Genomic DNA, 56681 nt, shown 5'->3' with positions numbered 1-56681 from the left:
CCGCGAGCGTACTCGTGTATCTCTGGGCCTGAAACAGCTGGGCGAAGATCCATGGGTAGCTATCGCTAAGCGTTATCCGGAAGGTACCAAACTGACTGGTCGCGTGACCAACCTGACCGACTACGGCTGCTTCGTTGAAATCGAAGAAGGCGTTGAAGGCCTGGTTCACGTTTCCGAAATGGATTGGACCAACAAAAACATCCACCCGTCCAAAGTTGTTAACGTTGGCGATGTAGTGGAAGTTATGGTTCTGGATATCGACGAAGAACGTCGTCGTATCTCCCTGGGTCTGAAGCAGTGCAAAAACAACCCATGGCAGCAGTTCGCGGAAACCCACAACAAGGGTGACCGTGTTGAAGGTAAAATCAAGTCTATCACTGACTTCGGTATCTTCATCGGCCTGGACGGCGGCATCGACGGCCTGGTTCACCTGTCTGACATCTCCTGGAACGTTGCAGGCGAAGAAGCAGTTCGTGAATACAAAAAAGGCGACGAAATCGCAGCAGTTGTTCTGCAGGTTGACGCAGAGCGTGAGCGTATCTCTCTGGGCGTTAAACAGCTCGCAGAAGATCCGTTCAACAACTGGGTTGCACTGAACAAGAAAGGCGCAATCGTAAACGGTAAAGTCACTGCAGTTGACGCTAAAGGCGCAACCGTAGAACTGGCTGACGGCGTTGAAGGTTACCTGCGCGCTTCTGAAGCTTCACGTGACCGCGTTGAAGATGCAACTCTGGTTCTGAGCGTAGGCGACGACGTTGAAGCTAAATTCACCGGCGTTGATCGTAAGAACCGTGCAATCAGCCTGTCTGTTCGTGCTAAAGACGAAGCTGATGAGAAAGATGCAATCGCAACTGTTAACAAACAGGAAGATGCTAACTTCTCTAACAACGCAATGGCTGAAGCTTTCAAAGCAGCTAAAGGCGAGTAATATCGAGTGCTCTAAATCCTTTGTGCTGTTAACGGCACAAAGGGTGACGAGTAGCTTGACAGATTACAGGATTCGTCCTGTAATCAATGACAAAGGGCGGCTACGGCCGCCCTTAATCAATGCAGCAGCTAATTATGCCTTTAAGGAACCGGAGGAATCATGACCAAGTCAGAATTGATTGAAAGACTTGCAACCCAGCAACCTCATATTCCCGCGAAAGCGGTTGAAGATGCAGTTAAAGAGATGCTGGAACATATGGCCTCGACTCTTGCGCAGGGCGAGCGTATTGAAATCCGCGGTTTCGGCAGCTTCTCTTTGCATTACCGCGCACCACGCACCGGACGTAATCCGAAGACCGGCGATAAAGTGGATCTGGAAGGGAAATACGTTCCGCACTTTAAACCAGGTAAAGAACTGCGCGATCGCGCCAATATTTATGGTTAAGTTTTTAGCGAGACTTAACGCCGAGAAAAGCACCCAAATGGGTGCTTTTTTCATTTCTGTCCACCTATCCTGGAATCCTCATCCCAGTTAATTTGTACGTTACAACCATCACTAAATGTCTGCGGAACTCAGGTCGTATAACGATAAATTGATGCCAGACAACCGTCGAAGAGTACTGCACACTCCCTGTAACAGGGAGGTGATTGATGAAAATAACAACGGTGAGTATCTGCGCATTACTCGGCATTCTCCCACTCATGCTATTACCTATGCTGCCAGGCATGTTGTGTATCGGCATTGTATTTTGTCTGGCATGTCTGCTCTGTTTTCTCCCCTACAAATATATGCGTTCCGCCGGACTAACCCTGCTGTTTTTTCTTTGGGGAATCCTGGCCGCGAAAGAGGCTCTGTGGGCCGGTAATACGCTGCCTGCGAAAACCCAGCAAGCCATTGTGCGGATAACCGGAACTGACAATATGACAACGCACTACGGCCAGATCACTCACCTTCAGGGGAAACGAATCTTTCCTGCGCAAGGAATCGTCTTGTACGGGCAGTATTTACCCGGTGATGTTTGTGCGGGTCAGACATGGGCGATGACGTTGAAAGTCCGCGCTGTACACGGTCAATTAAACGAAGGCGGATTTGATAGCCAGCGTTACGCATTGGCGCAGCATCAACCGCTGACGGGACGATTCTTGCAGGCTTCGGTAATCACACCAAAATGTAGTTTGCGTTCGCGGTATCTCGCCTCGCTGAAAACGGCACTCACCGACTATCCCTGGCAGCAGGTCATACTGGGTCTGGGAATGGGGGAGCGCTTGTCTGTGTCACAAGAGGTGAAAACGATTATGCGTGATACCGGCACGGCTCATTTGATGGCTATCTCCGGGCTGCATATTGCATTTGTTGCATTACTGACCGCAGGATTGATACGTGCTGGACAATTTTTTATGCCAACAAGGTGGATTTGCTGGCAGATGCCATTAGTGGGTGGGATTGTCTGTGCCACATTTTATGCCTGGCTGACGGGGCTGCAACCCCCGGCATTACGAACGGTTGTTGCGCTGCTAGTCTGGGGGGCGCTGAGACTTAGCGGCAGGCAGTGGAGTGGATGGTCGGTCTGGATCTGCTGTCTGGCAGCCATCGTGGTGGTGGATCCTGTTGCTGTTCTTTCGCAAAGCCTATGGTTGTCTGCATCCGCCGTTGCGGCACTGCTGTTCTGGTACCAATGGGTACCGCTCCCGGACTGGTCGCTGTCGCGTGCTGGACGTCAATTTCTGGCGCTGGCTCATCTGCAATTGGGTATTACGCTTCTGCTTTTTCCCGTGCAAATCGCAATGTTTCACGGTTTTAGTCTGACCTCGTTTCTGGCTAATTTGTTTGCCGTCCCTTTGGTCACGTTTGTTTCCGTACCCTTGATATTAGCAGGCATGATCATGCATTTAGCCGGGACGGTGATGGTTGAATCAAGCCTGTGGTATCTAGCGGATCGTTCTCTGGCGCTGCTATTTTGGGGGCTCAGAAGTCTGCCTCAAGGGTGGATCAATATTGATGCGCGCTGGCAATGGCTGGCATTTTTACCCGGAATGATGATTATCGCATGGCGACTAAATATCTTGCGTACGCTACCGGTGGTCTGTTTCTCTGTGCTCCTTTTGCTGAGTAGGCCGCTTTGGCGTGCACCGCGAACTGATGTGTGGCAAGTGCATATGCTGGATGTCGGGCAGGGGCTGGCGATGGTGATCGCGCGAAATGGGAAAGCGCTGCTTTACGATACCGGTCTGGCATGGCCCGAAGGCGATAGCGCACAACAGCTGATTATTCCCTGGTTGCGTTGGCATAATCTGGAGCCAGAAGGAATTATTTTAAGCCATGAGCACATGGATCACCGCGGCGGGTTGCACTCCTTACAACAAGCCTGGCCGTCGCTATGGGTAAGAAGTCCGCTGAGCTGGAAAGGTCATCTCCCGTGTTTTCGCGGAGAGCATTGGCAATGGCAAGGGTTAACCTTCAGTGCGCACTGGCCTGTGCGTGGAAATACAGACCAGGGGAATAACCACTCCTGCGTGGTTAAGGTCGATGACGGATATCAGAGTATTCTGCTGACCGGTGATATCGAATCTCCTGCTGAACAAAAAATGCTAAGTCACTATTGGCAGCACCTACAGTCGACGGTGATGCAGGTTCCACATCATGGCAGCAATACTTCATCATCACTGGCACTCATTCAGCGGGTTGACGGGCAGGTCGCACTCGCCTCTGCATCCCGTTACAACGCTTGGCGTCTGCCGTCCTGGAAAGTGAAGCAACGTTATCGGCAACAAAATTATCAATGGCTGGATACCCCCCATCAGGGACAGATTACGCTGGATTTTTATCAAAAAAACTGGCGCATACGCAGCATGCGGGATCAGATTTTACCTCGTTGGTATCATCAGTGGTTTGGCGTGTCGGAGGATAACGGGTAGAATATGCGGCTATTCTAACAAATGCTGGTTTTTTGAATGCATAACGATAAAGATCTCTCTACGTGGCAGACGTTTCGCCGACTATGGCCAACCATAGCGCCTTTTAAATCGGGTCTGATCGTGGCGGGTATAGCGTTAGTCCTTAACGCGGCCAGCGATACCTTCATGTTATCGCTCCTTAAACCATTACTGGATGATGGTTTTGGTAAAACGGATCGCTCGGTGCTGCTGTGGATGCCGCTGGTGGTCATTGGGCTGATGATAGTTCGTGGCTTAACCAGCTATGTCTCCAGCTACTGTATCTCATGGGTGTCAGGCAAAGTGGTCATGACCATGCGCCGCCGCCTGTTTGGCCATATGATGGGGATGCCCGTCTCCTTTTTTGATAAACAGTCTACAGGGACATTGTTATCGCGTATTACCTATGATTCAGAACAGGTTGCGTCATCGTCTTCCGGCGCGCTGATCACCGTGGTACGTGAAGGGGCCTCAATCATTGGCCTGTTTATCATGATGTTCTATTACAGCTGGCAGCTGTCACTGATCCTGATTGTACTGGCGCCAATTGTGTCAGTGGCAATCCGTGTGGTTTCCAAGCGCTTTCGTAGCATCAGTAAAAACATGCAAAACACCATGGGTCAGGTTACGACCAGTGCGGAGCAGATGCTGAAAGGCCACAAAGAAGTTCTGATTTTTGGTGGTCAGGAAGTCGAAACCAAGCGCTTTGATAAGGTCAGCAACAAGATGCGTTTGCAGGGTATGAAGATGGTTTCCGCTTCTTCTATCTCCGACCCTATCATCCAACTGATTGCGTCTTTGGCACTGGCCTTCGTGTTATATGCGGCTAGCTTCCCAAGCGTAATGGAAAATCTGACAGCAGGGACAATTACGGTTGTCTTCTCCTCAATGATCGCATTAATGCGTCCGTTGAAATCGCTGACCAACGTCAACGCGCAGTTCCAGCGCGGTATGGCGGCATGCCAGACCTTATTTACGATTCTGGATAGCGAACAGGAGAAAGATGAAGGTAAACGTGTGATCGAGCGTGCTACCGGCGATCTCGAGTTCCGCAACGTGACGTTCACTTATCCGGGACGTGAAGTACCGGCTCTGCGTAACATCAACCTGAATATTCCCGCGGGTAAAACTGTTGCTCTGGTCGGCCGTTCGGGCTCAGGGAAATCCACCATCGCCAGCCTGATTACGCGCTTCTACGATATTGATGAAGGGCAGATTCTGATGGACGGACACGATCTGCGCGAATATACCCTGGCATCACTGCGCGATCAGGTTGCGTTGGTTTCGCAGAATGTGCACTTGTTTAACGATACGGTTGCCAACAACATCGCCTACGCGCGTACCGATATGTACAGCCGTGAGCAGATCGAAAAAGCGGCACAGATGGCCTACGCCATGGATTTCATCAACAAGATGGATAATGGCCTGGATACGGTGATTGGTGAAAACGGCGTCCTGCTTTCCGGCGGACAACGTCAGCGTATCGCTATCGCCCGTGCCTTGTTGCGTGACAGCCCAATTCTGATCCTTGATGAAGCAACATCGGCTCTTGATACTGAATCTGAACGCGCGATTCAGTCTGCGCTGGATGAGCTACAGAAAAACCGTACTTCTCTGGTTATTGCTCACCGTCTTTCAACCATTGAACAAGCCGACGAAATCATCGTGGTGGAGGATGGTCTGATTGTCGAACGCGGAACCCATAGCGAGCTGATTGAGCAGCGCGGGGTGTATGCGCAATTACACAAAATGCAATTTGGTCAATGATCGCACGTATCTGGTCTGGTGAATCGCCGCTGTGGCGATTGTTACTTCCACTCTCCTGGCTGTATGGCCTGGTGAGTGGTGCTATCCGCTTATGCTACAAGTTGGGGCTTAAACACGCATGGCGCGCGCCAGTCCCGGTAGTGGTGGTCGGAAACCTTACCGCGGGCGGAAACGGTAAAACGCCGGTGGTGATTTGGTTGGTTGAACAACTGCGACAACGCGGGATTCGCGTGGGTGTGGTATCGCGTGGATATGGCGGGAAAGCGACTGCTTACCCGCTGTTGCTAACAGCTGATACTACTACCGCAGAAGCGGGCGATGAACCTGTGCTGATCGCCCAACGTACCGGCGTACCGGTAGCGGTATCCCCGGTAAGATCGGATGCGGTAAAAGCCATTTTGGCCCAACACGACGTGCAGATTATTTTGACGGACGATGGACTACAGCACTATCGTCTGGCGCGAGATGTTGAAATCGTAGTCATTGACGGCGAACGTCGGTTTGGCAACGGCTGGTGGCTTCCCGCTGGTCCAATGCGGGAACGCGCAGGTCGCCTTAAATCGGTGGATGCGACTATTGTTAACGGTGGCGTTGCGCAACCAGGGGAAATCCCTATGCGACTTGAACCGGGACTGGCCGTTAATTTACGTACAGGTGAACGCCGTGATGTGGCGCAATTGTCCAATATTGTCGCCATGGCGGGCATTGGTCATCCACCGCGTTTTTTTGCCACGCTGAAAGCATGTGGTGCTAGCGTGCAAAAAAGCATTGCGCTGGCAGACCATCAGTCTCTGACCTACAGTGACGTCAGTGCGTTTGTAGACGCCGGGCAAACGCTGGTCATGACGGAAAAAGATGCGGTTAAGTGCCGGGAATTTGCCGATGAAAACTGGTGGTATTTACCTGTTGATGCACATTTGTCAGGCGATCGGCCTGATGTATTGCTGAATAGCTTAATCTCGCTGACTCGCTAACTGATTCACGCTGCGGCAGCGAATCATTTATGAGGCCATAAATGTCGTTGCCGCGCCTTTCTCTGACGGATGCCCGTCATCTTCACCTTGCTGCTCAAGGTCTGCTGAAAAAAACACGCCGCCGGGCAACCCCGGCAGATATTCTCGCGACCATTTCGCGCATGTCGTTACTGCAAATCGACACCATCAATATTGTGGCGCGCAGTCCTTACCTGGTGCTGTTTAGTCGTTTAGGCGATTATTCCCCCCAATGGCTGGACGACTCGTTACAGCAGGGCGAACTGATGGAATACTGGGCGCACGAGGCCTGTTTTTTGCCGCGCAGCGATTTTATGCTGATACGTCACCGCATGCTGGCCCCGGAGAATATGGGCTGGAAATATAAAGCGGCGTGGATGAAAGAACATGCGCATGAGATTGAGCAACTGCTCCAGCACATCCAACATAACGGGCCGGTACGCTCAGCTGATTTTGAGCATCCACGCAAAGGGACCAGCGGCTGGTGGGAATGGAAACCGCAGAAGCGTCATCTTGAAGGGTTGTTCACTGCCGGGAAAGTGATGGTCGTGGAACGGCGTAATTTCCAGCGAGTGTATGATTTAACTCATCGCGTCATGCCGCACTGGGACGATGAACGCGACCTACTTTCGCAAGAAGATGCTGAAAGTGTCATGCTGGATAACAGCGCCCGCAGTCTGGGGATTTTCCGCGAACAATGGCTGGCAGACTACTACCGCCTGAAGCGCCCGGCGCTAAAAAACTGGTGCAACGAACGGGCGGAACAGCGGCAGATTATTCCTGTCGACGTTGAGGGGCTAGGAGACTTGTGGCTGCATAGCCACCTTCAGCCGCTGCTTGAACAGGCGCTGGTGGGCAAATTAACGGCGACTCACAGTGCAGTATTATCACCTTTTGATCCGGTGGTCTGGGATCGTAAACGGGCAGAGCAGCTATTCGATTTTAGCTACCGGCTGGAGTGTTATACGCCAGCACCGAAACGTCAGTATGGTTATTTTGTCTTGCCGTTGCTGCATCGTGGACAGTTGGTTGGGCGGATGGATGCCAAAATGCACCGCAAAACAGGTGTGCTGGACGTTATTTCGCTGTGGTTACAGGATGGGGTTAAGCCTGGAGTGACGTTGCAAAAAGGATTGTTTCAGGCGATTGACGATTTTGCCCGCTGGCAGCAGGCAGCACGCGTGACGCTGGGACGTTATCCTGAAGGTTTATTTGCTGATGCACGCCATGGTTGGGAAATAGACCCAGCCCTTTAAGCGATTATGTTAATATTTACGGATTCACAATCCGGTCCATCTGGAGGAACTATGGATCATCGTCTGCTTGAAATCATTGCCTGCCCGGTATGCAATGGCAAACTCTGGTTTAACCAGGAAAAACAGGAACTGATTTGTAAACTGGATAACCTTGCTTTCCCACTGCGTGATGGCATTCCCGTGTTACTGGAAACCGAAGCCCGCGTTCTGACTGCTGATGAGAGTAAATCATGAGTTTTGTGGTCATTATTCCTGCGCGTTATGCGTCCACACGTCTGCCGGGTAAGCCGTTGCTGGATATCAACGGTAAACCGATGATCGTGCATGTACTGGAGCGTGCGCGTGAATCTGGCGCTGAACGTATCATCGTTGCCACCGATCACGAGGATGTCGCTCGCGCGGTAGAAGCGGTGGGTGGTGAAGTGTGCATTACTCGCGCCGATCACCAGTCTGGTACGGAGCGCCTGGCGGAAGTCGTCGAGAAATGTGGTTTTAGCGATGATACCGTTATTGTGAACGTACAGGGTGATGAGCCGATGATTCCGGCGGTCATTATTCGCCAGGTGGCTGAGAATCTGGCGCAACGTCAGGTCGGTATGGCGACTCTTGCGGCTCCGATTCACAGTGCGGAAGAGGCATTTAATCCGAATGCGGTAAAAGTCGTGTTGGACGCTGAAGGATATGCTCTCTATTTTTCACGCGCGACCATCCCATGGGATCGCGATCGTTTCGCCAAAAGTCTGGAAACGGTGGGGGACACCTTCCTGCGCCATCTGGGCATTTACGGCTATCGCGCCGGTTTTATTCGCCGCTATGTTAACTGGCAGCCTAGCCCGCTTGAGCATATCGAAATGCTGGAGCAGCTGCGAGTGCTGTGGTACGGCGAAAAAATTCACGTTGCCGTCGCAAAAGAAGTCCCGGGTACCGGCGTAGACACTGCCGAAGATCTTGAGCGCGTTCGCGCCGAAATGCATTAGTTTTTCTCACGGCACTCCCCCCATATTGAGGCGTATTTTTGGGAGGAGTGTCGTATCGTTGCGCTTTCCCTCCACTTTTCTTTTCATCAATTGATCTCATCCGGGTGACATCTGTCTGCACGACGCTCATTATGAAAGCAGTAGCATTTATGAGGGCAATCTGAAATGGAACAGTTGCGTGCCGAACTCAGCCACCTGCTGGGCGAAAAACTCAGTCGCATAGAATGCGTGAATGAAAAAGTGGATACGGCCCTGTGGTCACTGTACGACAGCCAGGGAAATCCGATGCCGCTGATGGCGAGAAGTTTCACCACGCCAGGTATGGCGCAGCAGCTGGCATGGAAAACCTCCATGTTGGCGCGCAGTGGTACGGTGCGAATGCCCGTCATTTACGGGGTCTTAACCCACGAAGAGCATCCCGGTCCCGATGTGCTACTGCTTGAGCGTTTACGCGGTGTGCCGGTGGAAGCGCCAGCCCGAACGCCCGAACGCTGGGAACATTTAAAAGATCAGATCGTAGAAGGTCTGCTGTCATGGCATCGGCAGGATAGCCGTGGCTGCGTGGGAATGGTGGATAACACGCAAGAGAATATCTGGCCATCCTGGTATCGTCAGCGTGTTGAAGTGTTGTGGACCACGTTAAATCAGTTCAACAATACCGGGCTGACGATGCAGGATAAGCGGATCCTGTTTCGTACCCGTGAGTGTTTGCCCGCTTTATTTGAAGGATTCAATGATAACTGCGTGCTGATCCACGGTAATTTTAGTTTACGTAGCATGCTCAAAGACGCCCGTAGCGATCAGCTTCTGGCGATGGTCGGACCGGGATTGATGCTGTGGGCACCCAGAGAGTATGAATTGTTCCGTTTAATGGATAATGCGCTGGCGGAAAGTCTGCTTTGGCAATACCTGCAACGCGCGCCCGTGGCGGAGTCCTTCATCTGGCGGCGCTGGCTGTATGTGTTATGGGATGAGGTGGCGCAACTGGTCAACACCGGACGTTTTAACCGCTCCAACTTTGACCTTGCCACGAAATCACTGCTGCCGTGGCTCGCCTGATGAACATGTGAACGCCTTATCCGGCCTACAATTCTGCGCTGAACACGTAGGCCTGATAAGACGCGTTAGTGTCGCTATCAGGCAACATTCCTGTCAATGCTCCGATCCTTTTAGCCACTGCCAGATACGCCCCAACGTTTCGTAACCAACACGATCGCTATGCATCAACCAGATTGGTGAGGGGATCGCGCGCTCCCACGGATTAAGCGGTGAATCAATTGCTAACTGGTTGGCTGGCGCGGGCAACGGATGTAGTCCGGCCTGTTGGAAGAAAATCATTGCTCGTGGTAAGTGCGATGCGGAGGTCACCAGCAGGAACGGCGCGCTGCCGATGGCCTGCTTAACCGCTGCGGCTTCTTCTTCGGTGTCTTTAGGTTTATCCAGCGTGATGATATCACCGGGCGGCACACCCAGTGACTGCGCTACGCGGGCGCCCGCTTCTGCAGTACTGACGTTATTGCTCTTTGCCGCAGCACCGGTAAAGATAAGCTTCGATCCCGGGTTAGCACGCCAGAGGCGAATACCTTCATTCAGACGCGGAAGACTGTTGCTTATCAGGTTTGAACTCGGCGCCCACTGTGGATTCCAGGTATACCCACCGCCCAGCACCACAATGTATTCCACTTTTTGTGTATCCTGCCAGGTTGGATAGCTGTCCTCAATCGGTTTCAGCAGACTGTCAGCGACGGGCTGCAAGCTTAGAAGTAACAGTGCCAGCCAACTCAGGCTAATGCACACTTTCCCTGTTTTTTGAAAGCGGCTAAACCAGAGCAGCGCCAGGCCTATGCCCATGATAATGAGCATTAGCGGAAGTGGCAGCATCATACCGCCAATCACTTTCTTCAGCGTAAAAAGCATCCTTTTTGGTTCCTTTTTTAACCATACAGCAGGGGATCAGCAGGGATATTACACCAGGAAGGTTCATTCTCGGCGTGGGTGTGACAAAATAGCGGTTTTACTTAGTCACCCTAAAGCCAGCATGTGGAGAGCCCGATGCGGGATCGCAATTTTGATGACATTGCAGAGAAGTTTTCCCGTAACATTTACGGCACCACCAAAGGTCAGCTTCGTCAGACGATCCTCTGGCAGGATCTGGACAAACTTCTTGCCGACTACGCGGGCCAAACGTTGCGTGTGCTTGATGCGGGTGGCGGAGAAGGGCAGACAGCAATTCTGATGGCGCAGCGGGGCCATCACGTCACCTTGTGCGACCTTTCTGCTGAGATGGTGGCGCGAGCGCAACGGGCGGCAGAAGAGCAAGGTGTGAGCGACAACATGCATTTTATACATTGTGCCGCTCAGGACATCCCACAGCATTTGGATTCTCAGGTTGATCTGATATTGTTTCATGCTGTGCTGGAATGGGTGGCCGATCCGCAAGCCGTCTTAAAAACATTGTGGTCGATGTTACGCCCGGGCGGTGCTTTATCGCTGATGTTCTACAATGCAAACGGTCTGTTGATGCGTAATGTGTTGGTCGGTAATTTCGGCTATGTACAGCAGGGAATGTATAAAAAGAAACGGCGCACGTTGTCTCCCGATTTTCCGCGCGACCCTCAGCAGGTCTATGGCTGGCTGGAGGAGATTGGCTGGGAGATAACCGGTAAAACGGGCGTGAGGGTGTTTCATGATTATCTGCGTGATAAACAAAAACAGCATGACTGTTTTGATGCTTTAACAGAAATAGAAACACGTTATTGCCGCCAGGAACCGTATATCAGCCTTGGGCGCTATATTCATGTCACCGCGATTAAACGTCCGGCCCGAGCCGCAGATGCAAGGATAACCTATGAGTGAATTTTCCCAGACAGTCCCCGAACTGGTTGCCTGGGCCAGAAAAAATGACTTCTCCATCTCTCTGCCGGTAGACAGACTTTCGTTCCTGCTGGCTGTTGCCACACTAAACGGTGAGCGACTTGACGGTGAGATGAGTGAAGGTGAACTGGTGGATGCGTTCCGCCATGTGAGTGATGCGTTTGAGCAAACCAGCGAAACCATCGGCGTCCGCGCCAACAACGCGATCAACGATATGGTGCGTCAACGTCTGCTGAACCGCTTTACCAGCGAGCAGGCTGAAGGCAACGCCATTTACCGTTTAACGCCGCTCGGGATTGGCATCACAGATTACTATATTCGTCAGCGCGAATTCTCTACGCTGCGTCTTTCTATGCAGCTGTCAATTGTGGCAGGCGAACTGAAGCGCGCGGCGGATGCGGCAGCGGAAGGTGGTGATGAGTTCCACTGGCATCGCAACGTCTATGCGCCATTGAAATACTCGGTGGCGGAGATTTTCGACAGTATCGATCTGACCCAGCGCATCATGGATGAACAGCAGCAGCAGGTAAAAGACGACATCGCACAGTTGCTAAACAAAGACTGGCGGGCGGCGATTTCCAGCTGTGAAATGCTGCTGTCAGAAACATCTGGTACGCTGCGTGAGCTGCAAGATACGCTGGAAGCGGCAGGGGATAAGCTACAGGCTAACCTGTTACGAATCCAGGACGCCACGATGACGCATGACGATTTGCATTTTGTCGATCGGCTGGTGTTTGATTTACAAAGCAAGCTCGACCGCATTATTAGCTGGGGCCAGCAGTCCATTGACTTGTGGATTGGCTACGATCGTCACGTGCATAAATTTATCCGTACCGCGATCGATATGGATAAAAACCGCGTCTTCGCCCAGCGTCTGCGTCAGTCCGTGCAGACCTACTTTGACGACCCATGGGCGCTGACCTATGCCAACGCCGATCGTCTGCTGGATATGCGTGACGAGGAGATGGTGCTGCGTGACGAAGAGGTCACCGGTGAACTTCCGGAAGATCTGGAATATGAAGAATTTAACGAGATCCGTGAGCAGCTGGCGGCGATCATCGAAGAACAGCTGGCTATCTACAAATCCAGACAAACACCACTGGATCTCGGTTTGGTAGTGCGCGAGTATCTGGCGCAATACCCACGTGCGCGTCATTTCGACGTCGCGCGCATTGTTATCGATCAGGCGGTACGCCTTGGCGTAGCGCAAGCAGACTTCACCGGACTGCCAGCAAAATGGCAGCCGATTAATGATTACGGAGCCAAGGTACAGGCGCATGTCATTGACAAATATTGAACAAGTGATGCCGGTAAAGCTGGCGCAGGCGCTGGCGAATCCGTTATTTCCGGCGCTGGATAGCGCCTTACGTTCGGGCCGACATATCGGCCTGGATGAACTGGATAATCATGCCTTCCTGATGGATTTTCAGGAATATTTTGAAGAGTTTTATAGCCGATATAACGTGGAATTAATCCGTGCGCCGGAAGGGTTCTTCTACCTTCGCCCGCGTTCCACGACGCTCATTCCGCGTTCGGTCCTGTCTGAACTGGACATGATGGTCGGTAAAATTCTTTGCTATCTCTATCTCAGCCCGGAACGCCTGGCGAACGAAGGGATTTTTACCCAGCAAGAGCTGTACGACGAGCTGCTAACGCTGGCAGATGAAGCGAAGTTACTGAAGCTGGTGAACAACCGTTCAACCGGTTCTGACGTTGACCGCCAGAAGCTACAGGAAAAAGTGCGTTCTTCGCTCAACCGCTTGCGCCGCTTAGGCATGGTGTGGTTTCTGGGCCACGACAGCAGCAAATTCCGTATTACGGAATCTGTCTTCCGCTTTGGCGCGGATGTGCGTAGCGGTGACGATCCGCGTGAAGCACAGCGTCGCTTAATTCGTGATGGTGAAGCGATGGCGGTCGAGAACCGTCTGCAGCTCAACGATGAGCCCGAAGAGAATCAGCCGGACAGTGGAGAAGAAGAATAATGATTGAACGCGGTAAATTTCGCTCACTTACGCTGATTAACTGGAATGGTTTTTTTGCCCGTACGTTTGATCTCGATGAGCTGGTCACCACGCTGTCCGGTGGTAACGGTGCGGGTAAATCCACCACCATGGCGGCATTTGTTACGGCGCTCATTCCGGACTTAACCCTGCTGCATTTCCGCAACACCACCGAAGCCGGTGCAACCAGCGGTTCACGTGATAAAGGCCTGCACGGTAAGCTGAAAGCAGGGGTTTGTTATTCAATGCTCGACGTCCTTAATTCGCGTCATCAGCGCGTGGTCGTGGGTGTGCGTCTGCAACAGGTTGCTGGTCGCGATCGCAAAGTGGATATCAAACCGTTTGCCATTCAGGGGCTGCCGATGTCGGTACAGCCAACCCAACTGGTGACGGAAACGCTGAACGAACGCCAGGCGCGCGTACTGTCTCTACCTGAGCTGAAAGAGAAGCTTGATGAGATGGAAGGCGTGCAGTTTAAGCAGTTCAACTCAATAACCGATTATCACTCATTGATGTTCGATCTGGGCATCATTGCCCGTCGTCTGCGCTCTGCGTCCGATCGTAGTAAATTCTACCGTCTGATTGAAGCCTCGCTGTACGGCGGGATCTCCAGCGCCATTACCCGTTCACTGCGTGACTACCTGCTGCCGGAAAACAGCGGCGTACGTAAAGCGTTCCAGGATATGGAAGCCGCGCTGCGTGAAAATCGTATGACGCTGGAAGCGATTCGCGTAACCCAGTCTGACCGCGACCTGTTTAAGCATTTAATCAGTGAAGCGACCAACTATGTGGCCGCAGATTATATGCGCCACGCCAATGAACGTCGCATCCATCTGGATAAAGCACTGGAATATCGTCGTGAACTGTATACCTCGCGCAAGCAGCTGGCGGCAGAGCAGTACAAACACGTGGATATGGCGCGTGAACTGGGTGAGCACAACGGTGCGGAAGGCGATCTGGAAGCTGATTACCAGGCCGCGAGCGATCACCTGAATCTGGTGCAAACAGCGCTGCGTCAGCAGGAAAAAATTGAACGCTACGAGGCGGATCTCGAAGAATTGCAGGTCCGTCTTGAAGAACAAAACGAGGTGGTCGCGGAAGCCGTTGACCGCCAGGATGAAAACGAAGCCCGTGCAGAAGCCGCTGAGCTGGAAGTGGATGAGCTGAAAAGCCAGCTTGCTGATTACCAGCAAGCGCTGGACGTCCAGCAAACGCGAGCCATCCAGTATACCCAGGCGATCCAGGCCCTAAACCGGGCGAAAGAGCTTTGCCACTTACCGGACCTGACAGCCGACAGCGCCGCCGAATGGCTGGAGACTTTCCAGGCCAAAGAGCAGGAAGCCACTGAAAAACTGCTGACGCTTGAACAAAAAATGAGCGTGGTGCAAACCGCGCATAGCCAGTTCGAACAGGCTTATCAGCTGGTGGCGGCTATCAACGGCCCGCTGGCGCGCGGTGAAGCCTGGAGCGTGGCGCGTGAACTGCTGCGCGAAGGCGTGGAACAGCGCCACCTGGCAGAACAGGTTCAGCCGTTGCGTATGCGACTGAGCGAACTGGAGCAGCGTCTGCGCGAACAGCAGGATGCCGAGCGTCTGCTGGCCGAATTCTGCAAGCGTCAGGGTAAACAGTTCGATATCGATGAGCTGGAAGCGCTGCACCAGGAGCTGGAGGCGCGCATCGCCGCCTTGTCGGACAGCGTCTCGTCTGCCAGCGAACAGCGTATGACACTGCGTCAGGAGCAGGAACAACTACAATCCCGTATTCAGCATTTGATGAAGCGGGCACCTGTCTGGCTGGCTGCGCAAAATAGCCTGAATCAGCTTAGCGAGCAGTGTGGCGAAGAGTTTACCGCCAGCCAGGAAGTGACCGAGTATCTGCAACAATTGCTGGAGCGCGAGCGTGAGGCCATTGTTGAGCGTGATGAAGTCGGTGCACGTAAAAATGCAGTTGATGAAGAGATTGAACGTTTAAGTCAACCGGGCGGGGCGGAAGATCAGCGTCTGAACGCGCTGGCGGAACGCTTTGGCGGCGTACTGCTGTCAGAAATTTATGATGACGTTAGCCTTGAAGATGCACCGTACTTCTCTGCGCTATACGGTCCTTCGCGTCATGCCATTGTGGTACCGGATCTGTCGCTGATTACCGAACAGCTTGAAGGGCTGACGGATTGCCCGGAAGATCTCTATTTCATCGAAGGGGATCCGCAGTCGTTTGATGACAGCGTCTTCAGCGTTGATGAACTGGAAAATGCGGTGGTGGTGAAAACTGCCGAGCGTCAGTGGCGTTATTCTCGCTTCCCGACGGTGCCTATTTTTGGGCGTGCAGCACGTGAAAGCCGTATCGAAACCCTGCATGCCGAGCGTGAAGGGCTGTCTGAACGTTTCGCCACGCTCTCCTTTGACGTCCAGAAAACCCAACGTCTGCATCAGGCGTTCAGTCGCTTTATCGGCAGCCATCTGTCGGTGGCGTTTGAAGCCGATCCAGAAGCGGAAATTCGCCAACTGAATAGCCGTCGCGTTGAACTGGAACGTGCGCTGACCAATCATGAAAATGATAACCAGCAAAGCCGTATGCAGTTTGAACAGGCGAAAGAGGGCGTCTCTGCGCTGAACCGCCTGCTGCCGCGCTTGAATCTGCTGGCAGATGATACGCTAGCCGATCGCGTAGACGAAATTCGCGAGCGTCTGGATGAAGCTCAGGAAGCCGCGCGTTTTGTACAGCAACATGGCAATCAGTTGGCGAAACTGGAACCTATCGTTTCGGTTCTGCAAAATGACCCTGAGCAGTTTGAACAGCTGAAGGAAGACTATGCGTATTCCCAGCAGATGCAGCGCGATGCGCGTCAGCAGGCTTTTGCGCTGACCGAAGTCGTACAGCGTCGGGCGCACTTTAATTATTCCGACTCAGCCGAAATGCTGAGCGGCAATAGCGATCTGAACGAAAAATTGCGTGAACGCCTGGAACAGGCGGAAGCCGAACGTACCCGCGCTCGTGAAGCGCTGCGCAGCCACGCCGCACAGTTAAGCCAGTACAACCAGGTCATGGCATCGCTGAAAAGCTCTTATGACACCAAAAAAGAGCTGCTTAACGATTTACAACGTGAACTGCAGGATATCGGCGTTCGTGCGGACAGCGGTGCCGAAGAGCGCGCGCGTATCCGCCGTGACGAACTGCATGCGCAGCTCAGCAACAACCGTGCTCGCCGCAACCAACTTGAGAAAGCACTGACCTTCTGCGAAGCGGAGATGGAAAACTTGACCCGCAGACTGCGCAAGCTGGAACGTGATTATCATGAAATGCGCGAGCAGGTAGTCACCGCCAAAGCCGGCTGGTGTGCAGTCATGCGGATGGTGAAAGATAACGGTGTGGAACGTCGTCTGCACCGCCGCGAGTTGGCCTACCTTTCCGGTGACGAACTGCGTTCGATGTCGGATAAGGCGCTCGGTGCGCTACGTCTGGCGGTTGCAGATAACGAGCACCTGCGCGATGTGTTGCGTCTGTCTGAAGATCCAAAACGTCCAGAGCGCAAAATTCAGTTCTTCGTCGCGGTTTACCAGCATCTGCGTGAACGTATTCGCCAGGATATTATTCGTACCGATGATCCGGTTGAAGCCATTGAACAGATGGAGATTGAGCTGAGCCGTCTGACGGAAGAGTTAACCTCACGCGAACAGAAGCTGGCGATCAGCTCACGCAGCGTGGCGAACATTATTCGTAAGACCATTCAGCGTGAACAGAACCGTATTCGCATGCTGAACCAGGGGCTGCAAAGCGTGTCGTTTGGCCAGGTCAACAGCGTTCGCCTGAACGTCAATGTGCGTGAAACACATGCTACCTTGCTGGACGTACTTTCAGAGCAGCATGAACAGCATCAGGATCTGTTTAACAGCAATCGCCTGACCTTCTCAGAAGCGCTGGCGAAGCTGTATCAGCGTCTGAATCCGCAGATAGACATGGGGCAACGCACGCCGCAAACCATTGGTGAAGAGCTGCTGGATTATCGTAACTATCTGGAAATGGAAGTTGAGGTTAACCGTGGCTCTGACGGCTGGCTGCGTGCTGAGTCTGGTGCGTTGTCAACGGGGGAAGCGATCGGGACCGGGATGTCTATTCTGGTGATGGTGGTGCAAAGCTGGGAAGATGAAGGCCGCAGATTGCGCGGGAAAGATATCTCTCCTTGCCGCCTGCTGTTCCTTGATGAAGCTGCACGACTCGATGCGCGTTCTATTGCGACCTTGTTTGAGCTGTGTGAACGTTTGCAGATGCAGCTGATTATCGCTGCGCCGGAAAACATCAGCCCAGAGAAAGGCACCACCTACAAACTGGTGCGTAAAGTCTTCCAGAACACCGAACACGTTCACGTGGTGGGGCTGCGCGGATTTGCGCCTCAGTTACCGGAACCACTGCCGGGGACTGAAGATGCCTCCTCGCAGGCAAGCTAAGTAATAAGTAAAAAGGCGGCTACATGGCCGCCTTATTTTTTTCCGAAAAGACTTCATGCCTGGTGTAATTTCTTTAGACTTCTTTACATTAGGTTAGGCAAAAAGTTTTTGATGTTTATATACTAAAGGTGAGCCTAACGCGTCACAGGCTTGCTCGTCATACTTCAGTTTGTATTGGCGTTTTACAGGTCCGACCCTCGTCAGAATAAAGGGGAATACAGACGGCCTGGCTATTCAGAGTATGATAAAGAAAACAGGGGGCAAGGGATGTTGCTTAATAAAATGTGTGGTCGTCGGCTGTCGGCAATCAGTTTGTGCCTGGCCGTAACATTCGCTCCACTGTTCAATGCTCAGGCCGATGAGCCTGAAATGATCCCTGGCGATAGCTCTGCGACCGTCAGTGAACAGCCAACAGCGTTATCGCAGCCGCAGGTTCAATCTTCTGCGACGGCTATTATGGCGGGTATTCAACCGCTGCCAGAAGGCGTGTCTGTCGATAAAGCCCGCGCCGAAATACACTCTCAACTGCCAGCAGGTTATACGCCGGTTTACATGAGCCAGCTGGAACTGCTGTATGCCGCACGCGAAATGAAGCCGATGTGGGAAAATCGTGATGCGGTAAAGGCATTTCAGCAACAGTTAGCCGAGGTCGCAATTGCCGGCTTTCAGCCGCAGTTCACTACCTGGGTTGCACTTCTGACTGACCCGGCAGTAACCGGTCAGGCGAGAGACATCGTGCTCTCTGATGCGATGATGGGGTATCTGCACTTTATCGCTAACATCCCTGTCAAAGGTAATCGCTGGCTTTACAGCGATAAGCCCTATGCGCTAACGACGCCGCCGATTTCCGTCATCAACCAGTGGCAGGTCGCACTGGATAACGGTCAACTGACTTCATTTGTGGCCAGCCTTGCGCCTCAACATCCGCAGTATGCAGCCATGCATGAATCACTGCTCAAGCTGGTGGGCGATACACGTCCCTGGCCACAGCTCACCAGTACAGCAACGCTGCGTCCGGGGGAGTGGAGTAATGACATCCCCGCGCTACGTGAAATTTTGCGTCGAACCGGGATGCTGGAGCCTGCCGTCAGTACGTCTGGCAAAGAAGGGCGTGGCACCTACGATCGTGAATTGGTTGATGCGGTAAAGCGTTTTCAGACGTGGCAGGGACTTGGCGCAGATGGCGCGATTGGTCCAGCCACACGTGACTGGCTGAACGTGACGCCTGCTCAGCGTGCGGGCGTGCTGGCGTTAAATATTCAGCGCTTACGCCTGCTGCCGAGTGAGCTGTCTACCGGTATCATGGTGAACATTCCTGCCTATTCGCTGGTTTATTATCAGAATGGCAATCAGGTGCTGGCCTCGCGCGTTATTGTCGGGCGTCCCGATCGTAAAACGCCGATGATGAGCAGTGCGCTAAATAACGTGGTCGTTAACCCACCGTGGAACGTTCCGCCGACGCTGGCACGTAAAGATATTCTGCCTAAGTTATGGAATGATCCGGGATATCTTGAACGTCACGGCTATACCGTAATGCGCGGCTGGAACAGTAAAGAGACGATAGATCCGTGGCAGGTTGATTGGGCGACCATCACTGCGTCCAATCTGCCGTTCCGCTTTCAGCAGGCTCCGGGTGCACGTAACTCGCTCGGACGCTATAAATTCAATATGCCGAGTTCGGACGCTATTTATCTGCACGATACGCCGAACCACAATCTGTTCCAGAAAGATACGCGGGCGTTAAGCTCCGGATGCGTGCGTGTGAACAAGGCATCTGAGCTGGCGAATATGCTGCTACAGGACGCGGGTTGGAATGATTCACGCATCTCGGATGCCCTGAAGCAAGGGGATACGCGGTATGTGAATATTCGCCAGAATATTCCGGTCAACCTCTACTATCTGACCGCATTTGTCGGCCCTGATGGGCGCACGCAGTATCGTACAGATATTTACAATTACGATCTGACAGCGCGATCCAGCGCACAAATTGTGTCAAAAGCCGAGCAATTAATCAGATAAATGAAGCAGTTCGAGGAAAATGATTGTCGTAAGTTATGCTGGAAACGGGGCAAAATGGCTGTGAGCCCCGTATTTCCTGGGGTTGGGAGCCTTGACGTGGACTACTTAGCCAGATAAGGTTTCCCGCGTGCGCTAGAGCATACATACGATAACATTGACCTTGTAGACCTTAATACCATGGACAAATTTGACGCTAATCGCCGCAAACTGCTGGCGCTTGGTGGTATTGCCCTCGGCGCTGCCATCTTGCCTACGCCTGCGTTTGCAACACTCTCTACCCCACGTCCGCGTATATTGACTCTGAATAACCTGCATACCGGTGAGTCAATAAAAGCAGAGTTTTTTGATGGCAGGGGCTATATTCAGGACGAATTAGCAAAACTTAACCACTTTTTCCGTGATTTTCGGGCCAATAAAGTGAAATCCATTGACCCGGGACTGTTTGATCAACTCTTCCGTCTGCAGGGCCTGCTGGGCACGCGTAAACCCGTACAGCTGATCTCAGGCTATCGCTCTATCGATACCAATAATGAACTCCGTGCACGTAGCCGTGGTGTGGCCAAGAAAAGCTACCACACTAAAGGTCAGGCCATGGATTTCCATATTGAAGGCATTGCATTAAGTAATATTCGCAAAGCTGCGTTATCTATGCGCGCAGGTGGTGTAGGATACTACCCCAGCAGTAACTTTGTGCATATTGACACCGGCCCTGCACGGCACTGGTGATCCATAAGCTTAATGAAACAGGAGCTGTATGAACTATCGTATTATTCCGGTCACTGCCTTCGCCCAGAACTGCTCGCTAATCTGGTGTGAGCAGACTCGTCTGGCCGCGCTGGTCGATCCCGGCGGCGATGCCGAGAAAATCAAACAGGAAGTGGATGCCAGCGGTCTGACGCTAATGCAGATCCTGCTTACTCACGGTCATCTTGACCATGTTGGAGCGGCGGCTGAACTGGCACAGCATTATGGTGTACCGGTTATTGGCCCGGAAAAAGAAGATGAGTTCTGGTTACAGGGACTCCCTGCTCAGAGCCGCATGTTTGGCCTGGGAGATTGTGAGCCGCTGACGCCCGATCGCTGGTTGAATGAAGGTGACCGGATAAGCGTTGGCAACGTGACGTTACAGGTTCTGCATTGTCCGGGTCATACACCGGGACATGTGGTCTTCTTTGATGAGCAATCAAAATTACTGATTTCTGGTGACGTGATTTTCAAAGGTGGCGTAGGGCGCAGCGATTTCCCGCGCGGTGATCACAGCCAACTGATCGATTCGATTAAACGTAAACTGTTGCCGCTGGGCGATGACGTAACGTTTATTCCGGGTCACGGCCCACTTTCTACGCTGGGTAACGAACGGCTACATAACCCGTTCCTGCAAGATGAAATGCCTGTCTGGTAATATCTCAGATAAACAAAAGGCCGCTATTGCGGCCTTTTTTGTGTGCGATAGATTACAGTACTGCGACAATCGCTTCGCACAGCGGCGCCATATTATCTGGCGTCATTCCTGCCACGTTTACGCGTCCGGAAGCGACGGCATAGACGCCAAATTCTTCACGCAGACGCAGAACCTGTTCTTTGGTCAGGCCGCTGAATGAGAACATGCCGTTCTGTTTGATGATAAAGCTGAAGTCGCGGTTTGCACCTTTCTCCTGCAGCGTATTCACGAACAGTAGACGCATGCGCTGAATGCGTTGGCGCATATCAGTCAGTTCCTGTTCCCAGATAGCACGCAGCGCGTCGTTGCTCAGAATAGTGGCGACGACGGAAGCGCCGTGTGCTGGCGGGTTGGAGTAGTTAGCGCGAATGGCGGATTTCATCTGGCTAAACGCACGGTCAACGGTTTCAGCATCGGCTGCAACCAGTGTACAGGCGCCTACGCGCTCATTGTACAGACCAAAGTTCTTGGAGTAGGAGCTAGCGACGATCAGCTCTTTGTGCAGCGCTGCGAATGCGCGCAGACCTTCTGCATCTTCTTCCAGGCCACGGGCAAAGCCCTGGTATGCGAAGTCAAACAGCGGCAACCAACCTTTTTCGACAGAAAGCTGGGCCAGCGTTTGCCACTGCTCCAGAGTAGGGTCGATACCGGTTGGGTTATGGCAGCAGCCGTGAAATAACACCACGTCGCCAGCCTGCGCTTCGCTGAGGCTTGCCAGCAGCGCATCAAAGTCTAAAGAATGGTTCGCCGCATCGTAATAGTTGTATTCACGAACCTCCAGACCGGCGGAGTTAAACACGCTCTTATGGTTAGGCCAGCTTGGATTGCTCACCCATACGCGTTTAGCCGACGTGTTTTTCGCCAGGAAATCAGCTGCCACACGCAGTGCGCCAGTACCGCCAGGGGTCTGTGCTGTACGTGCGCGTTTGTCGTTGATAAGCGAACTCTCTTTACCAAACAGTAATTCCTGAGTGCAACGACCAAACTCTGGAATACCGTCAATGCCAAGGTAATTTTTGGTGGTTTCATTTTCCAGTATATATTGCTCGGCTTTTTTAACGCTGGTCAGTACCGGCGTTTTGCCTGTCTCATCTTTATATACACCGATCCCGAGGTTTATTTTTCCAGGGCGGTCATCGGTACGAAACAAATCAGCCAGACCCAAAATGGGGTCGGCAGGAGCGGCGGTAATGTTCTCAAACATGACGAGGTTCCATAGTGATTACAGAAGGGAAGTCCGCTATCAGGTTAACGGTAGATTTACAAAATGCCAACCGTTACTGACGAAAAGCTGAGGTGTTTTTTTAAGACGCAAGAATTCGCTAGCAGATATAAAAAAACAGGACCGAAGTCCTGTTTTATAGGCATTTAACAAAGAGGTCTGCTATTAGAACTGGTAAACGATACCGACTGCTACGGTGTCGTCAGAGTTCACGCCCAGTTTGTTATCAGAGTCGATCTGGTTGATCTGGTAGTCAACATAGGTGGACATGTTTTTGTTGAAGTAGTAGGTAGCGCCTACTTCAATGTAGTCAACCAGATCTTCGTTACCCACGCCTTCTACGTCTTTCGCTTTAGATTTGTTGTAGGAGAGGGATGGACGCAGACCGAAATCGAACTGGTACTGAGCGACAACAAAGAAATCTTCAGTTTTGTTGGCGAAGCCACTGTTTCCGGCACCTGAGATGCGAGTTGCGTTACGGGTTTCACCGTAGTTCGCTGCCAGGTAGATGTTGTTAGCATCGTATTTAACGCCAGTTGCCCACTGCTCAGCTTTTTTGCCGCCGTTAGCGTAGAAAGAGTTTTCCTGCGCGTTGGTACGGTCAGCTGCACCGTAAGCACCAACGATACCGAAGCCATCCATTTCGTAGCTTACAGAACCGCCAACGCCGTCACCGTTAGAACGACCGGTATTGCCATCACGCTCGTTTTTACCCAGATACTGGATACCGAAGTTCAGGCCGTCAACCAGACCGAAGAAGTTAGAGTTACGGTAGGTTGCAACACCACCCACACGGCCAACGAAGAAGTTGTCGCTGTATGCGGTATCACCACCAAATTCTGGCAGCATATCGGTGTAACCCAGTGCATCGTAAACGATACCGTAGTTACGACCGTAGTCGAAAGAGCCCAGATCGGCATATTTCAGACCAGCAAATGCCAGACGGGTTTTGTTGCCGTTCTGAGCGTCACTGCCGCCTTCAGAGTTATTACCGGCAAAGTTGTATTCCCACTGACCGTAACCGGACAGATCGGAATTAATCTGAGTTTCCCCTTTGAAACCAAGACGGGCATAAGTCTGATCGCCATCGTTGCCAGCGTTATCAGAAAAATAGTGCAGACCTACGGTTTTACCGTATACATCCAGCTTGTTGCCATCTTTGTTATAAACTTCTGCAGCGTTAGCTGCCCCGGCTACCAGCAGAGCAGGGATAACCACTGCCAGAATATTGCGCTTCATCATTATTTATTACCCTCATCGGTTTTTATATGACACCTGCCACTGCCGCCAATAAATTCCGTCAATCAAAATTTACGGAACTATTGATGAGAGTTTGGTGTCTTTATGTGTCTGACAGGCATCTTTCCATTCAAACTACCGTTTCGCTACCGTCAAAGTGCTACAAATATAAAGATTTGGTTTCAAAAAGAAAAAATATGTAACAAATTGTTATTTTTGTGCGACTTTGTGAACAGCGTCAAACTTCGGATGCCCCTGCGCTTAAAATTCTCGTTTTTATTTCTATTTATATGATTTTCTTATGTTTAATTTTGATAAGGTCATTTTTTCTCCGTTATGCCGGAAAGTTCGGATTTTACAGGTAGCGATTTTTGGACGTCTGGAGTGCCGTGCGAGAGGCTAAAAAATGTACTATTTAATCAGAAAATGCTAATCCACAATAAAATTGCTGATTATTTTTTGTGCAAATGTATTGCGATGAAATATTACGTAACAGGTGGAGGGGATTGAAAGGTTGTGTTTAACGTGAGATGGGTATCCAGATAACACGAAAAGGGTATAAAAAAGGCCAGCAATGCTGGCCTTTGAAACAATAACGCACGTTTAGAAGGTGGCGTTACGTGGAGTACGCGGGAACGGAATAACATCACGGACGTTCTGTACGCCGGTGACGTAAGCGATCAGACGCTCGAAGCCCAATCCGAAGCCGGAATGCGGAACGGTACCATAGCGACGCAGGTCGCGATACCACCAGTAATCCTCTTTGTTCAGACCCATTTCCAGCATACGGGCATCCAGCACGTCCAGGCGCTCTTCACGCTGAGAACCACCGATGATTTCACCGATTCCCGGGGCCAGTACGTCCATTGCAGCAACGGTTTTACCGTCTTCGTTAAGGCGCATATAAAACGCTTTGATATCTTTCGGGTAGTTTTTCACTACCACCGGCGCTTTAAAGTGCTCTTCAGCAAGGTAACGTTCATGCTCAGAAGACAGATCCACACCCCAGTAAACAGGGTTTTCGAACTGTTTACCGCATTTTTCCAGAATGCTTACCGCGTCGGTGTAATCCACCTGCGCGAAGTCAGCGTCAATGAAACGTTCCAGGCGTGAAATCGCGTCCTTGTCGACACGTTCAGCGAAGAATTTCATATCATCCGCACGCTCTGCCAGTACGGCTTTAAACGCGTACTTCAGCATCGCTTCAGCCAGGCCTGCAACATCATTCAGGTCAGCAAAAGCCACTTCTGGTTCCAGCATCCAGAACTCTGCCAGGTGACGACTGGTGTTAGAGTTTTCTGCACGGAATGTCGGGCCAAAAGTATAAATTTTGGACAGGGCGCAGGCGTAGGTTTCACCGTTCAGCTGACCGGAAACGGTCAGGAAGGCTTCTTTACCAAAGAAGTCTTTGTCGAAATCGACTTTGCCCTGATCGTTACGCGGCAGGTTTTCCAGATCCAGCGTAGAAACACGGAACATTTCACCGGCACCTTCCGTATCGGAAGCGGTGATCAACGGAGTCGATACCCAAAAGAAACCCTGCTCGTGGAAGAAACGATGCAGAGCTTGCGCCAGCGTATGACGTACACGCGCTACCGCACCAATCATGTTGGTACGCGGACGCATGTGCGCCACTTCACGCAGATACTCAATGCTGTGACGCTTGGCTGCCATTGGGTAAGTGTCAGGATCTTCAACCCAGCCGGTGACTTCAACCTCAGTGGCCTGAATTTCAAAGCTCTGTCCTTGTCCAGGAGATGCAACGACTTTACCCGTTACGATAACTGAACAACCCGTCGTCAGGCGCAGTACGTCCTGATTGTAATTGGGCAGAGAATTATTGATGACGGCCTGTACAGGATCAAAGCAGGAACCGTCATAAACGGCGAGGAAGGAGATGCCAGCTTTTGAATCTCGGCGGGTACGCACCCATCCGCGCACGGTGACTTCGCTGTCAACGGCTACGCGGCCCTGGAGTACGTCGGCTACAGGCACAACGCTCATAATATTCTCTCTGTTAATAGTCGGATATATAAACACATGTCCACCCGTAATGGGGGGATACCTATGTTACCTGGCATCTGCAATCAGACAAGCAGAATTCGTAGCTGGAGTGAAAGATTTCGGAAATAAGCGCGAAAAAGGGAGCCAAAATGGCTCCCTGGAAGGCTTAACTGGCTTTTTTGATATGCGGGAGATCGAAGGCTTTGCGCAGTGCACGAACAAATGCTTTATCGTGGCAGATGGTTTTACCCGGGCTGTCAGATAACTTCGCCACCGGTTTGCCGTTACATTCCACCAGCTTGATCACAATATTGAGTGGCTTAACCTGCGGAATGTCGCATGTTAGCCGTGTCCCAATACCAAAACTCAACTGTACGCGGGAAGAGAAGTGGCGGTAGAGTTCAATCGCTTTTTTCAGATCGAGATTATCTGAGAAGACCAGCGTTTTGCTCAGCGGATCAATACCCAGTTTTTCATAATGAGCGATGGCTTTTTCACCCCATTCCACCGGATCGCCTGAGTCATGGCGTAACCCTTGGTAGCGGGTAGCGAACTCAACGCCAAAGTCGCGTAAAAATGCGTCCATGGTGATGCAATCGGTCAATGCAATGCCGAGTTGATCAGGGTATTCATTTAACCAGGCTGCCAGGGCTACGCGCTGGCTGGTGGCAAGTTCTGGACTGATTTGCTGATGAGCCTGGAACCACTCATGCGCCTGCGTACCCATTGGGGTTAATGACAGGCGGCGGGCCAGATCGTAGTTACTGGTGCCGACAAACCAGGGCTCTTGCTGCAGGCGTTTAACGATAGCCTGCTGTACTTCGCGCGAAAAACGACGACGCGTACCGAAATCCATCAAATGGAAGCGGGACATATCGACATCTTTCGTTAAAGCAGAGAATTCTACTAGTTTGCTTTCCAGCTCATCGAGTGCCTGCGGGACGCCTGATTCGGGCGAACGGTAACGGTGCACCAGTTCACTGATAACCGCCAACAGCGGAACTTCCCACATGATCACTTCACGCCACGGACCGGTTAAGCGGATGTTCAGCTTACCGTTATCATTAGTGACGTGAACCTGTTCCGGGTTATAGCGGAAATCGCGTAACCAGGTGAGGTAATCAGCTTTAAAGAATGGCAGGCCGGAGAGCCACTGGTACTCATCCTCCTGCAGTCGCAGGTGCTGCATAGCATTCACCTGCTCACGAATAGAATCGGCATAAATACCGAGCAGGTCATCGCCACGGCAACGAAATTCAGCCGCTACTTGTACATCATAGTAGTGGTGAAAAACGGCTTGCTGCATATGCAACTTATAAGCGTCTGTATCCAGCAGCGAGTGCAGAACAGGAGAAGCGAATTGTGTCATAGGTGCGCAGTAGCATCCTCTCACGGGAGCGTTTAGTACAATAAACAACTAATAAAACCGCTGGAGTATACCCTGTTTAGCGATTTATTGAACCCCGATCACACCATAAGCTCTCTTTCTGGTCGAGGGCAATTCGTGCCACGTGTTATGAAAATGTAGCGTTATTGCTACTAACTACTTGTATATAAAGATTTTTACCATGCTGAAACCATGCTTTGGGGCAGTGATGGGGCAAAGTGTGAAAGCGCTTGGTTGAGCAGAGAAACCTGTTCGGCGCTCTTCTCTGACATCCACTTTCCATACACCTTGTAAACCATCTGTGCATCTGCATGTCCCATTTGAGTTGCTATAAAGTTTGGGTTCGCACCCGCTGACAATGACCAGCACGCATAGGTATGCCGTGACTGGTACGCGTTGCGGTAACGAATACCGGCGCGCTTGATTATCGGAGCCCAAATTTTATTAATCGAATTAACCGCATAGTGATATCCTCTTCGTGGCCCACGTTTTACGCATTGAGGGCTGAAAACGAAAGTGCATGGATGTATGACTGACTGGCCATATTCCCGCAATTTCACTTCAACCTCATACTGCCGGCCAAGGCGCGTAAGCTGGGCCTGATTCCTCAGGGCATCAATAGCTGGTTGAATGAGATAAATCACCCTGTCAGTGCCTGCGTCTGTTTTTGGCAGGGTGAACTCATCCGTCTGGGTAAGGTTGCGCTTCACAGTAATGGTCCCGGCATGCAGATCGATATCTTCCCAGGCCAAACCGCACAACTCCCCATGCCTCATTCCTGTATAGACTGCAAGCGACCAGAGATTTCGCATCTGCTGATGGCCGCATGCCTGGATAAACCTGATGAACTCATCTGTCGTGAGTGGATCGGGCTCACCCTTCGCTTTCTTGAGGCGGTTAATTCCGCTAAACGGGTTTTCCTTTGCATAACCGTTATCTGCTCCAAACTGGAAGATTTCGGCCATTAACATCATGTAATTGTTCACGGTGGAGGACTTCCGGCCTTTTACCTGCGTCCGGTGGTCCTTCTTCATTACGTGAAAACCTGTCAGCAACTCCTTCCTTACATACAGCAAATCCTCAGTGGTCACAGCAGAAACCAACTTGTTTTCGCCAATGCGCGGAAGCATGTTTTTTATGATGGACTCATACCGACTCATGGTGTTAGTGCTGATCTCCATTCGTTTCAGATCAGACCATTTTTCGGTAAGTTCCAGCACAGTAATTTCCTTTCTATCCTGGCCGAACCGGGCAAGGTTCGGCGAGTTTGGGAATTTTTCCGCATAGTTAAAATTCCCCATCCTTATTGCAAAACAAACCGATGAACGAAGCTCACCGGCTATCTTGCGATTTTTGGCTGTGTCAGGGACACCGAGGTTTTCCCTGACACGTTTGCCTTTGTACAGAAACCAGATGCGGAGTGAACCGCCGTGGTTTTCGACGCCTGTCGGGTATGATGCATTAGCCATTAATCCCTCCTGACGTCCAGGAGCATGGATGAGTGTACTGCTTTTCATGCTTTCTGCGCACCTGGTTGATTTTTTTTCTGTGCCTCGATCCAAATGTCGATCGCTTTCCTGTTGTACATACATTCGCTCGAAGGTTTGGGATTACCGTCTGGTGAGACGTGCAGGTATTCGCGACCCAGCATCCAGGATTCTTTTCTGGCACGGGTGATGGTCCCGGGTTTAAGTCCGGTAACTGCAATCAAAACTCTCTCGCTAACCCAGTCATTCGGCACCAGAAGAACGACATCAGCACTGGTCTGCATGGATTTTCTCCATTTTATCGTTAGCCTGGCGAACGCATCGATCAAAGGTGGAAGAGGGTACTACTGTCCTAAGCTCATTAATGAGGAAATCGTTGTGCTGCTGGTGCAGTTGCATATTGCGGTCTTTTTCAAGTTGGCGAAGAACTGCCAGTCGAGCTGTGATGATACGACGCTTACCTTTTACGATCTTTAGTGCGTATTCTGCTTTTTTACGCCAAACACTCCACTCACTGCTGCTATTTGATTTAGCCAACTGATCTTCAATGCTGAGCTGAGTTTCTTCAACGATCACAAGCTGGGATAGACAGTCGTGAATTGTGTTTAGGTTTTCAGTATTGATATGCGATTTTTCCACTGTTAACCTCCGAAATTCGTCAAAAATTTGTACTCAATCAACGCCCCGAAAATAGCGGCCACTAATAACAGGCCAAACAGCATAGACAGGAGGAAAGATTTCATCGTGTCGCCTCCCGCTGAACAGTTTTGTACGCACGCAGCATGTCGCGAGATTTACCTGATAAAGCCGTCTTCATGAAGAACATCCCAGTACGGGTTGCAATGATGTCTGGTGTGCAGATCAGCGTGGCATCGACTACCCGGTTATGTTTACGGAACTCAAACACCGTACTGGTGATAACGATGTTCGCTACGGCGCCATAGTCCTGGTATTGGATTTTCATTTTCTGTCCTTCCGTTTGCTGTATCGTTCATGGCTCATAACCTCCCAGTTATGGCCGCCGTCTCGGGACAGCAGCCGCCAGCGGCGATTAACCCGCAGGCTCAGGTTCCCGGAGCCGTGCATACGGCATGGATGAATCCGCCTGGCTCTGAACTGGCGGAGTACATGTACCGCCTGCAGGTGTACCCACTCAGGAATTCGTATCGCTGTCAGGGCCATTGTCATTGCCTCCTGCTGGTGGGGTTACCGAGTAACCGGCGCGTTCAGCCATCCACAAAAAAGTCTCCAGCGATGCTGTAACCTCGCCGTTCTGAACTGGGCGCGCGTGGATAACCTTTCCGTTCTCGATCGTCAACACGATATTTACTGGTTCGTGCGTGATAATTGGTGTCTGATCACTCATGGCTTGTCTCCGCTGTGACTGATTTTTTCTTGGCAAACTCAACCAGCTCAGAAATGAGCTCGTCGATTAATGCCTTTCCGCTTTCTGTCAGGAACTCACCGCTGCCATTCACATCTACGGCGTTGCTGTAAATTCCTCGGATGGCTTTTACACCTTCAATATTTTCGTACTCACTGAGGATCATTTTTTCGAATCGCCTCAACAGGCCGTCAATTAGTATTTCTGTTAATTCGATAGTGTTAATTCCACCCTTAGGCATATTAATGATGAGGCAGGTGCTTCCTGTTTTTCGCTGATGGCGTAATAGCGCAGATTTAAGAATTCTGTGGCGATACGTATTGATTAAATTATTCACGTCGCTTTTCCTCTGCTTCACACCAGTACAATAAATTCGCCGAAGCATTAAGAGCCATACCTAGCAAAGAATTTTTTTGATTTGTGTTTAACTCATTATTGCTTATTACTATTTCCAGAATGGTGTTGAGGTTCTCTGCCTCCAAATGAATTTCATCTATCCCAGCCGTCTTTGGGTTCCACATTTTCTATCTCCCATATGCTTTTTTTAGGTAAAGCCGCGCGATTACCTCGTAACCGCAGGACGCATAAAGGCATGCTGTTCTATATGCCGATTTATCTATAATGAAAGTCATATGAAGTGCCTCACAGCCAAAGAAGCGACAACCCTTCCGTGGATACGCATGTCTTTTTGATCACCAGCATTAAGCGTGAAAGTTTGGTAATGGAGATTGTCAGAAATAATCTTTAATGCGCCGTTCGGCAATGGCTCTATTCGCTTAATGAACAGGAAGCTACGGCCGAAAACATCGCCCGTAAAAACATATATACCGGGTGTAAGAACGCGGCCTCCACAATCAACAAAAGCCACTACCTCACAGGGTTCGATAGTCGGCTGCATTGAGTCACCTTCCATCCTGCAGCTCTTAACTCTGTTTCCAAAATCATTAATATTGTCAGAGCCAAATAACATTTGAGGCGTTTTAGTTGGCTTATTAAAAGAAAGTGAAGTTTGCATTTCATTTCCTCAAGGTGAGTTTGGTCACACCATTTAAGGTGTTTTATTAATTATTGGTGTTTATAGTTGTTTAATTTCGAAGTTATTTATTTGTTCGTTTACTTCTTCTAGTGTTTTTACAACCAAAGTAATTAACGCGTGTTCTCTTATTTCTTCCTCAGAGGTCATTCTTTCAAGAAGTAGCCATAATGAAGATGAACAACAAGTTATATCGTGAGCCCAACTCATGAGCATCGAACTTGTTTCATCTTTATTGAGAACTACAGTATCAGTCATCATTGTTTGTTCTCCGGCCAGTCATGCCCGATTTCGCGATTTATAACTGAAAGATTTTTCTTTAATTGGTTAATGCAAATTTGAATGAGGGCTGCTGGCTTATAGCCAGTATCTGGATCAGATTCGGCATATTCAAGCACGTTTACCACGCGATCAATATCCATAGCTAGCTTGTGGATGGGACCATTTTCAGACACCAATTGTTGAGTGCTCATCTTCTTGCTCCGTTTGCTTGTTGATGATTAAACAATACATAACGTATTAACTATCGTCAATACAAAACGGATTAATCTGATGTATTAATTTTTATCTCTATGTTTGTTAAGGTTTTTTTTGTTTGATTCGTGACGGAGGGAATAAAAAAGCCGCTTTCGCGGCTTGTGCACTATGGCAGGTTAGTTATTTTTGCATCGACCACGACGCCGATAATACGGCAATTACCGTTTATGGGAATGATCGGATATTGAGGGTTCAACGGCTTGAGGAATCGTTGGCCAGCATCGATAACCAGTTTTTTGAAAGTGGCTTCGTTGTCTCCATCAAGCTTTGCTACAACTAATTTCCCGTTGATAGGCTCCACTTGAGGATCGACCAGTATAACCATACCTTCCGGAATGCTTAGGCCGACTGGTGATGTCATTGAATCACCTCGCACGTCCAACCAAAATGAATCCTCTGAACATTCCACAGTTGTATCGTACCAACGGTCTATAGCCCGTTTATGATATGGCTCTACAGCTTCCATCCAATCCCCTGCACTTACCCAGCTAATTACAGGGTAGCTTCCTTTCGACTCGTTAATTCCGATGAATGTCACATTGTGATCGGCTCTGGAGTCACTGACCGTTCCATCAGCATTCACCACGAAACCTGGCATTTTAAGTATGTTAAAAATCTTTGCTATGACCTCCAGGTTGGGTTCGCGTCTACCGTTCAACCAATGACCTAGCCCACCCTGGGTTATTCCTAGAGCTTCTGCTAGTTGTTCTTGAGTCATTCCGACTTCTTTCATCCTGGATTTAGCCAGGTCCTGCCATCTCTGTTTCATGTTCATGATTATTACAATCCGTATTTTTTGAACAAGTTCCATTTTGTATTATTGTTTGAAGTGTGTATAGTACGTTATGTATTATTTAGATAGGAACTATCCGAATGAGCGGAATCAAGAGCCTAAGGCTGAAAGCAAAGGTTACGCAGGGAGAATTGGCCGCATTGATTGCCAGTTCTCAGGGGGCAGTTAGCCATTACGAAACTGGTCGTCGAATCCCTGACATTGAGGTGGGTAAACGAATCGTGAGCGCTTTTAAGCAGCTCGGATATGAAACCAGTCTGGATGAGGTTTTTTCCGATGAACATACCGGAGAGCAGCTTCGATAACTCAATACTGCCGGAAACCTACTCACAAGCGGATGCCGAGTGGATTAAGCAGCAGTTATTCAGCCTGACACCCACTGCACGACAAAAAGCGCTCCAGCGTTATGCAGCTGTGTATCAAGAGACGTTCGAGGCCGAACCCGTTTCGTACCGCAAGGAGAACCGGGCAAGGCATGAAGCAAACACAAGGCTTCGCCTGTTTGTGAGAAATCAGGGCAGAGCTTTACAGGGGTATACCGCCGAACCTCCCCTGGCTGGAACGCGACAGCGCTCCTGATTGTTTCGGGTTTAAAGGTACCCGAACAAAAGCAGGCTTAAAGGTGCCTGTTCAGGTTGGCAACCAACTGACCCAACTCCTCATACGTACTAGTGAAGTGGTACGTTTTTATGGGGAAGAGGGAAAGGGGGGTAGGGGGGGATTGGGTGCAGGGGTAGGAATAGGGTCTTTTCCAACAGGAGAGATCCATTGGTTAAGTAGATCACTGTCTTAAGGGCGCAATTTAAAAAAACGCCTGTATCAGCAAGATAGTACAAGGCGCTCAGGCGCTGAGAAACGAAAAAGGGTTCTTCCTGGAAGAGTGTTTTTCAGGGGAACTGAATCAGAAGGGAGGCTGGCAGCCTTTGGGGAGGCCACCAGCCATGTGAGGGGGAATCCATGAAAACCACATCACAAAATTATTATCTCATCAGCACGGGGGGCAGCACAATGGAGCTGACGATCACGCCGAATTTTGCACAGGAACGAGCGCTAAACATGTTGCGCCGTGACTGGAAGGAAAACGACACCTTCATGGTGTACTCACCAACTGGTAGCGGTAAAACTGGTCTTGCCGCTTTCATCGTTGCCGGGTTCGTCAGCCGTGGTATGCGCGTTCTGTTTTGTGCACCGTACACCATCCTGATTGGTCAAACGGCCAATCGCTTTGTGGAGTACGGGTTACCGGGGGATGAAATCGGTTATATCTGGGCGGATCACCCGAACTACGATCCAGCCCGTAAAATTCAGATTGCCAGCGCCGACACGCTTATTCGTCGTGTTTTTCCTGAAAATATCGATCTGCTGATTATCGACGAAGCACACCTGCGTAAAAAACGCATCCTGAAGGATATCGAACGGCTGCGCGGCAAAGGCGTAAAGGTGATTGGTCTGTCGGGTACGCCTTTTTCCCCATTCTTGGGCAAATACTATGACCGACTGATTAAGCCGACCACCATCGGCGAGTTAATCCAGCGTGGCGATCTGAGTAAATACGAATTTTACGCGCCAACAAAGCCGGATCTGAAAGGCGTAAAAACCAAGTCCTCGCTTGAGTACGGCAGCGATTACAACGAAACGCAGTTGGCTGAAATCATGTGTGGCTCTACGCTGGTGGGCGATATCGTACAGAACTGGCTGGAGAATGGGCGGGATCTGCCTACTATCGCTTTCTGCGTCAATGTAGCCCACGCCAATTTCCTGACAATCCAGTTTAACCAAGCGGATGTTAACGCTGAGGTCATGACCGCCGACACTCCAGTGGATGAGCGCCAGACCATCATTCACCGCTTTGAAACCGGCGCAACGAAAATCATCGTTAGTGTGGGCGTTCTGGTGGCCGGCTTCGATAGTGATGTTCGCTGCATCATCTACGCCAGGCCAACAAAAAGCGAAATTCGCTGGCTGCAGGCACTCGGGCGTGGCCTGCGCACCGCACCGGGTAAAGAATCTTGCCTCATCTTTGATCACAGTGGCACCGTGCACCGCCTCGGTTATCCGGATTCTATTGAATATGACGATCTCCCCGGTAAGTCTGACGGCATGGATGAAAGCGCGCGCCGTGCAGCTGAGGAACGGGCCGAAAAACTCCCCCATGAATGTTCTCAATGCCACTACATGAAACCCGCTGGTGTGTACGTATGCCCGAAATGCGGACATAAGCCGCTGGGCGGTGAGGACGTCGATACTGATACCGGCCGCAAACTCAAAAAGCTGGGTAAAGACCAGCATCTGCCCACGAAGGCAGAGAAACAGGCCTGGTGGAGTCAGATCAAATTCTATCAGCGCCAGCGAGTATCGCAGGGGAAAAAGCCCGTTAGTGATGGCTGGTGCGCAAACACTTTTCGCGATCGTTTTGACGAGTGGCCTAACGGGCTGAGCGATTTCCCGATGGAGATCACACCGACCGTTTCGAATTTCATCCGGCACAAATTGATCGCTTATGCGAAAGGTCAGGAGAAGGCCAAACGTATGCAGGCGGCATCTGGTGCACCTGCGCCATCCTCCATTCGGCAAGCACAGAAAGTGATTAGCGATATCAAACAGCAGTTAGGAAAACGAGCATGAAGACGGTAGAAGCAGCAATTGGGCATTGGCCTACCATCTTTGAGCACTTCGGCCTTCCGCCGATCACTGGTAAAAACCACTTTAAAGGCGAATGTCCGGTATGTGGAGCGCGCGGCAAGCTACGTATTGACGACCGCGACGGTCGGGGGACGTGGATTTGTACCTGCGGCAGCGGTGACGGTATGAAGCTTGTCACACTGACACAGGGGAAGCCATTTAATGAGGTTTGCAGGGAAATAGACCACCTGATCGGTAATGATTTTCAGCGTGTAAAAATCCCGGTCAGCAGCAGTGCTACCAGCCTGCGTACAAAGGTTCTGAATAAGTTCGCGAAGCTGCAGCCGTTGCGTGGCACTTCTGGTGCTGCGTATCTCAACGCGCGCGGCATTTTCAGTCTGCCGCTTGAAGCGATCCGCTTCAACGATAAGCAGCGCCATGCAGGGAGGGTGTATCAGTCGCTTTATTCCCTCGCCACCGACGATAAAGGAGAACTGTGCTATCTGCACCAGACATTACTCGATGGCGCAAAAAAGGCAGATATCGGCACCAGTGCAAAGCGACAAAAATCCCTGCAGGAAGATAACTATCTTGATCACGCCCGTTCAGTGGCGATCAGGATGTTCCCGGTGGCCAGCACACTTGGTATCGCCGAAGGCATCGAAACGGCTCTGTCTGCGCACCAGATTTATAACGTAAATACCTGGGCAACCATGACGGCCAACTTCATGAAGAAATTCCGCGTTCCGGCTGGCGTTAAGCACCTCATTATTTTTGCTGACCGTGACGAGAACAGCGCTACCGGGTTGGCTGCGGCCTATGAATGCGCTCATGCCAATCTGCTGGCAAAGAATGACCTACAGCGAGTGAGCGTGTACTGGCCCGATCACGATGATTTCAACAATATGCTCATGAACGGCGATCAGGTTCGTGAGCTGGTTTTCCACAAGAAAAAGGCGGCTGCGTAATGCGTACAGATAACAACGAACATAAAGCACTATTCACCATCCCGACGGCAGCGCACAGCTCAGCCCTGGCAAACATCAAACCTCTACCTGAGCAACGGAGAATCACCGGGCATAAACAGACTGATGCCTATCTGTGGGTACTGGAGGTTATCCGCCTGAATGAACCGGCACATCTGGACGCAGCAGAAGCCGCGCTGGAGAAAATTAAAATCTCTCCAAAAGAGGCCGAGGAACGGTATTCCCGTTATCTTCTGGCGAATGGCGGCGATCCTTTCCAGGTAGCTTTCGGTACCATCGGCATGGATAACCCGGTGCGTGCTATTCAGAATGCACGGGAAAACATCAAGAAAGCTGCTGATGTGCGCGCTACGTTCGGCAGCTATGAAGCAGCGATGGAGGACGTAGAGGCCGAGCGAGTGATCAGGTCTTCCCCAAAATTTACTGATGATTACCAGTGGGGATGGACAGTAGACGAAAAGAGAGATGGAAGCATTGACGGCAGTCGTATGAATGAAATTGATGATCAGCGTCGCGCATATGTTGATGGCTATCGTGACGTTCTGCCAGAGCCTCATACACTGTCAGATGTTGTTCGTGAGTTTGTTTACTGGGACTGGCTCTACAGCGTTCGCCACACTTCAGGTCAGGAACTCGGTTACGAATTTGGTTATTCCGAGCACCATGAATCTGTGTACGACCGTGAGCGATACCTGGAAAAATTGCTGGCGACCATCAAACCTGTGACACGCGCTGAAGCTGTCGAGGTTTGCAGCTGGTTTCTGGCAAGTGGAAAGGACGAATACATGGAAGACAACGGTGCGGCGGTTATTCTTAATCTGGTTGGGGAGTGCGAACAATGAAGTTGGAAGCATCACTCAAACATTTCAGCCCTCAGGGAATGCATATTAGCGACGACGTGAAAGGAACCTCTCCGGACCGACTTACAGGAACGGATGTAATGGCTGCTATTGGTACCACCAGCAGTCGGGCGCGATTCGGTCTGGCTGCTTTCTTCGGTAAAGCGGGGATCAGCAAGACGGATGAACAACTGGCGGCGCAGGCGCTGGCGCAGTTTGCTATCAAAAACGCCCCAAAGAATGTCCGCAAAGCCGCTGGTGATGCTCTTGGTGCATGTATGCTGACGCTGGCGCAATTTGCCTTTGCTGAGTATTCCCGTTCTGCTGCAACCAGCGTGACATGTCACTGTTGCAGCGGTAGCGGACTTATTGAGGTGAGTGAGGACGTGGTTAAATACCCAGGACTCTACAACATCGATGGTGACGAGATTGTTACGCCAAAAATAGAACGTGAACAGGTTAAGCGTCTTTGCACCGCCTGTAACGGTAAAGGTGAGCTGTTGGCCCGATGCCGTTGCGGCGGCAAAGGTGAGGTGCTCGACCGCAAAGCCACAGGCGAGCGTGGCGCGCCGGTGTTTAAAACCTGCGAGCGCTGCAGCGGAAAAGGATTTTCTGGGGTGCCGTCTACTGCAGCCTATAAAGCGATACTGAAGCGAGTCCCAGATCTGCACGTCAGAACGTGGACCCGTAACTGGAAACCGTTTCTGGAGGGGCTTGTCGACGTCTGCTACAGAGAAGAACAAAAAGCAGACTCGGCGTTTCAGGACGCAACGAGCTTTCGTGATGATGTGAACAAAATTTAGCATATTAGCCACATTAAGCTTGATTTTGTCCGAACTTGTCGTGTATGCTTCAAATCGTAGGTTATTGCGCCTGCACGAAATCAAACCCGCCTCCGAGCGGGTTTTTTTATGCCTAAATTTGGTCGCCGCGAATGAATACATTCATCATTTGTGCATCCGGCCCGTCTCTCAATAAATCAGATTGCGAACTGATCTCCGGATCGGGGCTGCCGGTTATTGCTGTTAACTCCACCTGGCGAGCCGTGCCTGATTGTGAATACATTTACGCTGGTGATCTGCGCTGGTGGGATGCAAACATCAATGTTCTGCCGTCCTCAGCCTCTCGCTGGACCTGTAATTACCGGGCTCATAAACGCTATGGGCTAAATCTGTTTGATACAGATACCCGGTTGGCCTTCAACTCCGGGCAGCGCTCGATTCTATTTGCCGCCAGCCAGGGGGCAAAAAATATCATCCTGTTAGGGTTTGACTGCTCCATTAATGGCGGTAGTCACTGGCATGGTGATCACGTCGGGCTGGATAACCCTACAGCAGAGAGTGTTACGCGTTGGCGCGGGGAGTTTGCCAGTACCGCCAGAGCGCTGGCTGGTGAGGTTAATATTATCAACAGTAGCCGCCAGACAGCGCTTAAGTGCTTTCGGCGTATCGACCTCAATGAGGCTTTACGCGGTTTGATGTGAGTTCCTCACATCGACTATTTCCTCGGAATTAAATTTCCCATTCCATCACAAACAGCGCCATCCGAACTATCGGAGGTGAGGCCTATGAAAATGCCATACAAACAAGATTTCATCGCTGCGCTACTTGCCGCCAAGGAGCAGGGTATTGGTGCAATGCTGGCTTTCATCATGGCGTACCTGCGCGGTCGCTATAACGGCGGTGCAGTAACAAAAACGCTAATTGACGCACTGATGTGCGCGATGATTGCCTGGTTCGTTCGCGACCTTCTGGACTTTATCGGGCTTAGCAGCAATCTCGCTTACATAGCCAGCGTCTTTATTGGATACATCGGCACCGATTCGATCGGCAATCTGATTAAAAAATTCGCAACCAAAAAGGTGGGGGTTAACGATGCAAACCAGTCCTGAAGGCATTGCACTGATAAAAAAATACGAAGGTTGTCGATTGACTGCCTATCCAGACCCAGGGACAGGTGGTGCGCCGTGGACGATTGGCTATGGCTGGACTCATCCGGTAGACGGCAAACCCGTAAGCCCGGGAATGACGATTGACCAGGCCACTGCTGATCGTCTGCTAAAAATAGGACTGGTGAGTTATGAAAACGACGTGCTGAAGTTAGTCAGGGTGAAACTGACGCAAGGCCAGTTTGATGCGCTGGTATCGTTCGCTTACAACGTTGGCTCGCGTGCTCTTTCAACATCCACGTTGCTGAAGAGGTTGAACGGTGGCGATATCAAAGGTGCTGCTGATGAGTTCCTGCGCTGGAACAAGGCGGGCGGGAAGGTTATGCCGGGGCTCACGAATCGCCGCAAGGCTGAGCGTGATGTGTTCCTGTCATGAGAGGCATCCTTGAAAGATACTGGAAGCTGCCGGCGCTGATGGCGATAGTTATCGTTGTCGCCGTGCTGTGTGTCCTGCTGGCAAACAGCCGCTCTTACGTCGCTACGCTGAAGAGTGATAATGACGTTCTGCGAAGTGATAACACCCTTCAGGGGACGGTTATCGCTGCACAGGCTTTCAACTTCAACCGGTTTAACCAGGTTGCCGAAAACGCCAGCCGACTAAACTCGCTGATTGATGCGAGCTCCGATAAAACCGTTATCGAGTATCGGGAGATCCTCCGCCGTGAAAAAACCTGTGATCTGCCTGTTCCTGCTGATGTCGCTGGTGGGCTGCTCAGCTACGCGAACAGTTTACGTGCCAGCGCAATGCACACCGATTCCGGGAACGCTGACGCAACCGGTGATAGCACCACTACCACCAGCGCGCTGACTTATTGCCAGGCTGTTCTCTGGATCAAGCCGCTGCTGGCCACTATAGAAAAAGCGAATAACCAGCTGGCTGGAGTTCGTGAAATTGAAAGTAGCAGAAAAGAGTCACAATTGGAGAATTTAGGCAGCTCATCGCATTGAAATTTAAAATTAGTCACCAATATAAGAAGTACCATGATAGGCATGGTTTATATGGAGATTAAACATGTTTGAGAATTACGTTTACGCTACAAAAGAAGAGCGCAACCGTGGTGAGATTGTTAAAGCAGCATTAGAAATTATCAAAGCGTCAGTATCAGCTTCTTCCAGTTACACAGGAAGGGACAAGCTTGAAAAGGACATCAAGTTTGCTGTAGCAAATATTGAGTCACTGGCAGACGCTATTGAAAATGCGATGAAAGACAAGTGAGTACAACCGCCTTCGGGCGGTTTTTTATTGCCATCATAATGGGTAGACCCATCATAATGGCGTAGAATTCATCAGAGGTAATCTGTATGGCATCGCTTAAACTATCCCTAGATGCCAATGGACAATCAAAATATTACGTCCACTGGAAGGATGATAAATCCGGTCATGGGCGCCGCCGCATCTTTAAGAATATTGATGATGCCGCACATCTTTTCTGGCAAAAACAGAATATCGAGCTGGATTGTCGAACCGCCAGCTGGACCGGAATAGACCATTCCTGGACTTTCCGAAAGTTAATTCTGTTTTATCTGGGGTATCAGGCCGGCAAGCTGGAAAAAAATATCATACGGCTGTCGTCATATACGAAATGCCGTCACGATCTTCTCGCTGTAGACGGGCCGATACTGGAAAAAAATATTCTCCATATTAGCCATCGCGATATCGTTGATTCGGTTCGCACCGGCTGCCATCGCTGGATTCGTTCGGCTTTCTTCCTGCTGGTGGAAAAGCGGCTCATCACTTTTAACCCTGTTGACCGTCCCGCGCGCCGGAAGCGTCGGCCCATCACCATACCACCATCATCATCGGTCAGGGAGTTACTGAATAACGCGCCAGTTCGTGAGCGTATCGCGTGCTGGCTCGGGATTTGTGGCCTGCGCATCGGTGAGGCTTTGGCGGTTACTTATAACGACGTGTCAGCCGACTGGATCGACATCCGGGGGCATGTTGTTGACGGCGTTATACATGAGGGGCTGAAAAGAGGAGTGGAGCGCCGGGTACGGATGCCGCGTGAGCTTTTCGCGTTGCTGGATAAAAATAAGCTTGGTTCCTCTGAGCCTCTTATCTGCAATCAGTTTACCGGCGCATGCCTCGCTACCAGCTACGGCACTCAGGGAGTTCTCGTCAGAACCCTGAACGACTATGGCATTAAGCGATTCCATCATCTTCGCCACTTTGCTGTATCTCGCCTGGCAAACAAAGGCGTCGATATTCTGAAGGTTTCCCGACTTATTGGGCATTCGAACATCAAAACCACAATGGACGTTTACGGTCACCTTTTCGGTGAAGTGGTGGAGATGGATTTGGACGACTGAGTTATCCACATAGTGGAAATATTAGGGCGATCCACTATCTCCCCATTCTGCGCGGCCTCCGGGCATCAAATCGCAGTTTTCCCGAAAAAAAGGATATGCCGCATTTTTACCCCCTCTGATATGCCGCACTTGGCACCAGAGAGGACGCGGTCTGCAAGCCAGAATTTGCCGCGTGATACGCCGCACCCGGATCGGCAAAATTGGATTTTGAACAAAAAATAATCACATTGACTTAGGCGGAAGTATGGCTCCTAAAAAAAGCTTCAGAAAAGCCTACGTCGGTATCGTTATGGACATGGCATTAGCCCGTAGCAAAATCAGCAATCGGATGGTTGCTCAGCGCTTAGGTGTGGACGAGACGACGATCCGTCGCTGGCGTAAAGAGAATATCGAGTTTGAGCGCGCTTTCACTGAGGCTCGCGAAGCTCTCAGAGAGAAAATAAACCGCGTCGCCGGTAAGAGCCTGGACGTTCGTAAACGGAAGGTTGTCACCACATCGCCGGATGGTGTGAAAACCACGATTGAAGATGTGCTGCCCACGCACAACGATATTGCTGTTTTTTCAAAAGTGCTCGGTCTTGGTACCAGCGTCTATAGCGAGGAAGAACGTCAGCGTGATGTGCTTCGCGAGGTGATGAAACACAAGGTGGCCGGGAAATACTCCGCGCTGGAGGCGGCGCAGCTACTTGAGGCTGAGGGGATTAAGGTTCCGCCTACTCTGCTTATGGAGCTGGGAGCACCGAAAATTTTCGAATCGTTCACCAATATGGACGAGGCTGCCAAAGCCGAAGCGGCGAACCTGACCCCGCAGGAAGCGGCAGATATCTACAAAAAATACATGGGCTGAAAAATGCAAAAACAGGCGTTTCGAACTAAAAAAACGCTATGCACTTTTTGACCCGTTTTATGCACGTTTTATTCATCCCGATTTGACCACTTTTCTGTTCAAAACAGAGGCTTCACGCCGTTTGCGTGATGGGTGCTGTTGCGCCAGTGCGGGTAACGACCATTATGTTAAATCGGGGCGTTTTTGAGGAATTTTTCTGTGCCGATCCCGTTCCCCTTTGACTTCCGCAAACCGGACTATACCGCCGTGTTTGAGTGGAGAATGGAGAGGCTGGAGCGGATCAGGAAAGCGCCTGAAATGCTTCCGGCACTCCGTGAGTTTTACCGCACTAACCCGGCCCAGTTCATCATCGACTGGGGCATGACGACAGACCCGCGTAACCTCGATTATGGCCTGCCTGCGACTATCCCGTTTTTGCTGTTCCCCCGCCAGGAGGAATGGATTAACTGGATCATGGACAGGCGCGCCAGTCTTGAGCATGGACTGACAGAAAAAAGCCGCGAAATGGGGCTGAGCTGGACCTCTATCGGTCTGGCCTGTTCGCTTTGCCTGTTCAACAAAGAAATGGTGATCGGGTTCGGTTCCCGTAAAGAGGAATATGTCGACAGTACCGGCGACCCGAAAGCACTGTTCTGGAAAGCGCGTAAGTTTGTCGAGCTGCTGCCGGTAGAGTTTCGCGGTTCATGGAGTGACAAAAAACATGCGCCTTACATGCGCGTGGAGTTCCCGGAAACGGGCGCGGTCATTAAGGGAGAGGCTGGCGATAACATTGGCCGTGGTGACCGTACCACGCTTTATTTCGTGGATGAATCGGCATTCCTTAAACGGCCATTACTCATCGACGCTGCGCTCTCTCAGACAACCCGCTGCCGTATAGACCTCTCATCCGTCAACGGCATGAATAACCCTTTTGCCCGTAAGCGCCACAGCGGAAATATCCCGGTGTTTACGTTCCACTGGCGCAGCGACCCGCGCAAGGATGATGAGTGGTACCGCAACGAATGTCTGAAAATTGATGATCCAATTATCGTTGCTCAGGAACTGGACCTGAACTACAGCGCATCCACGGAGGGGATTCTCATTCCTTCTGAATGGGTGCAGGCTGCCGTCGACGCGCATATCAAACTGGGTATTCAGCCCAGCGGCCAGCGCCTCGGCGCAATGGATATCGCAGACGAAGGGAAAGACAAAAACGGCTTTTCCTGCCGCTATGGCTTTCTTCTGCAGAACGTTCACGAATGGTCTGGCATCGGAAGCGACATCTACGCCTCTGTCGTTAAATCGTTTGGGTATTGTGACGATTACGGCCTGGATGAGTTCCGTTTCGATGAGGACGGTCTGGGCGCCGGTGCGCGTGGAGATGCTCGCGTGATAAACGAGCTCAGGCAGGCTGAAGGCCGGGGAACAATCACAGCTACGCCATTCCGTGGTAGCGGTAGCGTATTCGATCCTGAAGATGAAGCCGTTCCAGGCGATAACGGTAAAGCGGCACGCCTGAATAAAGACTTCTTCGCGAACGCGAAAGCACAGAGCTGGTGGCATCTTCGCAAGCTGTTTCGTAACACCTTCCGTGCGCTGAACGGGATGGAATACAACCCCGACGAAATCATTTCGATAAGCAGCGAGATAGAAAATATTGACCGCCTGCTGATGGAGCTTTCACAGCCTACGTGGTCGAAAAACGCCGTGGGTAAAATCCTCGTGGATAAACAGCCGGAAGGTACAAAATCTCCGAACCTCGCCGACGCCGTGATGATTAACTACGCGCCGATGGATTCCTCTCTTGATAATTGGGCCAAACTGGCCGGAGCGTGACATGTCCCGTAAGAAACGCCAGAACGGCGCACAAAAGCCCGTTGCGACAGCTGACGGGTACAACAATTTCACGGCCAAACTTGGTAGCGACACCAGAAACATACAGACGGGCGGAATGTACATGCCCGGGTACATCAGCCGTAACAGGGTGATGCTGGAGTTTGCGTATCGTTCATCGTTCCTCGTGGGGGCCGGTGTGGATGCTATGGCCGATGATATGACCCGCAAGGGCATTAACATCAGCTCAAAGCTGAAACCCGGCCAAAAGGGCAAACTCGAAACCTTCTGGGATGAGCTCGCTATATGGGATGGGCTTAACGATAACCTCAAATGGTCACGATTGTACGGTGGCGCGGTGCTGGTGGTTCTGCTTGAAGGGCAGGATATGTCCTCCCCGCTAAAACTGGATCGTATCAAAGAGGGGCAGTTTAAGGGCGTGATGAGCCTTGACCGCTGGATGGTTAACCCGAGTTATTACGATCTCGTTACCGATTACGGTCCCGATTTTGGGAAACCGAAATATTACAAGGTAATCACGAACCAGCAGGGGATTCCCCCCTGGAAGATCCACCATAGCCGCGTTATCCGCATGGAGGGCGATACGCTACCTTTCCAGCAGGCCCAGACGGAAAACGGCTGGGGGATGTCTGTTGTGGAGCGTATTTTCGAGCGTATCGAGGCGTTCGACACTGCGACGGTTGGCACCACACAGTTGATCCACAAAGCGCATCTGCGGACATACAGCATTGCTGAACTTCGAAAAATACTTGCTGCAGGCGGCGACCTCGAAAAAGCGCTGATGAAGCACATGGACATGATCCGACAGTTTCAGACCATCGAAGGTATGACCATCATGGACGCTGCGGACAAGTTCGAAACGCACAGCTACACGTTTGCGGGTATCGCTGATGTCCTTCTGCGCTTTGCTGAGCAGGTTTCCGGCGCGACGGGAATTCCTCTCGTTCGTCTGTTCGGGCAGTCACCTGCAGGTTTCAACACTGGCGACGGCGATCTGGAAAACTACTACAGCAGGGCGCAGCTGATTGCCCGTACAGAGATTGGACGAGCTACCGGCGCGCTGACGCAGGCCAGAGCCCTTTCGGTTGGATCAGAGGGCTACTGGTGGCGTATCGAGGGGGCAGGAACGCGCGATTCTCACCGCAAGATGAAAGATAAATTTGTGCGCTGGGATAACCCGCCGACGCTGGACGGTATGACCGGACACGCCGGATGTTTGCCGAACTGCAAATGCTGGCCTGAAGTACAGATTCCTGCACCGAGAAAATGAAAAATACGGCTTTGAGCATTCATTTCATGCGAACTGCAATACCCGCGAAATGTTATGAAAATGTTGTATTCGAAAAGACCGATTTTCAGCCCAGTTAATCGCTACTTTTACGGCTTTAAGGGGACATTTTAATCGAGTCCATTTTCGTCGGTGCGGGTAAGAACTCTTATGTTAAATAGCCCGTTATTTTGAACATTTTTCCCATCTCACAAGGTCGCCACTGAGCGGCCTTTTTGTTGCCCGTAATCGAGCAGGTAACCCATGAAATATTTCTTCACTACACGCCTGGGCGAAACGCGTTATCTGCAGGCGGATGGCTCACTGCTGTGTAAAGACGTACCGATCGCACGTACAGGAACGCAGGTCTACTTACCCGAAGAAATCGACCTCGAGCCTGACGCCAGCGGCACAGTGACGGTCTGGCGAACGGAAGATGAAGTGTTTTCCCCGGAAACGATGGCGAGCTTTGAGGGCGTGGCCGTCACGCTGGGGCATCCAGAGGATAGTCTGGGCAACATCGTATTCGTTAACCCATCTAACTTTGCTGAGCTGGCGCACGGACATATTCAGAACGTCCGACGCGGCACCGGCGATAAATCGGATCTGCTCATTGCTGACGTGCTGATTAAACGGCAGGAAGCAATCGACGCGGTGAATTCTGGCCTGACCGATGTCAGTTGCGGCTATGACGCGCAGTACAAGCAACTGGCACCCGGCAAGGGCAAGCAATACCAAATCACAGGTAACCACCTCGCTGTCGGCATTGACCGGGGGCGTGCTGGTGGCCGCTGTGCAATCGGGGATTCCATCCCATCAACAACAAAGGAGAAGCCTGTAATGTCATGGCTTAAAAAACTGGCTCAGGCCATTAAGACGAAAGATGAGGATGCACTGGCAAAACTCATCGATGAAGCGCCGGATATGCCGTCTGATGGCATGGCTTCAATCCCCGGTGTAACTATCAACATGAATGCTCCAGCGCAGTCTACCGCGCTCCCTGAGGCGAATCGCTCCACTACGGACGAAGGCGATCCGAATAAAGAGAAAACTGGTGATGAAGAAATTCCTGACTGGGCGAAAGCGTTGCTGGTTCGTCTGGAAAAGCTGGAGGGTAAAACCACCGATGGCGATCCGGACCTGGGCAACATGACCACCGACGAAGACGAAGAAGAAAACCGCAAAGTGACGGGTGATGCAGCCTTTAAGCGCAACCTGATCGCCGATGCGGAAATTATCTGTCCTGGCTTCCAGCCTGCCAGCGATAAGAGCCTTAAACGTCAGGTGCTGAATCACGCAATGCGCACCGGCGACAGCCTGAAATCGTTCGGCGTGGATGATTTCTACAAAGCGCCAAAGGCCACGGTCGACGCGGTGTTTACTGCCGCTGTGGCGCTGCATAAGGCGAAAAATCAGCTGACCCCGCTGAACAACATTACCCGCACCACGGACAGCGGAATCAGCACTAAGCACCTTTCCCCGGCAGAACTGAACAAGGTCAACGCCGAATTCTGGGCAAAAAACAAATAAGGTAAATCATCATGGCAGGTACTGCATATTTAACGCGCATGCCCCTGGGCATTGCCGGGGGCGTTACCCGTCCTCGTGATCTCACCATCGAGCCGGTTAGCCTGGATCACACGAAGCAGTTCGCGTCCTACGGGCTGGTTGGTAAATACGTGAACGATAAATTCGTTCCGCTGGAATCTGGCGACACCATCAGCAAAGTGAAAGGGATTCTGGTTCGACCGTTCCCGATTACCTCTGCTCTGGACCTTGCTTACATCGGTGTGACGGCTAATCAGGTTGGTGACAACCTGAAACGTGGTTACATCTGCGTAACTGCTACCGCAGGCAACGCGGCGACCGCGAAAAAAGGCGATCCGGTTTACGTTCGCGTGGCTGGTGGCACCACTCAAAGCCCGGTTGGATCCTTTGTGCTGTCTCCGGACTCTACCGCATCAAATACACCTCAGCTGCCAAATGCAGAGGTCATGGGGCCGGGTGAAGCCGACGGCCGTATTGAAATCGCTTATAACATCTGAGGGAATAATTAATGTTTACAATTGACAGAGCGACCATCGACTCCACCGGCGCGTTTCTCGTCGGCGAACTGGAGCGCATGGATCAGACGCTGAACATGCCGCTGACCTCCGTTAAGTGGTCCCGCGACATGCCACTGCGTAGCGATATTTCTATCGCTGATGAAGTGTCATCTTTCACGAACACCGATTTCGTCGGCGTTGGTGGTCCTAACCCTAACGGTAAAAACTGGATTGGTAAGAAATCCACCGCCGTTCCTGGTATTGAACTCGATATTCAGCCGACCCGTAACAACCTTACCCCTTGGGGACAGGAAATCGGATGGACGGTGCTGGAGCTGGCCTCCGCGCAAAAACTGGGCCGTCCTGTTGATGTCCAGAAATACGAAGGCATGAAGCTGAAGTGGGCAATGGATACCGACGAACAGGTTTACATCGGTGATACCGAACTGGGCGTTCGTGGCCTGCTGAACCTGCCGGATGTTACCCCGGTTGCTGCAGCTGCAGCGTGGACCGCCACCACCGATCCTGATGTCATTGTTCAGGATATCAACCTTGTGCTGTCTGATGGCTGGGTTCGTTCTGGTTATGCGGTCTGCCCGGCGAAAATCGGTCTGGCGCCGGAGTTGTTCGGCTTGCTGGCGAGCAAAAAGGTTTCCTCTGCGGGGAATATCTCTGTACTGGAATACGTGAAGATTAACACCATCGCGTTCCAGGAAAATGGGACACCACTGGAAATCGTCTCCATGAAGTGGGCCTCCAAGCGTGGCGCTGGTGGCGCGCATCGTATCGTTGCTTACACCCAGGACGAAAAATACGTTCGCTTCCCGATGGTTCCTCTGCTGAACACTCCGCTGGAGTATCGCGGCCTGCAGCAGTTGACTACTTACTACGGCAAGCTGGGCCAAGTGGAAACCCCGTATTCCAATACGATCTCTTACCTGGACGTTCCGGCGTCTTAACCTGAAACAGGCGGGGAAACCCGCCTTTTTTGTGGAGCATAAACATGAAATACGTTGTTTCCGGTGGTGCTACTCTCAGCTTTGCTGACGGTTCTAAATTCGAGTTGTCTCAGGGCATCCACGACAGTTCATCTTTCCCGAAAGAAGTCAAAGACCACTGGGCCTTTAAAGCCTATGCGCGCCCGATTGATGAGTCCGACCTGGCGAACGAGCAGAGCACTGAAGACCTGACCGCGAGCCTTGTTCTCCTGGCAGAAGAAAATAACACCCTAAAAGCGCAACTGGCGGCGCATGAAAAGACCATCACCGATCAGGGTAATGAAATTACGGATCTGAAAGCGCAACTGGCGGCCGCTCAGGCGGCATCTGCCGGTAATGCTGATGCCACGGACAAAGCCGATACCACCGGTGGGGACGCGAAAAATGCCAAAAAACAGCAGGCTTCCAACTAACGAGCAGTTCCGCACCGACTTTCCCGAGTTCGCCGATACCACCCGCTACCCTGACCCCTCAGTGAATTTCTATCTGGGGCAGGCTGATTCACTCCTGAATCAGGACGTACAGGGCGATCAGTTCGTCTACTTGGCCGAACTATTCACCGCTCACTATACGGAGCTGCGCGGCCGTACGCTGGCCGCCGCTGCCGCAGGTGGAGTGAACAGCAACGGCGCGGCAGGTGTCGTTTCCTCTAAATCAGTAGATAAGGTTTCAGTGAGCTATGACGTGTCCGGGGTAATCAATCCGGATGCCGGTTTCTGGAATAGCACCGCCTACGGGCGCGAGTTCTACTGGTGGTGGTCTGCGTTCGGCGCTGGTGGCAGGCAACTGCTATGAAAAGCGGGTTAACGGTTCGCGCTGATAACGCCCTGGCTGTTCTGGAATCCCTCCGGCAGCTATCCGGAATGGATGTGCTGGTGGGAATACCTGAGGACAAGGCAGGGCGTGAAGATGGCTCCCCGATTAATAACGCGGAACTGGGCTACCTCCACTCGACGGGCGCAACGGTGGAAATCGACGGTACGACAGTCACGCTTCCCCCGCGTCCTTTTCTGGAAATGGGGATCGAGGACTCAAAATCCCGAACAACTGCGCACCTCAAAGCAGCGGCAACCGCCGCGATGGAGGGACAGACTGAAGCCGCAATGCGTGAGCTGGAGAGCGCCGGGCAGATTGCCCGTGATGCTGCAAAAGCTGTTATCGGTGCTGGCGACCGACTGCACCCTCTTTCTGAGAAAACCCTCGAACGCAGACGTGCTGAGGGCATTCCCGGCGACAAGCCGCTGTATGCCCACGGTTACCTGCTGCGCTCAATTAACTACGTCGTGAGGAAAAAATAATGCCTCTTCTCGATGTGAGCGATGTTCTTCTCGATCCCGACTTCATGGACACCAGTCTGGTGTGTCATCGGCAGGTTCAGACGGTGGATGAGGACAATTTCGCGAAAAACACAGTTCAGGATATCCCATTCTCTGGCGTGGTGACGGTTGACCGTTCTCTGGAAGCCAGGCGAATGGAGGCAGGCCAGAACATCAGCGGTGCGATCCTCATCGTGACGCAGTTCAGATTAACTCAGGGCCAGACCGGTACATACAGCACCCCGCGACTTGATGCCGATATCGTGACCTATAACGGGCGCGACTATCGCGTGACGTTCGTCGACCCGTACACCAGTTACGGCGCCGGATTCGTCCAGGCACATTGTGAGCTGGTGGATTTTAACGGAGGGACGCCAGTTGAGTAACGACAGTACCGTGCGCGGGTATCTGACGCCTGTCGGGGATGGTCCCCAGTATGACGAGGCGTTGGAGCGTGAAATTAGCAGGTGGATTCGTGGTGTTTCTGGCCTGCCGGCCTCTCTGGTTTTCCCCCGATGGACAGACCCGCAGCCGCAGATCCCCAACAACGGGGTGACGTGGTGTGGTTTCGGTATCACTACCGTTCCGCAGCCGTTAAGCCAGTCCGATGTTCAGGTATTCCTCTCGTCACGGGCGCTGACCTGCTGGCGCAGTACGGCTATATGGGCCTCGGCTTTAAGCTGGTGGTGGTCTGTGACGACAGCACACAGGATTATCCTACGAAAACCGACCTGGGCGGCCGCAGTCATTTACTGGTATCAACGGAGTAAACATGTCACAGAACTGGATGAGACATTTCGAGCTGCAGCTCGTGGACGAGAACGGGCAGGGTATTGAGCTCAGCGATTTTAAAGTGACCTTTACGATCGACTGGTTCAACATCAGCAGCGCGTCGCGGGTGGGTACGTTCAAAATCTACAACCTGTCAGCTGATACGGTGAACCGCATCACCGGGCAGGAGTTTTCGAAAGTGCGGCTGATTGCCGGTTACGACGGTATCGCGTCGGAGGTGTCGGCAAGCGATGTCGGGACCGTGCGGGAAGTCGACGCGGCGGATGTGGGCCAGAGTGATGGCCGCAACTACGGGCTGATTTTCAGCGGCGAAATTCGCTACTCGGTCACAGGAAAAGACAGCCCCATCGATTCCTACGTCCTGATTCAGGCAGCCGATACGGATCTGGCTTTTGCCACCAGCATAACCTCACAGACGCTGGCAGCCGGTTACACGGTCGCAGACGTGAACCGCGCGCTGATGAAAGACTTCGAGGCCAAAGGCGCGACCGAAGGCCTGACGCCTGAAATGCCTGCTACCGTTTTCCCCCGGGGCCGGGTGCTGTTCGGCATGACACGGCATCTTATGGATAACGTGGCCGGACAATGTGGCGCAACATGGCAGTTCGTGGACGGTCAGCGTCAGATGGTGGCGAATAACGAGTATGTTCACGACGCGATAGTGCTCAACAGCGCCACCGGGCTTATCGGTATGCCACAGCAGACTATCGGCAACGGCGTAAACGTCCGCGCGCTGATTAACCCGAACATCCGGGTTAACGGGCTAATTCAGTTGGATCAGGCTTCCGTGTATCGCACTGCGCTGTCGAACAACGATATCGCTATGGCTGGTGGGCAGATCACCGACCAGAACACAGACGGCAATATCACGCTCAGCGGCACTACGGCGCAGCCTGCCAGCATCGCAACGGATGGCGTTTATATTGTGCGCGGGATTATGTACACTGGCGATACAAGGGGCCAGGCATGGTACATGGATATGATGTGCGAAGCGCGTGGCGCGGCGGATCTTGTTTCCTCATCAGCGAGGGAAAGAGGGCTTTAATGAAACGGTTCTGTTTGGCGTTAGCAATGATGGTTACTGCTCCGGCGATGGCTGCAATTCAGTGCGGCAATTACACAATGACCGGTGACGGAATGACTGTTATTAACGGTGAAACTGTCACATCTCAGAAAATCAAATTTCTGGGAAAAGATGGTGACTACTCAAACATGAAAATGGACATGGGCCTGATGCCTTCTCGCGATGGCAACAATTACGGCTTTGAGTTTGTGAAGCGTAACGGAAAAGCTTTTCTGAACGTCCAGCTTTTGCAGAACAGCATGGACGCGCCGAAAATCATCGGCTCTTTCCCGTGTAAGAAAGTGTCAGGGTAAATACTAAAACTGTGCCAGGTACAAGCTAATCGCATAGCAGTTCGTTGCTATGATAATGGGTGATCTCGATCTTCCGATGTTTCTTTTAAGGTTGACGAGATATCGTACAAAGCTCACAATCACAACCCCATCAGCAAGAGAAAGAACACATGGCGGCAGGAATACCATTAGAAAAAGCGCAAGAGTATTTAGAGCAATTCAATGCGCTTCTATTGGAACAGGAAGTTTTGGATCCTTTCACTGAAAAGAGGGTTCGTGAGGAACTTTCGGCTTCACCAACGCCAGCTACTAACATCGCGCTGTCATATCTGGATGCCATAACTGGCAAGGTTGAAAGTGCGTTACGCTATCTCAGAGTTAGCCTTGAAGTAAATGATGTTAATCTGGCGATGCACTATCATCACATTCTTCTGAATACATTTAGCTATAATGAACTCAGAGAAGCGTGCATTCCACTGGCGAAAAAGTACCCCACAAAAATTTTTAGCCATAATGCATATAGCTGGGCGTATCGTTACGGTGAGCGAGAGCAATTAGAATTTTATATGAAAGAGCACATAAAGCTTCTTTCTGAATCTGAAGGCAGGAGTAATGCTATGAAGCACAAAGAAGAACTCCTTGCAGAAATGGACAATTTCTATAGCACTACACAGTGCTCAAAGGAACAATTCCAGACTTTGGCCTCAATAATCTGGGCATTGTTGAGTGAGTATAAAGCCGCTACCGGTTTTATTCAGCTTAGTGGTAGCGGATGTTACATCGTTGATGTTAAGAATCTTGAGCCTAAAGCTATTGCAAAAATGAACTTTGAACTTGCAGATAGAGTATGTGCTGAATCGAAGCTGGATGACTGCTCATTGTTAGCTAGATTTTCGTCTCCGCGTCTGTTACATACGGGGGTAAGCTACCATGCCGGTAACTAGCAACCAGATTCTTGATACGGCTCGGTTATGTCTGTCTGAAAATATTGAAAGTGGATTTCGAAGCGCTATTTCAAGGGCATATTACAGCATGCTCCATGAGTCTATAGGCTCACTTACTGCTTTACCGCATTTTACTCACGATCATCACAAAAACACTGTGGGTTATATGTGCGCGCCATCTGAGTGCAAAGCAGAGCCATATTCTCCCCAAACGTTAAAATCTTTAGGTTTTGTACTTCGTCAATGGCGAGATGCCAGGAATGAAGCTGATTATGACCTCACCAACGTAACCGTTTCTAAAGAAATGGGGCAGGATGCGGTCGAGGCTGCTGAAATCTACTTTGAAAGATGGGAGAAGCTTAAATCAGCGAAAGCCTCGTAGCCTTTACGCCCATATACATCAAAACCCGCCTCTCGGCGGGTTTTTTGCTTTCTGGAGCCTACGAAATGGCAGTATCTGAACAGACCCGCAGCGGCGACCTTGCCGAAACATTCAAATCCGAGCGGGAAACAACAAAGAACCAGATCCGTGTCGCCTTGCCTGGCATTATTCAGTCGTTCGACCCTGACGCGGTTACGGCGATTGTGCAGCCTGCTATCCGCTACGTTGAAATCGATAACGACGGGAACAGAGTTACCAGGCCTTATCCGCTGCTGGTGGATGTTCCTGTGGTATTCCCTACCGCCGGGGGCGTTACTTTAACGTTGCCGGTGAATCCTGGCGATGAGTGCGAACTTAAGTTTCAGGACCGCTGTATTGATTTCTTCTGGCAAAACGGCGGAGTACAGGAGCCTGTCGACGACCGCATACATGACCTGTCCGATGCTACTTGCTCAGTGGGCCAAATATCTCAGCCCAACAAAATTAAAAATGTCAGCACCACGTCGGCTCAGCTTCGAAGTGTTGATGGTAGTACGTACATCGACCTTAATCCGGATACGCAGAAAATTAAAATTGTGGCACCGGGGGGCGTGGAGGTGGTTACCCCGCTGGCTGACTTCTCGGAGAAAGTCACTATTCACGGGCTCTTATCTTGGCTGGGCGGCATGGTGGGTTCTGTTGTCTCAGGCGTTGCATCCAAAATCACCGGCGCAGTTGAGTTTATCGGTACCGTGAAAGCGAACGGTAAATCCATCGACAATACGCACACTCACGGAGGGGTACAGAGTGGCGGAAGCAATACTGATGAGGTGAATTAATGCGATACCGACGTGAAGATGCTGATGGTGATTACACCTTTGGCAGTGGCGATGATACCTGGTTGATTAACTCTCAGGAGGCCGTGGCGCAGGCCGTGAAAACGCGATTCGAATTATGGTACGGACAATGGTTCCTCGACACCACAGAGGGGACACCGTGGATTCAGTCCGTACTCGGTAAGCAAAAACCGGAAACCTACAACCTGGCGATCCGTAAGCGCATCCTCGAAACACGGGGCGTTAAATCTATTCTCTCTTTCAATACGACAGTGAACACGACGACGCGCCGCGTCCAGTTCTTCGCTGAAATCGACACTCTCTACGGAACAACGACAGTAACCAGCGAGGCATAAATGGCCCTCAATTTGGACACACTCGGCTTATCGGCAACGGTAACCGCTGAGGGGATCAGTGCGCCTGATTACCAGACGATACTCGATACCCTGACGAGCTATTTCCAGCAGATTTATGGCAGTGACGCTTACCTGGAGCCAGACAGCAAAGACGGCCAGATGGTGGCGCTGGTGGCGCTGGCTATTCACGATGCCAATAACACGGCCATTTCCGTCTATAACTGCTTCTCACCTGCTACGGGTTACGGCGCAGCGCTGACCAGTAACGTGAAAATTAACGGTATCGCTCGCAAAGGGGCGACAAACTCTACCGTGGACCTTGTGCTGACCGGTACCGCAGGGACAACCATCACTAACGGTACCGTAAAAGACACTAATAACGTGATCTGGCGTCTTCCTGTCTCGGTGACGATCGGTGTTGGTGGCACTGTGACGGTAACTGCAACCTGTTCAAACAGTGGAGCGGTAGCCGCGCTGACCGGGACCATCACCACCATCAATTCGCCGACTCGCGGCTGGACATCGGTGACAAACCCAGCAGCGGCCATTGTAGGCGCACCGGCAGAAACCGACGCAGAGCTGCGCATCAGGCAGGGGCAGAGCGTCGCGCTACCCTCTATCACGCCGTTTGAGGGCGTTGACGGTGCGATTGCTAACGTTGCTGGCGTGACACGTCACAAGCTCTACGAGAATGATACTGGCGCTACCGATAGTAACGGGCTGCCACCACACTCTATCTCGGCCATCGTGGACGGCGGGGACGTGACCGACATTGCCCAGACTATCCGGGGTAATAAAGGGCAGGGAACTGCGACCTACGGGACTACTTCTGTCACGGTACCAGACACCTACGGCAATCCGCACGTGATCAGTTTTTCGCGCTCGACTGATGTCCCGATTTTCGGGCATATCACTCTGAAAGCCTTTACGGGCTACACGTCGCAAATTGGCGTACAGATTCAGCAGGCCGTCGCGGATTACATCAACGGGCTGACGATCGGTGATTCAGTTCTGCTGAGTCGCATTTACTCCCCGGCAAATCTGGGCGTGGTCAGTGGCGGCAGTGCTCGTTATTACGACATTCAGGAACTGCTAATTGGCAAATCAGCCGGAACTGTAGCGGCGGCAAATATCAACATTGCATACAACGAGTCAGCATCCTGTAAGCCTGAAAATATTGTTCTAACGGTGACGTCATGAGCAAGTACACGGACTTAATCACCAACTATCACGCCACTAAGCCCAAATTCTTTGATCACGTTGATCTGAGTACACGGCCACTGATTGATATCACTGCGGCCACCAGGGGACTGGTGAGCGCTTTTGATATCGATACGGCCGTCGGTATACAGCTCGATATCCTCGGTCTGTGGATCGGTCGTAGTCGTATAGTCAGCCAGCCAATTAGCGGCGTTTATTTCAGTTGGGACACTGACGGGCTTGGATATGACCAGGGCATTTGGCAAGGGCCATATGATCCTGATTCTGGCTATACAACGCTGAGTGATGAGACATACCGCATAATTCTGAAAGCGAAGATCGCTATCAACAACTGGGATGGCCGCAATGATTCACTGCCTCCCATCCTTGACGCTGCTACCGCAGGCTCTGGCCTGAAGATGCAGATCGTTGACAACCAGGACATGACGATATCAGTCTGGGTATTCCCCGAGACTGATATTTCTGATGTGTCACTCGAACTGATAGCCGCTATCAAACAGGGCTATTTCACCGTTAAAGCTGCTGGCGTATGGGCCGGTGATGTTGAAACGCCTTCGGTAGAAGCACCATCCGAGGGCTCTAAATTCTTTGGGTTTGATATGGATAACGAATACATCGGTGGGTTCGATGTTGGAGCATGGGGGACAATACTCTAATGGCAATAAATAACTTTAAACCTTTCGCGACAGCAGCAAATGCTAACGTGATGGCTCAAGCTGACTGGGAAGCACTTCCGGCCCTACTCTCTGGTTTTATGGCCGGCAAGGCATCCAGTGCGCAGGTAAACAAAGCCATTCGACAGGCCAGCTTTATAGCGGCAGCTCTGGCACAGTACACCGCCAACAAAAGCGGGCAGGATGTGCTCGATAATGGTGATCTGAACGGGTTTATTACCAAAATGTCCGCCGCGTTCGGTAAGGATTTCCAGGCGCTTGACGCCACGTTGACGGCATTGGCTGGGCTCGCAACCGGTGCAAATAAACTCCCGTATTTCACGGGAACTGATACAGCATCGCAGACTGATTTGACTTCTGTCGGCCGGGATATTATCGGGAAAAGCACTATTGCTGACATTCTCACATACCTTCA

At 51.4% G+C, this 56681-nt stretch carries 62 protein-coding genes and 3 pseudogenes (1 of these 65 running past the window's edge); 49 read left to right on the top strand and 16 right to left on the bottom strand.

Annotation, left to right across the window (positions count from 1 at the left end; all coding sequences use genetic code 11):
• The 9 genes from rpsA to OGY33_RS10800 all read left to right on the top strand — a co-directional run.
• On the top strand, positions 1–928 hold the 3' portion of the coding sequence (rpsA, locus tag OGY33_RS10840) for a 30S ribosomal protein S1 (protein ID WP_003035776.1). It extends 746 nt beyond the left edge of the window; 928 of the gene's 1674 nt are visible here — the last part of the coding sequence; the start codon falls outside the window, past its left edge; it ends in the stop codon at positions 926–928.
• 159 nt (positions 929–1087) lie between these two features.
• Positions 1088–1372: an integration host factor subunit beta gene (gene ihfB, locus OGY33_RS10835; protein WP_003035780.1), complete on the top strand. Its 285-nt coding sequence runs from the start codon at positions 1088–1090 to the stop codon at positions 1370–1372.
• Positions 1373–1578: 206 nt separating this feature from the next.
• Positions 1579–3843, top strand: coding sequence for a ComEC family protein (locus tag OGY33_RS10830; RefSeq protein WP_191238689.1), 2265 nt, complete (start codon positions 1579–1581; stop codon positions 3841–3843).
• A 36-nt stretch (positions 3844–3879) separates the two neighbouring features.
• Positions 3880–5628 (top strand): lipid A ABC transporter ATP-binding protein/permease MsbA, encoded by a 1749-nt coding sequence (msbA, locus tag OGY33_RS10825; RefSeq protein ID WP_048214571.1) that lies wholly within the window; start codon positions 3880–3882, stop codon positions 5626–5628.
• Positions 5625–6602: a tetraacyldisaccharide 4'-kinase gene (gene lpxK, locus OGY33_RS10820; protein WP_048214570.1), complete on the top strand. Its 978-nt coding sequence runs from the start codon at positions 5625–5627 to the stop codon at positions 6600–6602. The genes msbA and lpxK overlap by 4 nt, the downstream gene beginning before the upstream one ends.
• Positions 6603–6643: 41 nt before the next feature.
• Positions 6644–7876, top strand: coding sequence for a winged helix-turn-helix domain-containing protein (locus OGY33_RS10815; protein WP_149607848.1), 1233 nt, complete (start codon positions 6644–6646; stop codon positions 7874–7876).
• 51 nt (positions 7877–7927) lie between these two features.
• On the top strand, positions 7928–8110 hold the full coding sequence (gene ycaR / locus OGY33_RS10810; RefSeq protein WP_003035793.1) for a protein YcaR: 183 nt from the start codon (positions 7928–7930) through the stop codon (positions 8108–8110).
• Positions 8107–8853, top strand: a complete 747-nt coding sequence (gene kdsB / locus OGY33_RS10805) for a 3-deoxy-manno-octulosonate cytidylyltransferase (RefSeq protein WP_149607847.1) — start codon at positions 8107–8109, stop codon at positions 8851–8853. The genes ycaR and kdsB overlap by 4 nt, the downstream gene beginning before the upstream one ends.
• A 165-nt stretch (positions 8854–9018) precedes the next feature.
• Positions 9019–9912 (top strand): YcbJ family phosphotransferase, encoded by an 894-nt coding sequence (locus OGY33_RS10800; RefSeq protein ID WP_003831934.1) that lies wholly within the window; start codon positions 9019–9021, stop codon positions 9910–9912.
• A gap of 93 nt (positions 9913–10005) precedes the next feature.
• Here OGY33_RS10800 and elyC read toward each other — a convergent pair whose 3' ends face one another.
• Entirely contained in the window at positions 10006–10770 is a 765-nt protein-coding gene (elyC, locus tag OGY33_RS10795) for an envelope biogenesis factor ElyC (protein ID WP_149607846.1), read from the bottom strand.
• A 135-nt stretch (positions 10771–10905) separates the two neighbouring features.
• Between elyC and cmoM the strand changes: the two genes are divergently transcribed.
• From cmoM to OGY33_RS10760, 7 genes are all read left to right on the top strand, one after another.
• Positions 10906–11709 carry a tRNA uridine 5-oxyacetic acid(34) methyltransferase CmoM gene (gene cmoM / locus OGY33_RS10790; protein ID WP_003035803.1) on the top strand — a complete coding sequence of 268 codons (804 nt, stop codon included), beginning with the start codon at positions 10906–10908 and terminating at the stop codon, positions 11707–11709.
• On the top strand, positions 11702–13024 hold the full coding sequence (mukF, locus tag OGY33_RS10785) for a chromosome partition protein MukF (RefSeq protein WP_003831939.1): 1323 nt from the start codon (positions 11702–11704) through the stop codon (positions 13022–13024). Before cmoM ends, mukF begins: the two co-directional genes overlap by 8 nt.
• Positions 13005–13709 (top strand): chromosome partition protein MukE, encoded by a 705-nt coding sequence (gene mukE, locus OGY33_RS10780; RefSeq protein ID WP_003035809.1) that lies wholly within the window; start codon positions 13005–13007, stop codon positions 13707–13709. The genes mukF and mukE overlap by 20 nt, the downstream gene beginning before the upstream one ends.
• Complete coding sequence (gene mukB / locus OGY33_RS10775) at positions 13709–18169, top strand: chromosome partition protein MukB (RefSeq protein WP_191238688.1); 4461 nt, start codon at positions 13709–13711, stop codon at positions 18167–18169. Before mukE ends, mukB begins: the two co-directional genes overlap by 1 nt.
• Before the next feature lie 267 nt (positions 18170–18436).
• A complete protein-coding gene (gene ldtD, locus OGY33_RS10770; RefSeq protein WP_191238687.1) occupies positions 18437–20188 on the top strand; it encodes a L,D-transpeptidase in 1752 nt (583 codons plus the stop codon).
• Between the two features lie 177 nt (positions 20189–20365).
• A complete protein-coding gene (gene mepK, locus OGY33_RS10765) occupies positions 20366–20914 on the top strand; it encodes a peptidoglycan L,D-endopeptidase MepK (protein WP_003831948.1) in 549 nt (182 codons plus the stop codon).
• Between the two features lie 28 nt (positions 20915–20942).
• Positions 20943–21590 (top strand): MBL fold metallo-hydrolase, encoded by a 648-nt coding sequence (locus tag OGY33_RS10760; RefSeq protein WP_003831949.1) that lies wholly within the window; start codon positions 20943–20945, stop codon positions 21588–21590.
• Between the two features lie 52 nt (positions 21591–21642).
• On the opposite strand, the gene aspC is transcribed toward OGY33_RS10760, so the two are convergent.
• From aspC to OGY33_RS10685, 15 genes are all read right to left on the bottom strand, one after another.
• Complete coding sequence (gene aspC / locus OGY33_RS10755) at positions 21643–22833, bottom strand: aspartate transaminase (RefSeq protein WP_048225872.1); 1191 nt, start codon at positions 22831–22833, stop codon at positions 21643–21645.
• Positions 22834–23016: 183 nt separating this feature from the next.
• The gene (gene ompF, locus OGY33_RS10750) at positions 23017–24093 is read right to left on the bottom strand and encodes a porin OmpF (RefSeq protein WP_048235705.1); all 1077 of its coding nucleotides are present in this window, start codon (positions 24091–24093) and stop codon (positions 23017–23019) included.
• 600 nt (positions 24094–24693) lie between these two features.
• On the bottom strand, positions 24694–26094 hold the full coding sequence (gene asnS / locus OGY33_RS10745) for an asparagine--tRNA ligase (RefSeq protein ID WP_020996514.1): 1401 nt from the start codon (positions 26092–26094) through the stop codon (positions 24694–24696).
• A gap of 166 nt (positions 26095–26260) precedes the next feature.
• Positions 26261–27463 carry a nicotinate phosphoribosyltransferase gene (gene pncB, locus OGY33_RS10740; RefSeq protein WP_020996513.1) on the bottom strand — a complete coding sequence of 401 codons (1203 nt, stop codon included), beginning with the start codon at positions 27461–27463 and terminating at the stop codon, positions 26261–26263.
• A 194-nt stretch (positions 27464–27657) separates the two neighbouring features.
• Positions 27658–28950 (bottom strand): tyrosine-type recombinase/integrase, encoded by a 1293-nt coding sequence (locus OGY33_RS10735; protein ID WP_191238686.1) that lies wholly within the window; start codon positions 28948–28950, stop codon positions 27658–27660.
• A 44-nt stretch (positions 28951–28994) separates the two neighbouring features.
• Entirely contained in the window at positions 28995–29252 is a 258-nt protein-coding gene (locus tag OGY33_RS10730) for an excisionase family protein (RefSeq protein WP_048214560.1), read from the bottom strand.
• A complete protein-coding gene (locus OGY33_RS10725; RefSeq protein ID WP_048214559.1) occupies positions 29236–29607 on the bottom strand; it encodes a hypothetical protein in 372 nt (123 codons plus the stop codon). The genes OGY33_RS10730 and OGY33_RS10725 overlap by 17 nt, the downstream gene beginning before the upstream one ends.
• Positions 29608–29707: 100 nt before the next feature.
• Positions 29708–29932: a hypothetical protein gene (locus OGY33_RS10720; RefSeq protein ID WP_048214558.1), complete on the bottom strand. Its 225-nt coding sequence runs from the start codon at positions 29930–29932 to the stop codon at positions 29708–29710.
• Positions 29929–30150: a ParE family toxin-like protein gene (locus OGY33_RS10715; RefSeq protein WP_075551207.1), complete on the bottom strand. Its 222-nt coding sequence runs from the start codon at positions 30148–30150 to the stop codon at positions 29929–29931. Before OGY33_RS10715 ends, OGY33_RS10720 begins: the two co-directional genes overlap by 4 nt.
• A complete protein-coding gene (locus tag OGY33_RS10710) occupies positions 30122–30334 on the bottom strand; it encodes a hypothetical protein (protein WP_048214557.1) in 213 nt (70 codons plus the stop codon). The genes OGY33_RS10715 and OGY33_RS10710 overlap by 29 nt, the downstream gene beginning before the upstream one ends.
• Entirely contained in the window at positions 30327–30689 is a 363-nt protein-coding gene (locus OGY33_RS10705) for a hypothetical protein (protein WP_191238685.1), read from the bottom strand. Before OGY33_RS10705 ends, OGY33_RS10710 begins: the two co-directional genes overlap by 8 nt.
• A 291-nt stretch (positions 30690–30980) precedes the next feature.
• On the bottom strand, positions 30981–31367 hold the full coding sequence (locus OGY33_RS10700; protein ID WP_191238684.1) for a S24 family peptidase: 387 nt from the start codon (positions 31365–31367) through the stop codon (positions 30981–30983).
• Between the two features lie 60 nt (positions 31368–31427).
• Entirely contained in the window at positions 31428–31646 is a 219-nt protein-coding gene (locus OGY33_RS10695; RefSeq protein WP_048214553.1) for a hypothetical protein, read from the bottom strand.
• Positions 31643–31858: a hypothetical protein gene (locus OGY33_RS10690; RefSeq protein WP_047343663.1), complete on the bottom strand. Its 216-nt coding sequence runs from the start codon at positions 31856–31858 to the stop codon at positions 31643–31645. The genes OGY33_RS10695 and OGY33_RS10690 overlap by 4 nt, the downstream gene beginning before the upstream one ends.
• Before the next feature lie 170 nt (positions 31859–32028).
• Positions 32029–32697 carry a LexA family protein gene (locus OGY33_RS10685; protein WP_048214552.1) on the bottom strand — a complete coding sequence of 223 codons (669 nt, stop codon included), beginning with the start codon at positions 32695–32697 and terminating at the stop codon, positions 32029–32031.
• A gap of 98 nt (positions 32698–32795) precedes the next feature.
• Here OGY33_RS10685 and OGY33_RS10680 point away from each other — a divergent pair, with 98 nt between their 5' ends.
• The 33 genes and pseudogenes from OGY33_RS10680 to OGY33_RS10520 form a co-directional block, all read left to right on the top strand.
• Positions 32796–33020: a helix-turn-helix transcriptional regulator gene (locus OGY33_RS10680; RefSeq protein ID WP_032625779.1), complete on the top strand. Its 225-nt coding sequence runs from the start codon at positions 32796–32798 to the stop codon at positions 33018–33020.
• Positions 32992–33294 (top strand): hypothetical protein, encoded by a 303-nt coding sequence (locus tag OGY33_RS10675; protein WP_048214551.1) that lies wholly within the window; start codon positions 32992–32994, stop codon positions 33292–33294. Before OGY33_RS10680 ends, OGY33_RS10675 begins: the two co-directional genes overlap by 29 nt.
• Before the next feature lie 429 nt (positions 33295–33723).
• Complete coding sequence (locus OGY33_RS10670; RefSeq protein WP_048214550.1) at positions 33724–35340, top strand: DEAD/DEAH box helicase; 1617 nt, start codon at positions 33724–33726, stop codon at positions 35338–35340.
• On the top strand, positions 35337–36305 hold the full coding sequence (locus tag OGY33_RS10665) for a toprim domain-containing protein (protein ID WP_191238683.1): 969 nt from the start codon (positions 35337–35339) through the stop codon (positions 36303–36305). The genes OGY33_RS10670 and OGY33_RS10665 overlap by 4 nt, the downstream gene beginning before the upstream one ends.
• Positions 36305–37165, top strand: coding sequence for a hypothetical protein (locus tag OGY33_RS10660; protein ID WP_048214548.1), 861 nt, complete (start codon positions 36305–36307; stop codon positions 37163–37165). Before OGY33_RS10665 ends, OGY33_RS10660 begins: the two co-directional genes overlap by 1 nt.
• Complete coding sequence (locus OGY33_RS10655; RefSeq protein WP_191238682.1) at positions 37162–37965, top strand: antitermination protein; 804 nt, start codon at positions 37162–37164, stop codon at positions 37963–37965. Before OGY33_RS10660 ends, OGY33_RS10655 begins: the two co-directional genes overlap by 4 nt.
• A 131-nt stretch (positions 37966–38096) precedes the next feature.
• Entirely contained in the window at positions 38097–38645 is a 549-nt protein-coding gene (locus tag OGY33_RS10650) for a motility associated factor glycosyltransferase family protein (protein ID WP_191238681.1), read from the top strand.
• An 84-nt stretch (positions 38646–38729) separates the two neighbouring features.
• Positions 38730–39053, top strand: coding sequence for a phage holin, lambda family (locus OGY33_RS10645; RefSeq protein ID WP_191238680.1), 324 nt, complete (start codon positions 38730–38732; stop codon positions 39051–39053).
• Entirely contained in the window at positions 39037–39486 is a 450-nt protein-coding gene (locus OGY33_RS10640; RefSeq protein WP_191238679.1) for a lysozyme, read from the top strand. Before OGY33_RS10645 ends, OGY33_RS10640 begins: the two co-directional genes overlap by 17 nt.
• A complete protein-coding gene (locus OGY33_RS10635) occupies positions 39483–40058 on the top strand; it encodes a hypothetical protein (protein ID WP_191238678.1) in 576 nt (191 codons plus the stop codon). The genes OGY33_RS10640 and OGY33_RS10635 overlap by 4 nt, the downstream gene beginning before the upstream one ends.
• A gap of 64 nt (positions 40059–40122) precedes the next feature.
• The gene (locus tag OGY33_RS10630; RefSeq protein ID WP_191238677.1) at positions 40123–40326 is read left to right on the top strand and encodes a hypothetical protein; all 204 of its coding nucleotides are present in this window, start codon (positions 40123–40125) and stop codon (positions 40324–40326) included.
• Positions 40327–40412: 86 nt separating this feature from the next.
• Positions 40413–41420, top strand: coding sequence for a tyrosine-type recombinase/integrase (locus OGY33_RS10625; RefSeq protein ID WP_191238676.1), 1008 nt, complete (start codon positions 40413–40415; stop codon positions 41418–41420).
• A 244-nt stretch (positions 41421–41664) separates the two neighbouring features.
• Positions 41665–42267, top strand: a complete 603-nt coding sequence (locus OGY33_RS10620) for a hypothetical protein (protein ID WP_048214539.1) — start codon at positions 41665–41667, stop codon at positions 42265–42267.
• A gap of 198 nt (positions 42268–42465) precedes the next feature.
• Entirely contained in the window at positions 42466–44082 is a 1617-nt protein-coding gene (locus tag OGY33_RS10615) for a TerL protein (protein WP_191238675.1), read from the top strand.
• Between the two features lies 1 nt (position 44083).
• On the top strand, positions 44084–45370 hold the full coding sequence (locus tag OGY33_RS10610) for an anti-CBASS protein Acb1 family protein (protein ID WP_286571596.1): 1287 nt from the start codon (positions 44084–44086) through the stop codon (positions 45368–45370).
• Between the two features lie 261 nt (positions 45371–45631).
• Positions 45632–46897 (top strand): DUF2213 domain-containing protein, encoded by a 1266-nt coding sequence (locus OGY33_RS10605; RefSeq protein ID WP_048214535.1) that lies wholly within the window; start codon positions 45632–45634, stop codon positions 46895–46897.
• An 11-nt stretch (positions 46898–46908) separates the two neighbouring features.
• Positions 46909–47412 carry a structural cement protein Gp24 gene (locus tag OGY33_RS10600; RefSeq protein ID WP_016247460.1) on the top strand — a complete coding sequence of 168 codons (504 nt, stop codon included), beginning with the start codon at positions 46909–46911 and terminating at the stop codon, positions 47410–47412.
• A gap of 11 nt (positions 47413–47423) precedes the next feature.
• Positions 47424–48371: a DUF2184 domain-containing protein gene (locus OGY33_RS10595; RefSeq protein ID WP_191238674.1), complete on the top strand. Its 948-nt coding sequence runs from the start codon at positions 47424–47426 to the stop codon at positions 48369–48371.
• Positions 48372–48415: 44 nt separating this feature from the next.
• Positions 48416–48823 carry an STY1053 family phage-associated protein gene (locus tag OGY33_RS10590; protein ID WP_044702727.1) on the top strand — a complete coding sequence of 136 codons (408 nt, stop codon included), beginning with the start codon at positions 48416–48418 and terminating at the stop codon, positions 48821–48823.
• Positions 48795–49205: a DUF4054 domain-containing protein gene (locus OGY33_RS10585; protein WP_044702729.1), complete on the top strand. Its 411-nt coding sequence runs from the start codon at positions 48795–48797 to the stop codon at positions 49203–49205. The genes OGY33_RS10590 and OGY33_RS10585 overlap by 29 nt, the downstream gene beginning before the upstream one ends.
• Complete coding sequence (locus tag OGY33_RS10580) at positions 49202–49708, top strand: hypothetical protein (RefSeq protein WP_191238673.1); 507 nt, start codon at positions 49202–49204, stop codon at positions 49706–49708. The genes OGY33_RS10585 and OGY33_RS10580 overlap by 4 nt, the downstream gene beginning before the upstream one ends.
• Positions 49708–50112, top strand: coding sequence for a head-tail adaptor (locus OGY33_RS10575; RefSeq protein ID WP_191238672.1), 405 nt, complete (start codon positions 49708–49710; stop codon positions 50110–50112). The genes OGY33_RS10580 and OGY33_RS10575 overlap by 1 nt, the downstream gene beginning before the upstream one ends.
• Positions 50105–50341 (top strand): annotated as a pseudogene (locus OGY33_RS10570) (phage neck terminator protein); the annotation flags it as partial. The gene OGY33_RS10575 and the pseudogene OGY33_RS10570, both read left to right, overlap by 8 nt.
• A pseudogene (locus tag OGY33_RS10565) lies at positions 50338–50496 on the top strand (phage baseplate plug family protein); the annotation flags it as partial. The pseudogenes OGY33_RS10570 and OGY33_RS10565, both read left to right, overlap by 4 nt.
• A gap of 2 nt (positions 50497–50498) precedes the next feature.
• Positions 50499–51563, top strand: a complete 1065-nt coding sequence (locus tag OGY33_RS10560) for a hypothetical protein (RefSeq protein ID WP_191238668.1) — start codon at positions 50499–50501, stop codon at positions 51561–51563.
• Complete coding sequence (locus OGY33_RS10555; RefSeq protein ID WP_191238667.1) at positions 51563–51895, top strand: STY1065/STY2022 family phage-derived protein; 333 nt, start codon at positions 51563–51565, stop codon at positions 51893–51895. The genes OGY33_RS10560 and OGY33_RS10555 overlap by 1 nt, the downstream gene beginning before the upstream one ends.
• A gap of 149 nt (positions 51896–52044) precedes the next feature.
• Complete coding sequence (locus OGY33_RS10550; protein WP_044702741.1) at positions 52045–52818, top strand: hypothetical protein; 774 nt, start codon at positions 52045–52047, stop codon at positions 52816–52818.
• Positions 52805–53200: a hypothetical protein gene (locus OGY33_RS10545; protein ID WP_191238666.1), complete on the top strand. Its 396-nt coding sequence runs from the start codon at positions 52805–52807 to the stop codon at positions 53198–53200. The genes OGY33_RS10550 and OGY33_RS10545 overlap by 14 nt, the downstream gene beginning before the upstream one ends.
• 65 nt (positions 53201–53265) lie before the next feature.
• Positions 53266–54018 (top strand): Gp138 family membrane-puncturing spike protein, encoded by a 753-nt coding sequence (locus OGY33_RS10540; protein ID WP_191238665.1) that lies wholly within the window; start codon positions 53266–53268, stop codon positions 54016–54018.
• A complete protein-coding gene (locus OGY33_RS10535; protein WP_191238664.1) occupies positions 54018–54371 on the top strand; it encodes a contractile injection system sheath initiator in 354 nt (117 codons plus the stop codon). Before OGY33_RS10540 ends, OGY33_RS10535 begins: the two co-directional genes overlap by 1 nt.
• Entirely contained in the window at positions 54372–55571 is a 1200-nt protein-coding gene (locus OGY33_RS10530) for a baseplate J/gp47 family protein (protein ID WP_191238663.1), read from the top strand.
• Positions 55568–56248: a baseplate wedge 1 family protein gene (locus tag OGY33_RS10525; protein WP_191238662.1), complete on the top strand. Its 681-nt coding sequence runs from the start codon at positions 55568–55570 to the stop codon at positions 56246–56248. The genes OGY33_RS10530 and OGY33_RS10525 overlap by 4 nt, the downstream gene beginning before the upstream one ends.
• A pseudogene (locus OGY33_RS10520) lies at positions 56248–56681 on the top strand (gp53-like domain-containing protein); the annotation flags it as partial. The gene OGY33_RS10525 and the pseudogene OGY33_RS10520, both read left to right, overlap by 1 nt.

Source organism: Citrobacter sp. Cpo032 (genome assembly GCF_030332975.1).
Taxonomy (GTDB): domain Bacteria; phylum Pseudomonadota; class Gammaproteobacteria; order Enterobacterales; family Enterobacteriaceae; genus Citrobacter; species Citrobacter portucalensis.
The sequence above is the reverse complement of the archived record's forward strand: the minus strand, read 5'-3'. Positions and strand labels throughout refer to the sequence as shown.

Bases quoted from the DNA above. Each gene is read 5' to 3' on its own strand.
- OGY33_RS10695 (WP_048214553.1), bottom strand. From the start codon at position 31,646: ATGATGACTGATACTGTAGTTCTCAATAAAGATGAAACAAGTTCGATG.
- OGY33_RS10830 (WP_191238689.1), top strand. From the start codon at position 1,579: ATGAAAATAACAACGGTGAGTATCTGCGCATTACTCGGCATTCTCCCA.
- OGY33_RS10760 (WP_003831949.1), top strand. From the start codon at position 20,943: ATGAACTATCGTATTATTCCGGTCACTGCCTTCGCCCAGAACTGCTCG.
- OGY33_RS10720 (WP_048214558.1), bottom strand. From the start codon at position 29,932: ATGAAAATCCAATACCAGGACTATGGCGCCGTAGCGAACATCGTTATC.
- OGY33_RS10635 (WP_191238678.1), top strand. From the start codon at position 39,483: ATGAGAGGCATCCTTGAAAGATACTGGAAGCTGCCGGCGCTGATGGCG.
- OGY33_RS10630 (WP_191238677.1), top strand. From the start codon at position 40,123: ATGTTTGAGAATTACGTTTACGCTACAAAAGAAGAGCGCAACCGTGGT.
- OGY33_RS10815 (WP_149607848.1), top strand. From the start codon at position 6,644: ATGTCGTTGCCGCGCCTTTCTCTGACGGATGCCCGTCATCTTCACCTT.
- OGY33_RS10610 (WP_286571596.1), top strand. From the start codon at position 44,084: ATGTCCCGTAAGAAACGCCAGAACGGCGCACAAAAGCCCGTTGCGACA.
- OGY33_RS10660 (WP_048214548.1), top strand. From the start codon at position 36,305: ATGCGTACAGATAACAACGAACATAAAGCACTATTCACCATCCCGACG.
- OGY33_RS10530 (WP_191238663.1), top strand. From the start codon at position 54,372: ATGGCCCTCAATTTGGACACACTCGGCTTATCGGCAACGGTAACCGCT.
- elyC (WP_149607846.1), bottom strand. From the start codon at position 10,770: ATGCTTTTTACGCTGAAGAAAGTGATTGGCGGTATGATGCTGCCACTT.
- OGY33_RS10645 (WP_191238680.1), top strand. From the start codon at position 38,730: ATGAAAATGCCATACAAACAAGATTTCATCGCTGCGCTACTTGCCGCC.
- ycaR (WP_003035793.1), top strand. From the start codon at position 7,928: ATGGATCATCGTCTGCTTGAAATCATTGCCTGCCCGGTATGCAATGGC.
- OGY33_RS10730 (WP_048214560.1), bottom strand. From the start codon at position 29,252: ATGCAGACCAGTGCTGATGTCGTTCTTCTGGTGCCGAATGACTGGGTT.
- kdsB (WP_149607847.1), top strand. From the start codon at position 8,107: ATGAGTTTTGTGGTCATTATTCCTGCGCGTTATGCGTCCACACGTCTG.
- OGY33_RS10595 (WP_191238674.1), top strand. From the start codon at position 47,424: ATGTTTACAATTGACAGAGCGACCATCGACTCCACCGGCGCGTTTCTC.
- OGY33_RS10665 (WP_191238683.1), top strand. From the start codon at position 35,337: ATGAAGACGGTAGAAGCAGCAATTGGGCATTGGCCTACCATCTTTGAG.
- OGY33_RS10735 (WP_191238686.1), bottom strand. From the start codon at position 28,950: ATGGCTAATGCATCATACCCGACAGGCGTCGAAAACCACGGCGGTTCA.
- ihfB (WP_003035780.1), top strand. From the start codon at position 1,088: ATGACCAAGTCAGAATTGATTGAAAGACTTGCAACCCAGCAACCTCAT.
- ldtD (WP_191238687.1), top strand. From the start codon at position 18,437: ATGTTGCTTAATAAAATGTGTGGTCGTCGGCTGTCGGCAATCAGTTTG.
- OGY33_RS10535 (WP_191238664.1), top strand. From the start codon at position 54,018: ATGCGATACCGACGTGAAGATGCTGATGGTGATTACACCTTTGGCAGT.
- OGY33_RS10655 (WP_191238682.1), top strand. From the start codon at position 37,162: ATGAAGTTGGAAGCATCACTCAAACATTTCAGCCCTCAGGGAATGCAT.
- OGY33_RS10625 (WP_191238676.1), top strand. From the start codon at position 40,413: ATGGCATCGCTTAAACTATCCCTAGATGCCAATGGACAATCAAAATAT.
- OGY33_RS10710 (WP_048214557.1), bottom strand. From the start codon at position 30,334: ATGAGTGATCAGACACCAATTATCACGCACGAACCAGTAAATATCGTG.
- OGY33_RS10680 (WP_032625779.1), top strand. From the start codon at position 32,796: ATGAGCGGAATCAAGAGCCTAAGGCTGAAAGCAAAGGTTACGCAGGGA.
- mukE (WP_003035809.1), top strand. From the start codon at position 13,005: ATGTCATTGACAAATATTGAACAAGTGATGCCGGTAAAGCTGGCGCAG.
- OGY33_RS10580 (WP_191238673.1), top strand. From the start codon at position 49,202: ATGAAAAGCGGGTTAACGGTTCGCGCTGATAACGCCCTGGCTGTTCTG.
- OGY33_RS10690 (WP_047343663.1), bottom strand. From the start codon at position 31,858: ATGAGCACTCAACAATTGGTGTCTGAAAATGGTCCCATCCACAAGCTA.
- OGY33_RS10585 (WP_044702729.1), top strand. From the start codon at position 48,795: ATGCCAAAAAACAGCAGGCTTCCAACTAACGAGCAGTTCCGCACCGAC.
- OGY33_RS10600 (WP_016247460.1), top strand. From the start codon at position 46,909: ATGGCAGGTACTGCATATTTAACGCGCATGCCCCTGGGCATTGCCGGG.
- OGY33_RS10620 (WP_048214539.1), top strand. From the start codon at position 41,665: ATGGCTCCTAAAAAAAGCTTCAGAAAAGCCTACGTCGGTATCGTTATG.
- OGY33_RS10525 (WP_191238662.1), top strand. From the start codon at position 55,568: ATGAGCAAGTACACGGACTTAATCACCAACTATCACGCCACTAAGCCC.
- mukF (WP_003831939.1), top strand. From the start codon at position 11,702: ATGAGTGAATTTTCCCAGACAGTCCCCGAACTGGTTGCCTGGGCCAGA.
- OGY33_RS10550 (WP_044702741.1), top strand. From the start codon at position 52,045: ATGGCGGCAGGAATACCATTAGAAAAAGCGCAAGAGTATTTAGAGCAA.
- lpxK (WP_048214570.1), top strand. From the start codon at position 5,625: ATGATCGCACGTATCTGGTCTGGTGAATCGCCGCTGTGGCGATTGTTA.
- OGY33_RS10560 (WP_191238668.1), top strand. From the start codon at position 50,499: ATGTCACAGAACTGGATGAGACATTTCGAGCTGCAGCTCGTGGACGAG.
- msbA (WP_048214571.1), top strand. From the start codon at position 3,880: ATGCATAACGATAAAGATCTCTCTACGTGGCAGACGTTTCGCCGACTA.
- OGY33_RS10605 (WP_048214535.1), top strand. From the start codon at position 45,632: ATGAAATATTTCTTCACTACACGCCTGGGCGAAACGCGTTATCTGCAG.
- pncB (WP_020996513.1), bottom strand. From the start codon at position 27,463: ATGACACAATTCGCTTCTCCTGTTCTGCACTCGCTGCTGGATACAGAC.
- OGY33_RS10545 (WP_191238666.1), top strand. From the start codon at position 52,805: ATGCCGGTAACTAGCAACCAGATTCTTGATACGGCTCGGTTATGTCTG.
- asnS (WP_020996514.1), bottom strand. From the start codon at position 26,094: ATGAGCGTTGTGCCTGTAGCCGACGTACTCCAGGGCCGCGTAGCCGTT.
- mukB (WP_191238688.1), top strand. From the start codon at position 13,709: ATGATTGAACGCGGTAAATTTCGCTCACTTACGCTGATTAACTGGAAT.
- OGY33_RS10640 (WP_191238679.1), top strand. From the start codon at position 39,037: ATGCAAACCAGTCCTGAAGGCATTGCACTGATAAAAAAATACGAAGGT.
- OGY33_RS10555 (WP_191238667.1), top strand. From the start codon at position 51,563: ATGAAACGGTTCTGTTTGGCGTTAGCAATGATGGTTACTGCTCCGGCG.
- OGY33_RS10650 (WP_191238681.1), top strand. From the start codon at position 38,097: ATGAATACATTCATCATTTGTGCATCCGGCCCGTCTCTCAATAAATCA.
- OGY33_RS10670 (WP_048214550.1), top strand. From the start codon at position 33,724: ATGGAGCTGACGATCACGCCGAATTTTGCACAGGAACGAGCGCTAAAC.
- mepK (WP_003831948.1), top strand. From the start codon at position 20,366: ATGGACAAATTTGACGCTAATCGCCGCAAACTGCTGGCGCTTGGTGGT.
- aspC (WP_048225872.1), bottom strand. From the start codon at position 22,833: ATGTTTGAGAACATTACCGCCGCTCCTGCCGACCCCATTTTGGGTCTG.
- OGY33_RS10700 (WP_191238684.1), bottom strand. From the start codon at position 31,367: ATGCAAACTTCACTTTCTTTTAATAAGCCAACTAAAACGCCTCAAATG.
- OGY33_RS10590 (WP_044702727.1), top strand. From the start codon at position 48,416: ATGAAATACGTTGTTTCCGGTGGTGCTACTCTCAGCTTTGCTGACGGT.
- ompF (WP_048235705.1), bottom strand. From the start codon at position 24,093: ATGATGAAGCGCAATATTCTGGCAGTGGTTATCCCTGCTCTGCTGGTA.
- OGY33_RS10715 (WP_075551207.1), bottom strand. From the start codon at position 30,150: ATGGCCCTGACAGCGATACGAATTCCTGAGTGGGTACACCTGCAGGCG.
- OGY33_RS10685 (WP_048214552.1), bottom strand. From the start codon at position 32,697: ATGAACATGAAACAGAGATGGCAGGACCTGGCTAAATCCAGGATGAAA.
- OGY33_RS10800 (WP_003831934.1), top strand. From the start codon at position 9,019: ATGGAACAGTTGCGTGCCGAACTCAGCCACCTGCTGGGCGAAAAACTC.
- OGY33_RS10575 (WP_191238672.1), top strand. From the start codon at position 49,708: ATGCCTCTTCTCGATGTGAGCGATGTTCTTCTCGATCCCGACTTCATG.
- OGY33_RS10540 (WP_191238665.1), top strand. From the start codon at position 53,266: ATGGCAGTATCTGAACAGACCCGCAGCGGCGACCTTGCCGAAACATTC.
- cmoM (WP_003035803.1), top strand. From the start codon at position 10,906: ATGCGGGATCGCAATTTTGATGACATTGCAGAGAAGTTTTCCCGTAAC.
- OGY33_RS10675 (WP_048214551.1), top strand. From the start codon at position 32,992: ATGAACATACCGGAGAGCAGCTTCGATAACTCAATACTGCCGGAAACC.